This window comes from Naasia sp. SYSU D00948 (assembly GCF_017916515.1).
Classification (GTDB): domain Bacteria; phylum Actinomycetota; class Actinomycetes; order Actinomycetales; family Microbacteriaceae; genus Naasia.
On record NZ_JAFMTA010000001.1, the window covers coordinates 224838 to 280486 of the forward strand.

Annotated in this window: 54 protein-coding genes and 1 other RNA gene (2 of these 55 cut by a window edge); 23 read left to right on the forward strand and 32 right to left on the reverse strand. The window is 72.6% G+C overall.

The features are described from left to right. On the forward strand, nt 1-24 hold the 3' end of the coding sequence (locus J3P30_RS01070; RefSeq protein ID WP_210479109.1) for a Fe-S oxidoreductase. Its footprint begins 357 nt before the window's first position; only the last 24 of its 381 coding nucleotides appear in the window; its start codon lies off the left edge, out of view; the stop codon is at nt 22-24. After that, the gene (locus J3P30_RS01075) at nt 21-914 is read left to right on the forward strand and encodes an SDR family NAD(P)-dependent oxidoreductase (protein WP_210479111.1); all 894 of its coding nucleotides are present in this window, start codon (nt 21-23) and stop codon (nt 912-914) included. The genes J3P30_RS01070 and J3P30_RS01075 overlap by 4 nt, the downstream gene beginning before the upstream one ends. Here the strand turns inward: J3P30_RS01075 and J3P30_RS01080 are convergent. From J3P30_RS01080 to J3P30_RS01105, 6 genes are read right to left on the reverse strand one after another with little or no spacing between them, the layout of a single operon-like run. Beyond that, nucleotides 881-1822 carry a siderophore-interacting protein gene (locus J3P30_RS01080; protein ID WP_210479112.1) on the reverse strand — a complete coding sequence of 314 codons (942 nt, stop codon included), beginning with the start codon at nt 1820-1822 and terminating at the stop codon, nt 881-883. The genes J3P30_RS01075 and J3P30_RS01080 overlap by 34 nt on opposite strands. Before the next feature lie 59 nt (nt 1823-1881). Then, nucleotides 1882-3309, reverse strand: coding sequence for an amidase (locus J3P30_RS01085; RefSeq protein WP_210479113.1), 1428 nt, complete (start codon nt 3307-3309; stop codon nt 1882-1884). A gap of 1 nt (nt 3310) precedes the next feature. Continuing rightward, the gene (locus tag J3P30_RS01090) at nt 3311-3889 is read right to left on the reverse strand and encodes a GNAT family N-acetyltransferase (protein ID WP_210479114.1); all 579 of its coding nucleotides are present in this window, start codon (nt 3887-3889) and stop codon (nt 3311-3313) included. 24 nt (nt 3890-3913) lie between these two features. Beyond that, nucleotides 3914-4612 carry a uracil-DNA glycosylase gene (locus J3P30_RS01095; RefSeq protein WP_210479115.1) on the reverse strand — a complete coding sequence of 233 codons (699 nt, stop codon included), beginning with the start codon at nt 4610-4612 and terminating at the stop codon, nt 3914-3916. A 3-nt stretch (nt 4613-4615) separates the two neighbouring features. Next, nucleotides 4616-5341, reverse strand: coding sequence for a Type 1 glutamine amidotransferase-like domain-containing protein (locus J3P30_RS14990; RefSeq protein WP_210479116.1), 726 nt, complete (start codon nt 5339-5341; stop codon nt 4616-4618). Nucleotides 5342-5376: 35 nt separating this feature from the next. Continuing rightward, the gene (locus J3P30_RS01105) at nt 5377-5895 is read right to left on the reverse strand and encodes a phosphoribosyltransferase (protein WP_210479118.1); all 519 of its coding nucleotides are present in this window, start codon (nt 5893-5895) and stop codon (nt 5377-5379) included. Between the two features lie 116 nt (nt 5896-6011). Here J3P30_RS01105 and J3P30_RS01110 point away from each other — a divergent pair, with 116 nt between their 5' ends. Beyond that, a complete protein-coding gene (locus J3P30_RS01110; RefSeq protein WP_210479119.1) occupies nt 6012-6701 on the forward strand; it encodes a hypothetical protein in 690 nt (229 codons plus the stop codon). Between the two features lie 49 nt (nt 6702-6750). Here the strand turns inward: J3P30_RS01110 and J3P30_RS01115 are convergent, their stop codons facing one another. After that, complete coding sequence (locus J3P30_RS01115; protein ID WP_210479120.1) at nt 6751-8133, reverse strand: HNH endonuclease signature motif containing protein; 1383 nt, start codon at nt 8131-8133, stop codon at nt 6751-6753. Nucleotides 8134-8269: 136 nt separating this feature from the next. Beyond that, nucleotides 8270-9049, reverse strand: a complete 780-nt coding sequence (locus J3P30_RS01120) for an SDR family oxidoreductase (RefSeq protein WP_210479121.1) — start codon at nt 9047-9049, stop codon at nt 8270-8272. 80 nt (nt 9050-9129) lie between these two features. Here J3P30_RS01120 and J3P30_RS01125 point away from each other — a divergent pair, with 80 nt between their 5' ends. From J3P30_RS01125 to J3P30_RS01135, 3 genes are all read left to right on the forward strand, one after another. Further along, nucleotides 9130-10194, forward strand: coding sequence for an acyltransferase family protein (locus tag J3P30_RS01125; RefSeq protein WP_210479122.1), 1065 nt, complete (start codon nt 9130-9132; stop codon nt 10192-10194). 101 nt (nt 10195-10295) lie between these two features. Then, nucleotides 10296-11612: a bifunctional o-acetylhomoserine/o-acetylserine sulfhydrylase gene (locus J3P30_RS01130; RefSeq protein ID WP_210479123.1), complete on the forward strand. Its 1317-nt coding sequence runs from the start codon at nt 10296-10298 to the stop codon at nt 11610-11612. 288 nt (nt 11613-11900) lie between these two features. Further along, nucleotides 11901-13112 (forward strand): homoserine O-acetyltransferase, encoded by a 1212-nt coding sequence (locus J3P30_RS01135; RefSeq protein WP_210479126.1) that lies wholly within the window; start codon nt 11901-11903, stop codon nt 13110-13112. On the opposite strand, the gene J3P30_RS01140 is transcribed toward J3P30_RS01135, so the two are convergent. Continuing rightward, nucleotides 13102-13293: a hypothetical protein gene (locus tag J3P30_RS01140; RefSeq protein ID WP_210479129.1), complete on the reverse strand. Its 192-nt coding sequence runs from the start codon at nt 13291-13293 to the stop codon at nt 13102-13104. The genes J3P30_RS01135 and J3P30_RS01140 overlap by 11 nt on opposite strands. 160 nt (nt 13294-13453) lie before the next feature. On the opposite strand from J3P30_RS01140, the gene J3P30_RS01145 reads away from it, so the two are divergent. From J3P30_RS01145 to J3P30_RS01160, 4 genes are all read left to right on the forward strand, one after another. Next, nucleotides 13454-14122 (forward strand): response regulator transcription factor, encoded by a 669-nt coding sequence (locus tag J3P30_RS01145; protein ID WP_210479131.1) that lies wholly within the window; start codon nt 13454-13456, stop codon nt 14120-14122. A gap of 175 nt (nt 14123-14297) precedes the next feature. Further along, nucleotides 14298-15503 carry an ATP-binding protein gene (locus J3P30_RS01150; protein ID WP_210479134.1) on the forward strand — a complete coding sequence of 402 codons (1206 nt, stop codon included), beginning with the start codon at nt 14298-14300 and terminating at the stop codon, nt 15501-15503. Continuing rightward, the gene (locus J3P30_RS01155; protein ID WP_307807347.1) at nt 15500-16771 is read left to right on the forward strand and encodes a hypothetical protein; all 1272 of its coding nucleotides are present in this window, start codon (nt 15500-15502) and stop codon (nt 16769-16771) included. Before J3P30_RS01150 ends, J3P30_RS01155 begins: the two co-directional genes overlap by 4 nt. Nucleotides 16772-16824: 53 nt before the next feature. Beyond that, nucleotides 16825-17478 carry a response regulator transcription factor gene (locus J3P30_RS01160; protein WP_307807534.1) on the forward strand — a complete coding sequence of 218 codons (654 nt, stop codon included), beginning with the start codon at nt 16825-16827 and terminating at the stop codon, nt 17476-17478. A 76-nt stretch (nt 17479-17554) separates the two neighbouring features. Here the strand turns inward: J3P30_RS01160 and J3P30_RS01165 are convergent, their stop codons facing one another. From J3P30_RS01165 to J3P30_RS01195, 7 genes are all read right to left on the reverse strand, one after another. After that, nucleotides 17555-17971, reverse strand: a complete 417-nt coding sequence (locus J3P30_RS01165; RefSeq protein ID WP_210479138.1) for a VOC family protein — start codon at nt 17969-17971, stop codon at nt 17555-17557. Nucleotides 17972-17981: 10 nt separating this feature from the next. After that, nucleotides 17982-18356, reverse strand: a complete 375-nt coding sequence (locus J3P30_RS01170) for a helix-turn-helix transcriptional regulator (RefSeq protein ID WP_210481800.1) — start codon at nt 18354-18356, stop codon at nt 17982-17984. 90 nt (nt 18357-18446) lie between these two features. Further along, entirely contained in the window at nt 18447-19709 is a 1263-nt protein-coding gene (locus J3P30_RS01175) for an MFS transporter (RefSeq protein ID WP_210479141.1), read from the reverse strand. Nucleotides 19710-19800: 91 nt separating this feature from the next. Then, nucleotides 19801-20172, reverse strand: coding sequence for a DUF1801 domain-containing protein (locus J3P30_RS01180; protein WP_210479143.1), 372 nt, complete (start codon nt 20170-20172; stop codon nt 19801-19803). 52 nt (nt 20173-20224) lie between these two features. Continuing rightward, complete coding sequence (locus J3P30_RS01185; RefSeq protein ID WP_210479144.1) at nt 20225-21319, reverse strand: calcium:proton antiporter; 1095 nt, start codon at nt 21317-21319, stop codon at nt 20225-20227. 79 nt (nt 21320-21398) lie between these two features. Further along, nucleotides 21399-21719, reverse strand: a complete 321-nt coding sequence (locus J3P30_RS01190; RefSeq protein WP_210481801.1) for a thiamine-binding protein — start codon at nt 21717-21719, stop codon at nt 21399-21401. Next, nucleotides 21719-22978 (reverse strand): glycosyltransferase family 87 protein, encoded by a 1260-nt coding sequence (locus tag J3P30_RS01195; RefSeq protein ID WP_210479145.1) that lies wholly within the window; start codon nt 22976-22978, stop codon nt 21719-21721. The genes J3P30_RS01190 and J3P30_RS01195 overlap by 1 nt, the downstream gene beginning before the upstream one ends. 71 nt (nt 22979-23049) lie before the next feature. Here J3P30_RS01195 and J3P30_RS01200 point away from each other — a divergent pair, with 71 nt between their 5' ends. Genes J3P30_RS01200 through J3P30_RS01210 form a run of 3 tightly spaced genes read left to right on the forward strand, consistent with a single transcriptional unit; the run spans nt 23050 to nt 25522 of the window. Beyond that, a complete protein-coding gene (locus J3P30_RS01200) occupies nt 23050-23901 on the forward strand; it encodes an ABC transporter substrate-binding protein (protein ID WP_210479146.1) in 852 nt (283 codons plus the stop codon). Continuing rightward, on the forward strand, nt 23898-24761 hold the full coding sequence (locus J3P30_RS01205; RefSeq protein WP_307807348.1) for an amino acid ABC transporter permease: 864 nt from the start codon (nt 23898-23900) through the stop codon (nt 24759-24761). Before J3P30_RS01200 ends, J3P30_RS01205 begins: the two co-directional genes overlap by 4 nt. Then, nucleotides 24758-25522, forward strand: a complete 765-nt coding sequence (locus tag J3P30_RS01210) for an amino acid ABC transporter ATP-binding protein (protein WP_210479147.1) — start codon at nt 24758-24760, stop codon at nt 25520-25522. The genes J3P30_RS01205 and J3P30_RS01210 overlap by 4 nt, the downstream gene beginning before the upstream one ends. Nucleotides 25523-25533: 11 nt before the next feature. Here J3P30_RS01210 and J3P30_RS01215 read toward each other — a convergent pair whose 3' ends face one another. From J3P30_RS01215 to J3P30_RS01230, 4 genes are all read right to left on the reverse strand, one after another. Continuing rightward, nucleotides 25534-27033, reverse strand: a complete 1500-nt coding sequence (locus tag J3P30_RS01215) for an FAD-dependent oxidoreductase (protein ID WP_210479148.1) — start codon at nt 27031-27033, stop codon at nt 25534-25536. Continuing rightward, nucleotides 27030-27893, reverse strand: a complete 864-nt coding sequence (locus J3P30_RS01220) for an FAD:protein FMN transferase (protein WP_210479149.1) — start codon at nt 27891-27893, stop codon at nt 27030-27032. Before J3P30_RS01220 ends, J3P30_RS01215 begins: the two co-directional genes overlap by 4 nt. Further along, nucleotides 27880-28398: a hypothetical protein gene (locus tag J3P30_RS01225; RefSeq protein ID WP_210479150.1), complete on the reverse strand. Its 519-nt coding sequence runs from the start codon at nt 28396-28398 to the stop codon at nt 27880-27882. Before J3P30_RS01225 ends, J3P30_RS01220 begins: the two co-directional genes overlap by 14 nt. Nucleotides 28399-28493: 95 nt before the next feature. Further along, entirely contained in the window at nt 28494-29327 is an 834-nt protein-coding gene (locus tag J3P30_RS01230) for an ADP/ATP-dependent (S)-NAD(P)H-hydrate dehydratase (RefSeq protein WP_210479151.1), read from the reverse strand. 33 nt (nt 29328-29360) lie between these two features. On the opposite strand from J3P30_RS01230, the gene J3P30_RS01235 reads away from it, so the two are divergent. Continuing rightward, nucleotides 29361-30440 carry an NADH:flavin oxidoreductase/NADH oxidase gene (locus J3P30_RS01235; RefSeq protein ID WP_210479152.1) on the forward strand — a complete coding sequence of 360 codons (1080 nt, stop codon included), beginning with the start codon at nt 29361-29363 and terminating at the stop codon, nt 30438-30440. Between the two features lie 28 nt (nt 30441-30468). On the opposite strand, the gene J3P30_RS01240 is transcribed toward J3P30_RS01235, so the two are convergent. Both J3P30_RS01240 and J3P30_RS01245 read right to left on the reverse strand, forming a co-directional pair. Continuing rightward, nucleotides 30469-31506 carry a hemolysin family protein gene (locus J3P30_RS01240; RefSeq protein ID WP_210479153.1) on the reverse strand — a complete coding sequence of 346 codons (1038 nt, stop codon included), beginning with the start codon at nt 31504-31506 and terminating at the stop codon, nt 30469-30471. Then, nucleotides 31503-32846 (reverse strand): hemolysin family protein, encoded by a 1344-nt coding sequence (locus tag J3P30_RS01245; protein WP_374058535.1) that lies wholly within the window; start codon nt 32844-32846, stop codon nt 31503-31505. The genes J3P30_RS01240 and J3P30_RS01245 overlap by 4 nt, the downstream gene beginning before the upstream one ends. A gap of 282 nt (nt 32847-33128) precedes the next feature. Between J3P30_RS01245 and J3P30_RS01250 the strand changes: the two genes are divergently transcribed. Beyond that, nucleotides 33129-34046 carry a hypothetical protein gene (locus tag J3P30_RS01250; protein ID WP_210479155.1) on the forward strand — a complete coding sequence of 306 codons (918 nt, stop codon included), beginning with the start codon at nt 33129-33131 and terminating at the stop codon, nt 34044-34046. An 86-nt stretch (nt 34047-34132) separates the two neighbouring features. On the opposite strand, the gene J3P30_RS01255 is transcribed toward J3P30_RS01250, so the two are convergent. Next, on the reverse strand, nt 34133-35569 hold the full coding sequence (locus J3P30_RS01255) for a GuaB1 family IMP dehydrogenase-related protein (protein WP_210479156.1): 1437 nt from the start codon (nt 35567-35569) through the stop codon (nt 34133-34135). A 169-nt stretch (nt 35570-35738) separates the two neighbouring features. Here J3P30_RS01255 and J3P30_RS01260 point away from each other — a divergent pair, with 169 nt between their 5' ends. Further along, a complete protein-coding gene (locus J3P30_RS01260) occupies nt 35739-39611 on the forward strand; it encodes a multifunctional oxoglutarate decarboxylase/oxoglutarate dehydrogenase thiamine pyrophosphate-binding subunit/dihydrolipoyllysine-residue succinyltransferase subunit (protein ID WP_374058536.1) in 3873 nt (1290 codons plus the stop codon). 192 nt (nt 39612-39803) lie between these two features. On the opposite strand, the gene J3P30_RS01265 is transcribed toward J3P30_RS01260, so the two are convergent. Both J3P30_RS01265 and J3P30_RS01270 read right to left on the reverse strand, forming a co-directional pair. Continuing rightward, complete coding sequence (locus tag J3P30_RS01265; RefSeq protein WP_210479158.1) at nt 39804-40046, reverse strand: zf-HC2 domain-containing protein; 243 nt, start codon at nt 40044-40046, stop codon at nt 39804-39806. Further along, nucleotides 40043-40777, reverse strand: coding sequence for a sigma-70 family RNA polymerase sigma factor (locus J3P30_RS01270; RefSeq protein ID WP_374058562.1), 735 nt, complete (start codon nt 40775-40777; stop codon nt 40043-40045). Before J3P30_RS01270 ends, J3P30_RS01265 begins: the two co-directional genes overlap by 4 nt. Before the next feature lie 283 nt (nt 40778-41060). Between J3P30_RS01270 and aroA the strand changes: the two genes are divergently transcribed. The 3 genes from aroA to J3P30_RS01285 are packed head-to-tail and all read left to right on the forward strand — an operon-like array spanning nt 41061 to nt 44419. Further along, nucleotides 41061-42470, forward strand: coding sequence for a 3-phosphoshikimate 1-carboxyvinyltransferase (gene aroA, locus J3P30_RS01275; protein WP_210479159.1), 1410 nt, complete (start codon nt 41061-41063; stop codon nt 42468-42470). A gap of 13 nt (nt 42471-42483) precedes the next feature. Further along, nucleotides 42484-43581: a ribosome small subunit-dependent GTPase A gene (rsgA, locus tag J3P30_RS01280; protein WP_210479160.1), complete on the forward strand. Its 1098-nt coding sequence runs from the start codon at nt 42484-42486 to the stop codon at nt 43579-43581. A 34-nt stretch (nt 43582-43615) separates the two neighbouring features. Beyond that, nucleotides 43616-44419, forward strand: a complete 804-nt coding sequence (locus J3P30_RS01285; protein ID WP_374058537.1) for an inositol monophosphatase — start codon at nt 43616-43618, stop codon at nt 44417-44419. Nucleotides 44420-44449: 30 nt separating this feature from the next. Here the strand turns inward: J3P30_RS01285 and J3P30_RS01290 are convergent, their stop codons facing one another. After that, entirely contained in the window at nt 44450-45391 is a 942-nt protein-coding gene (locus J3P30_RS01290; RefSeq protein ID WP_307807349.1) for a glycosyltransferase family 9 protein, read from the reverse strand. Beyond that, nucleotides 45388-46524, reverse strand: a complete 1137-nt coding sequence (locus tag J3P30_RS01295; RefSeq protein ID WP_210479162.1) for a glycosyltransferase family 9 protein — start codon at nt 46522-46524, stop codon at nt 45388-45390. The genes J3P30_RS01290 and J3P30_RS01295 overlap by 4 nt, the downstream gene beginning before the upstream one ends. Nucleotides 46525-46666: 142 nt before the next feature. On the opposite strand from J3P30_RS01295, the gene rfaE2 reads away from it, so the two are divergent. Both rfaE2 and J3P30_RS01305 read left to right on the forward strand, forming a co-directional pair. After that, nucleotides 46667-48232 (forward strand): D-glycero-beta-D-manno-heptose 1-phosphate adenylyltransferase, encoded by a 1566-nt coding sequence (gene rfaE2, locus J3P30_RS01300; RefSeq protein WP_210479163.1) that lies wholly within the window; start codon nt 46667-46669, stop codon nt 48230-48232. Further along, a complete protein-coding gene (locus J3P30_RS01305; RefSeq protein WP_307807350.1) occupies nt 48229-49122 on the forward strand; it encodes a glycosyltransferase family 2 protein in 894 nt (297 codons plus the stop codon). The genes rfaE2 and J3P30_RS01305 overlap by 4 nt, the downstream gene beginning before the upstream one ends. Here the strand turns inward: J3P30_RS01305 and J3P30_RS01310 are convergent. Next, a complete protein-coding gene (locus J3P30_RS01310; RefSeq protein ID WP_210479164.1) occupies nt 49119-50582 on the reverse strand; it encodes an MFS transporter in 1464 nt (487 codons plus the stop codon). The genes J3P30_RS01305 and J3P30_RS01310 overlap by 4 nt on opposite strands. A gap of 225 nt (nt 50583-50807) precedes the next feature. Here J3P30_RS01310 and J3P30_RS01315 point away from each other — a divergent pair, with 225 nt between their 5' ends. Both J3P30_RS01315 and J3P30_RS01320 read left to right on the forward strand, forming a co-directional pair. Next, complete coding sequence (locus tag J3P30_RS01315; RefSeq protein WP_210479165.1) at nt 50808-52103, forward strand: O-acetylhomoserine aminocarboxypropyltransferase/cysteine synthase family protein; 1296 nt, start codon at nt 50808-50810, stop codon at nt 52101-52103. Continuing rightward, nucleotides 52100-52699: a CoA-binding protein gene (locus J3P30_RS01320; RefSeq protein WP_210479166.1), complete on the forward strand. Its 600-nt coding sequence runs from the start codon at nt 52100-52102 to the stop codon at nt 52697-52699. The genes J3P30_RS01315 and J3P30_RS01320 overlap by 4 nt, the downstream gene beginning before the upstream one ends. Nucleotides 52700-52760: 61 nt before the next feature. Here the strand turns inward: J3P30_RS01320 and ssrA are convergent. The 4 genes from ssrA to ftsE all read right to left on the reverse strand — a co-directional run. Continuing rightward, nucleotides 52761-53133, reverse strand: a transfer-messenger RNA (tmRNA) gene (gene ssrA, locus J3P30_RS01325). Between the two features lie 239 nt (nt 53134-53372). Continuing rightward, nucleotides 53373-53849, reverse strand: a complete 477-nt coding sequence (gene smpB / locus J3P30_RS01330) for an SsrA-binding protein SmpB (RefSeq protein ID WP_210479167.1) — start codon at nt 53847-53849, stop codon at nt 53373-53375. Between the two features lie 77 nt (nt 53850-53926). Continuing rightward, nucleotides 53927-54841, reverse strand: coding sequence for a permease-like cell division protein FtsX (gene ftsX, locus J3P30_RS01335; RefSeq protein WP_210479168.1), 915 nt, complete (start codon nt 54839-54841; stop codon nt 53927-53929). After that, a protein-coding gene (gene ftsE, locus J3P30_RS01340; protein ID WP_210479169.1) for a cell division ATP-binding protein FtsE crosses the window boundary here: on the reverse strand, nt 54838-55649 show its 3' portion. The gene runs 517 nt beyond the window's last position; the window shows 812 of its 1329 coding nt (coding positions 518-1329); its start codon lies beyond the right edge, outside the window; it ends in the stop codon at nt 54838-54840. The genes ftsX and ftsE overlap by 4 nt, the downstream gene beginning before the upstream one ends.

Sequence of the window (55649 nt, forward strand, 5' to 3'; positions counted from 1 at the left end):
CCGCGGCGCGGCGTCCGCCGATGAGGACCCTGCCGCCGCCCGGGGAGGCCTCCGGGCTCGTGGCGGTCGTCACCGGGGGCAGCTCGGGCATCGGCGCCGCCGCCGCCCGCGCTCTCACCACGCTCGGCGCGGAGGTCGCCCTCGTCGGGCGCAACGAGGAGCGGACGCGGAGGACGGCCGTGGCCCTCGGGGCGGAGCCCTTCGTCGCTGACTTCGGCCGCCTGTCGGACGTGCGGGCGCTCGCGGCGCGGCTGCTCGAGCGGTATCCGCGCATCCATGTCCTGGCCAACAACGCGGGCGGCATCCTTCCCCGGCGGGAGCGGACGGAGGACGGCAACGAGCGGACCCTGCAGGAGTCGGTGCTCGCCGGGTTCCTGCTCACCTCCCTGCTGCTGCCGCGGCTTCGCGAGACAGCGGCGGCGGCGCCCGAGCTGGTCCGCGTCGTCGCGACCTCGAGCCTCGGCAACGTCGCGGGCCGCATCCGGCTGGACGACCTGGACCGGTCGTCGGGTCCCTGGCTCGGCGGATGGCCCGCCTACTGCACGGCGAAGCTCGCGAACATCGTCCTCACGAGGGAGCTGGCCCGGCGACTCGACGGGTCGGGTGTCCGCGCCCACGCCTTCCATCCGGGCCTCGTCCGCACGCGCTTCGTGCGCGGGATCCCGCTTCTCGCGCGGGCCGCCGAGGTGACCGGCAGCAGCCTCGCGATCAGCCCGGAGGAGGGGGCGGATCCGCTCGTCCGCCTCGCGACCGCGCCCGAGCTCGGCGTCCCGAGCGGCACCTACTTCTCGCGGCTGCGGGCGAACGGTCTCACGTCCCCGCAGGCGGACGACCCGGACCTGGCCCGGCGCCTGTGGGAGGCGGCGGAGGAGAGGGTCGGTCAGTCGCCCTCGGCGCGGCCTTCGCGCCAGTAGCCCATGAATGCGACCTGGCGGCGGTCGAGGCCGCAGTCGCGGACGAGGAAGCGGCGCAGCGTCTTGATGACGGCGGCCTCGCCGGCGAGCCAGGCGTAGAGCGCGGCGGCGGGAGGATCGCTCGGCGTCTCCCACAGGAGGGCCGAGTCGACGTCGATCTCGGCGAGGTCCTGCTCGGCGGCGGCACTCTCGAGCGCGGCGAGGTGGTCGATGATCCACTCGCGGACCGCGGGATCCAGGGCGGTGCCGACGGCGGCGCCGTTCCGCGGCAGCCAGACGACGTCGACGTTCGGCGAGACCTCCAGCCGCAGCGCGTCGGCGGCCGTCGGGACCTCGAGGAGCGCGGTCGCGGGCGTACCGTCCGGCAGCGACTCGAGGATCGCGGAGATCGCCGGAACCGCCGTCTCGTCGCCGGCGAGGAAGAGACTCGTCGCGGCGCCGGGCGTCCACGCGATGCCCGCGCTCGGATCCTCGCCCTCGGCATCCGGGCCGACGAGGACCAGCTCGTCGCCGGCCACCGCGCGCCGCACCCACGCGGACGCGGGACCGAGGTCGCCGTGCGCGGCGAAGTCGATGTCCACCTCGGCGAGGGACGGGCGCACCGCGCGCACCGTGTAGGTGCGCAGCGGGTTCCGGAGGTCGTCCGGCAGGTCCCTCCAGCGGAGGTACCAGCCGCCGGTCTCCAGTACCTCGGGGTCGTCGACGCCGAGGTGGTCGTACCCGAGCCCCGGAAGCGGGAGCAGCAGCTTTACGCGCTGGTCGAGCCCGGCGGTGCCGAAGGTCACGAGGTCCGGCCCGGTGAAGGTCACCCGGGAGAAGGACGGCGAGAGCCGCTCGATCCTCCGCACGCTCACCCGATACGGGCGGTACGACGGGCGGGGCCGCACCGGGGCGAGCGAAGTAAGCATTGCCTAACCTTACCTCGGGCGGCGACGACGACGCCAGGCTCACCCTCGGAGCGGACGCCTCACCACTGCGGCGGGTGCCGGCGCTCCCACCGGAACCGCCGCTCGAGCTGGCGCCCGATCGAGACGAGCACCGCCTCCCCGCCGGGCCGCCCGATCAGCTGCACGCCCATCGGCAGCCCCTCCGCGCTCGCGGAGACCGGCAGCACGATCGCGGGCAGCCCGGTCGCGTTCGCGAACGACGTGTACGGGGTGTACTGCACCTGCTGCTCGAAGTTCCGCTCACCGTCGTCGGCGTCCCACCAGCCGAGCGGGCGCGGCGGGAGGGCGAGCGCCGGCGTGAGGAGGACGTCGAGGCGCGCGTCGCGGAACACCCGCCCGATCAGGGCGCGCTCGTAGCGGGAGAGGGCGGCCAGGGCGCCGACGAGATCCGCCGCGCTCAGGCGCCGTCCCGCCTCGACGAGCCAGGCGGTCAGCGGCTCGACGAGGCTCAGCGACCCCGGCGGCAGCGGGAGCGCGGCGGCCCCCGCCTGCCAGACGGCGCGGAACGCGCCCGGGTACTCCCGCGAGTCCGGCAGCGTGGCCTCCTCGATGCCGTGGCCGAGCTCGGCGAGCGCGTCGCGGGCGACGGCGAGCGCGTCGGCGGCCTCCGGCGACACGGTCACCTCGACCGCGTCGTCCCAGGGACTCCGCATCGTGACGCCCACGGTGAAGCGTCCCTCCCCGCGCACCGCCGCTCCGAGCAGACGCCCCGGGTCGGGGGCGCGGAGCGTCATCGGGTAGTCGGGGACCTCTCCCCTGCGCACGATCATCGCGTCGAGCAGCATCGCGGCGTCGGGGACCGAGCGGGCGATCGGTCCCGGCACGACGAGCCCCGCGAGGCTGTCGGCCACCGCCGCGGCGGGCACCAGCCCTCGGGAGGGCTTGATGCCGACGAGCCCCGTGGCCGCGGCCGGGATGCGGACGGACCCGCCGCCGTCGCTGCCGGGGGCGAAGGGCAGCAGGCCCGCCGCCACCGCGGCCGCGGCCCCGCCGCTGGAGCCTCCCGCGCCGCGGGTCGTGTCGTAGGGGTTCCGTGCGGGAGGCCGGCCCGACGGCTCGGTGTACGACGGGAAGCCGAACTCGGGCGCCGTCGTCGCGCCGACGCTGACCGCGCCCGCGGCGTCGAGCACCCGAACGATCTCGTCCGACTCCTCGGCGATGACCTCGGCGAACACCCGGGATCCGGAAGTCGCGGGCGCTCCCGCCCGGCGGGACAGCTCCTTCTCCGCGTAGGGCAGGCCCCAGAGCTCCACCGAGCGCGGACGGCGTTCGACCTCACGGGCACGATCGAGAGCGGCGTCCCCGTCCACCCTCGACAGCGCCCCGAGCTCGGGGTTGAGCCGCTCGATCCGGCGGAGGTAGTGCTCGGCGAGCTCGCCCGGTGTGACGTCGCCCCGCTGCAGCCAGTCCCACTGCTCCTGGGCGCTCAGGTGGTGCAGCTCGAACACGCTACTTGAGGCTCTTCTGCAGCAGGACGGTGCCGAGCCAGCGCTCGAACTTGAAGCCCACGCGGCCCATCCGCCCGATCTCGCGGAAGCCGAACGACTCGTGCAGCGCGATCGAGGACTCGGCGCCCTTGTCCGCGATCACCGCGAGGATCTCCTTCAGCCCGGCCTCCTTCGACCGGTCGATGAGCGCGGCGAGCAGCGCACGGCCGAGCCCCTTCCCGGTGGCGGCCGGCCGCAGGTAGATCGAGTTCTCGACGGTGTAGCGGTAGGCCCGCTTCTGCTTCCACGGCGTCACCAGCGCGTAGCCGAGCACCTGCTGATTCGGCGAGACGGCGACGAGGAACGGCATCTTGAGCTTCGTCAGGTACGCGTACTTCGCACGCCACTCCCGCAGCGACATCGTGTCCTCGTCGAAGGTGACGACGCTGTTGGTGACGTAGTAGTTGTAGATCTCACGGATGTCGGGCAGGTCGCGCGGCGTCGCATCGCGGATCTCGAAGGTGAAGGCCGGCTCCGGGGGCGGCTGCTTGCGCAGGTGCCGGGGCAGGACCCGCTTCACCTCGTATTCCTCTTCGAGCACGTGCGCTCCTTCCTCCGCTCCAAACTAGCGGGCGGGCTCGACCCGCCAGTCGACGGGCTCCGCTCCCTGAGCGGCCAGCGCGGCGTTGACGCGGCTGAAGGGCCGGGAGCCGAAGAAGCCGCCGGAGGCCGACAGGGGGCTCGGATGGACGGACTCGATCACCGGGACCCCGTCGAGCAGCGGCCGCAGCGTCTGCGCGTGGCGGCCCCACAGGACGGCCACGAGCGGGCCGCCGCGCTCGACGAGGCGCTGGATGGCGAGCGAGGTGACCGCCTCCCATCCGATCCCGCGGTGCGATCCCGGCGTGCCCGGCCGGACCGTGAGGACCCGGTTGAGCAGCAGAACCCCCGACCGCGTCCATGCCGAGAGGTCGCCGTGCTCGGCGACCGGGACGCCGAGGTCGTCGCGCAGCTCCCGGTAGATGTTGGCGAGGCTGCGCGGGATCGGCCGCACGTGCCGCTCGACTGCGAACGCGAGGCCGATCGGGTGTCCGGGGGTCGGATACGGGTCCTGCCCGACCAGCAGCACCCGGACGTCCGCGAGGGGCGTGCGGAAGGCCCGGAGCACGTCCTTCCCGTCGGGAAGGGACGCCCGCCCGGCCGCGTGCTCGGCCCGCAGGAAGTCGCCGAGCGCGGTCAGCGTGTCCTGTGCCGGCGCGAGCGCGTCGGCCCAGCCGGGGTCGATGTCGCCGTCCGCGGCGAGCTCCGCGAGGGTACGGCGCACGTCTCAGCCGGCGGCGAGGACGTCGACGATCACGCCGCGCTCGTCGGGGGCGACGCGCCAGACGTTGCCCGCCCCCGCGACCCGGACGCCGTTCGACCCGACGATCAGCGCGGTCGACTCGTCGATCGCGATGCCGCCGTCGGTGAGGCCCGCGGACGTGGCGGCGACGAGGCGCGACAGCGTGCCCCACTGCGCGGTGTGGACCTCGACGGTCACGTCGAGCAGGCCGATGCCGTTGACGACGGTGACCTCGTCGAGCTCCTCGCCCGCCTCCTCGGGACTCACCGGGACGCCTCCGATGCGCCAGCCGCCGATGATCGCCCGCTCGGGCGCGATCATCGCGCCGGCCGAGAAGCCCAGGTAGGGGACGCCCTCCTGCACCCGCGTGCGGATCTCCTCGAACAGCGGCGCCAGCGCGTCGAGATACGCGGGCGTGAGGCCGCCGCCGACGAGGATGCCGTCCGCGTCGGCGAGGATGCCCGGCTCGGCCCGGCCGCCCTCGGGGAGCGCGACGACGCGCTCGTCGATCAGCCCGGTGTGCGCCGCCTCGGCGACGAGGGCCGCCGCGTGCTCGAGCTCGTCGCCGTCGCGCACGACGACGACCGCGATCCGCGGGGCTCCCAGCACGCCCTGGTCCTTCGCCCGGCCGGTCGCCTCTTCGACGAAGGCACGGAAGGCCGCACCGGTGCTGTTCTCGGGCCATCCGCCCCCGACGAGGTGCACGCTCACCCGTTCAGGCTAGTGGCGCGCTCTGTAGGACTGGCTCAGCCCTCGGCCGTCACGGGCGGCAGGGCCGACCAGGGGAAGACGATCCAGCGGTCCGTGTTCCGCCAGCAGAAGTCCGGCGCGAGGATCGTGCGCGGCTTCGTGTACAGCGTGACGCTGCGGACGTCCGCCCCGAGGTTCTCGAGCAGCTCGACGGCGAGCTTGAGGGTGCGTCCCGAGTCGGACACGTCGTCGACGAGGAGGACCCGCTTGCCGGCGAGCGAGGCGCCGTCGAGCAGCGGAGGGAGGATCTCGGGCTCGGCGAGCCGCTGATCCACGCCCGTGTAGAACTCGACATTGAGGCTGCCGCAGCTCTTCACGCCGAGCGCGTACGCCACGGCTCCGGCCAGGAGCAGGCCGCCGCGGGCGATCGCGACGACGATCTCCGGCGAGAATCCGGAGTCCGCGATTGAGTGGGCGAGCTGCCGGGACGCGTCCCCGAACTCGAGCCAGCCGAGGACCTCGCGGGGAGGCTGCTCCGCCACCGTCGTGTCCGCGGACGCCTGCTCGATCGACATGCGTTTACGTTAGACCCTCGGGTCGCGGCGCCCGCGACGAGCGCAGGCCGGCAGGATCCGCGCTGACCCACCTGCCACGACCTCCCTCCTCCCACCGATTCCGCCGGAGACCCCGCATGACCGAGACGCTCGACTCCCGACTCGCCGGGCGGCTGCGCCTGAACGCCCTGTCCACGCTTCCCGCCGCGGTCGTCGCGCTGGTCGTGCTCCTGATCCTCGCCGGCGCGCCCGCCGCGCTGCCCCTGCTCGTCGGCGCGGCCGGCTGGATGGTCGCCCTCGTGCTGCGCCAGCCGGTCGCGCTGATCGCCGCCCGGCGTCTGCCCCGGGAGCAGGCGGCGACCGCCGTGGGATGGTTCTCGGGACCGGCGGAGGAGCTCGTGCGCCTGGTCGTCGTGCTGCTGCTCGTCCGCTCCCTCGGCGATGCCCTGTGGGCGGGCTTCGGCTGGGCCGCCATCGAGGTGGTCGTGCTCGCCGCGAACTCGCTCGTCATCGCCGGGATCGTGGGCAGGGACGACCCGAAGTCCCGCGAGGCGCGCGAGCTGCTCGAGGCGCAGGGCATGCTCGTGCCGTCCAACCCGTTCTGGGGCTTCGCGGAGCGGCTCAGCGCGATCGCCCTGCACCTCGGCTTCACGCTCCTGCTGTTCGCCGCGCCCTGGCTCGTCCTGCTCACGATCCCGCTGCACTCGGCCGTCAACATGCTGGCGGTCCGCGGTGCGAAGCGGAGCGTCCCGCTCACCGAGGCGGGCCTCGCGGCGGTCGGCGCCGCCGTGCTCGTCGCGGGGCTCGTGCTCGTCGCCACGCGCTGATGCGACGGTCTGCACCCACCCACGCAGCGGTACCTCGGTGACCGAGGCGCTATCCCGGCGGTTCCGCGCGGCCAGCCCGCCTCGGCCTCCGTGTCGGATCGACCCAGGGCGGCGGGATCAGATACGGAATCCCCTCTCGGAACTCGATCGTCCAGCCGTCGTTGTCGATTCTCCGATGGTGGAACGGGCAGAGGAGGACTCCGTTGCTCAGATCCGTCCGGCCGTGCGGCTGCCCGTCGCCCTGGTGCCAGCCCGCGAGGTGCGCGGCCTCGCACCTCGCCGGAGGCTGATCGCAGCCGGGCCAGACGCAGCCGCCGTCGCGCCAGGCCATGGCGTACCGCTGGGACTCGCTGAACAGGCGGCGCCCCTCGCCGAAGTCGAGGATCTGCGAGTCGCCCCCGAGCACGACCGGGAGGATGCGCGCGGCGCAGGCGATGCGGCGGGCGGTCTTCGCCGAGATCTTCTCGTCGGTGCCGTAGATGGTCGCAGCGCCGACGCCCGAGACGAGGGACTCGTAGCTGATGCCGACGAGCAGGGTCGCCGCAGTCCCGGACAGGTCGCCGGGGTCGTGCTTGAGGCTCTCGCGTGCCATCGACACCAGCGCGTCGAGCCGCTTCTGCGACGCCGTCCGGCGGTCGATCGTCGCCTCATCCATCGCCGGCTCCTCCGGGTCGGTGAACCGGACCTCCCGTCGAGGAGCGGTGCGAGCGTCCAGCGCCGCCACCAGCCAGCCGGCGCTCTCCGGATCAGCGTCGACCACGAGACGGGTGAGACCATCGCGGCGCTTGACGACCTTGAGCCCGGCGCGGGCACGCAACTCCTCCTCGCGGAGCTCGACGGCATCGTCGTCCGCCCTTGCGATCACCGCCCGGCACGCCTGGCCGAGCCGGGCGGTCCCGTTCTCGAGCGTCTCGTTCACGAGGAACGCCTCCCAGGCCTGCACCTTCTCGGGAAGCGCTCTCGGTGCGACCTGGGTGATGGTCTCCACGATCATGCGCGCCGCGTCACTGCAGATCGCGCCGGTGTCGAGCGCTGCCGCAACAGACTCGTGCAGAGAGGGGAGAGGGTCTCCCGTGAGCGACCGCCGCACCGCGAGAGCCCGGCCGACCTTGCACCACTCAGCCGCGCGACTGACCGACACGTGCGCCGCAGCGACCGCGAGCGGGGCAGAACGGGCACCCAGCCGCTTCGCGAGAGGCTCCGCGCTGTCCCGCTCCGACCGCTGTGCGAGCACGCCGGCGAGTCGGCTGCCGACGGCGTCCGCGAGATTGACCAGGGCGCCCAGCCGCTCCAGGCAGTCGATGAGCGCACGATCGGTCAGCCCGTCGGCGACCTCCGCCAGGGACGCCTCCTCACCCGCCCACGCCGCCTCCCGCACCAGCTCGGCGAGCGCTGCCGCCTGCTGCGCGAGGGTGTCGGTGGGCCTTTCCACGCGACCGATTCTTCACGCCACCACCGACAGTCCGGCACGTCCCGGCGCCGTTTTCCACAGCACCCTCAGCCATTGGTTGAAGCAAGTCGGAGCGATACGGACGCTGCGACGCCGACCTCCACCGACGCGGTGCCCGTCAGTCCGAGCCGACCGCGAGCGGCCCCCGGATCACCTTGTCGCGGGCCGCCTGCGCGACCGGACGGACCGTCACGGAGTCGAGGTTGACGTGCCCCGGCAGCCCGACCGCGAAGGCGATCACCTCCGCGACGTCCTCCGCCGTCAGGGGGTCCTCGACCCCCTGGTAGACCCTGTCGGCGCGCTCCTGGTCTCCGCCGAAGCGGCGCAGCGAGAACTCCTCGGTCTTCACCATCCCCGGCGCGATCTCGATGACGCGCAGCGGCTCCCCCGCCAGCTCGAGTCGCAGCACGCGCGAGACCGCCGCCTCCGCCGCCTTCGCGGCGTTGTAGCCGGCGCCGCCCTCGTACACCTCTGCAGCCGCGACCGACGTGATGTTGACGATGTCGGCGTTGCCGGCCTCCGCCGCGGTCGCCCGCAGGAGCGGCAGCAGAGCGGTGGTGATGCGCTGGACGGCGAGGACGTTGGCCTCGTACATCCACAGCCAGTCCTCGGGCCGGCCGTCCTCGATCCGGTCCAGGCCGCGGGCGCCGCCCGCGTTGTTGACGAGCACGTCCAGGCGGCCGAGTCGCGCGAGGTGCTCCCGCAGCGCGGCGACGTCCTCGTCCCGGGTCAGGTCGGCGGCGAACACGTCCGCCCCGGTCTCCGCCGCAAGCCGGTCTAGGCGCTCGGCGCGGCGCGCGACGCCGGTGACCTCCCAGCCCCGCTCCCGCAGCAGCGCGACGGTCGCCCATCCGATCCCCGTGCTCGCCCCCGTGACGACCGCTCGCCTGCCCGACACCTCGGCTCCCTCCGCGCGGGGCCTGCGCCCGCCCTGTCAACGCTAGCGGCGAGCGGAATCGCGGGCCGTAGGCTGACGACGTGACGACGGCGGGCGCGCGGGAGACCACGGCGCCGAAGGTGCGCGTCCCGCTCTGGGACAACGCGCGGTTCATCGCCATCTACCTCGTCGTGGCGGGGCACGCGATCCAGCGACTGACCGGGGACCTGGAGCCCGCCTTCGCGGTGTACCTCGCGATCTACTCGTTCCACATCCCGCTCTTCGTGCTGGTCAGCGGCCACTTCTCGAAGCCCCGCCTCGAAGCGCGGGATCTGCGGCGCATCCTCACCGACCTCGTCGCGCCCTACCTGGTGTTCGAGACGATCTGGACTGTCATCCAGTGGCTGGTCGAGGGCCAGACGCACTGGGACTACGCGAACGCGTCCTGGACGCTGTGGTTCCTGCTCGCCCTCATCTGGTGGAGGCTGCTCCTCCCCCTGTTCGCGATGCTGCGCGCGCCGCTGCTGTGGGCGACCGCGCTGGCCCTTGCCGCCGGGTGCACCGAGCAGATCGACAGTACCCTCGCCCTGTCCCGGACCTTTGCCCTGCTGCCCTTCTTCGTCCTCGGCTGGGAGCTGCGCCGGCACGAGGCGGGGCGGCGCTGGAGCGAGGCGCCGGCCCGCACCGTCCACGCCGTGCGCGCGGTCGCCGGGGCTCTCGTCGTCGTCGCGGCGATGGCGCTCGTCGTGGGGCTGCCGCTGTGGCGCGAGCTCCGGCTGAAGGAGTTCTTCTTCGCCAACGAGGCGTGCTCGACCTTCGGCTACGACCTCCTGGGGGGCTCGGCGATGCGCCTCGCGATGCTCGTCCTCTCCGCGGTCCTCTGCCTCGCAGTGCTCGCGCTCCTCCCGCGCCGGCAGACGTGGTTCACGGGCCTCGGCGCCGGCACCCTCTACGTGTACCTGTTCCACACCTTCGCGCTGTACCCGCTCCGCGAGACCGGGATCCTGGCCGACAATGCGACTCTTCCGGTCCTCCTCCTGATGCTCGCCCTCGCGGCGGTCATCACCGTGGTGCTCTCCTCCGCGCCTGCCCGGCGCCTCCTCCGCCCCCTCGTCGAGCCGCCGATCGGACGCCTGCTGGTGCTTGAGGACAAGCACCAGCGCTGAGGTCGAACTGCTGATCAGCGCGGGAACCGCCGAGCCGTGATAGTTACGCCGGATTGCGGACGCATTGGGGGCGCCCCCGGCCGCTCCCTAGGCTCGCTCGCATGACCGACACCCCCTGGAAGTTCGAGACCCAGCAGATCCACGCCGGCGCGGCACCCGACCCCGTGACCAAGGCCCGTGCGACCCCGATCTACAAGACGACCTCGTACGTCTTCGACAGCGCCGACCACGCGAAGAACCTGTTCGCGCTCGCCGAGTTCGGCAACATCTACAACCGCATCCAGAACCCGACCCAGGCGGTCGTCGAGGAGCGGATCGCGACGCTGGAGGGCGGGTCCGCAGCGCTGCTGCTCGCCTCCGGCCAGGCGGCCGAGTCCTACGCGGTGCTCAACATCGCCCAGGCGGGCGACCACATCGTGTCCTCGAGCTCGATCTACGGCGGCACGTACAACCTCTTCAAGTACACGCTCGGCAAGCTCGGCATCGAGGTCACCTTCGTCGAGGACCAGGACGACCCCGAGGAGTGGCGCCGCGCGGTCCGCCCGAACACGAAGCTGTTCTTCGGCGAGACCATCGGCAACCCGAAGATCAACATCCTCGACATCCGCCTCGTCGCCGACGTCGCGCACGAGGCCGGCGTCCCGCTGATCGTGGACAACACGATCGCGACGCCGTATCTCATCCGCCCGCTCGAGCACGGCGCCGACATCGTCGTGCACTCGGCGACGAAGTTCCTCGGCGGCCACGGCGTCGTCATCGGCGGCGTGATTGTCGACGGCGGCAAGTTCGAGTGGTCGAAGCACGCGGAGCGGTTCCCGGGGCTGTCGACGCCGGACCCGTCGTACCACGGCGCGGTCTACACCCAGGCCGTCGGCGACGCGATCGCGTACATCATCAAGGCGCGCGTGCAGCTGCTCCGCGACCTCGGCGCCGCGATCTCGCCCGACTCGGCCTTCCACCTCATCCAGGGCATCGAGACCCTCTCGCTGCGGATCGAGCGCCACAACCAGAACGCGCAGGAGATCGCGGAGTGGCTCGAGAACCACCCCGACGTCGCGAGCGTGAACTACGCCGGCCTGCCGTCGAGCCCCTGGTACGCGGCGGCGAACAAGTACGCCCCGAAGGGCGTCGGAGCCGTGGTCTCGTTCGAGCTCAAGGGCGGAGTCGACGCCGGGCGCCGGTTCGTGGAGAGCCTCACCCTCTTCAGCCACCTCGCCAACATCGGCGACGTGCGCTCGCTCGTCATCCACCCGGCCTCCACCACGCACTCCCAGCTCACGCCCGAGCAGCAACTCACGAGCGGCGTGACCCCGGGCCTCGTGCGCCTCTCCGTGGGCCTCGAGCACATCGACGACCTGAAGGCGGACCTCGAGGCGGGCCTGGCTGCCGCTCGCGCCCTCTCGTCCGTCGAGGCGTAACACGGATCGGGACCGCCCGGTCCCGCTGCCGCTCCCCGAGGGGGGTCGGTGGCGGGGCCGGGCGGTTCCGCCGTTCTCCGGCGGTCGCCACAGTCGCGCCGTTCAACCGCCCGCGCCGGCTCTGCGCCGATCAGGACTTCGCCGCCCGGCCCCGGCGTGTCGTCCTGAACCGCGCCGGAAACGCGCCGTCCATCCTGAACAGCGTGGAATTTCCTGATTCGCGCAGGAGGCACGGAGGGCGTAACAGAAGGCGGGACGGCCCCGCCGCTCGGTCATACTGATCGCGGCATGGACTGGCAGACCCCCGAGGACGCGGTTCCCTCCTCCTTCGTGACGGAGGCGGACCAGCGCGCCGTGCTCGGCAAGCCGCCCTCCACCGGGGCGTGGCGGGAGGGCGACCCCCCAGCCTGGCGGCGGTTCCAGCCGATCGGCACCGTTCCGCTCGAGAGCGGTGCGTCGATCCCCGGCGTCCGAATCGCCTACGAGACCTTCGGCGAGCTCTCCCCCGCCCGCGACAACGCCGTGCTCGTCCTGCACGCCCTCACCGGGGACGCGCACGTCACCGGCCCTCCGGGACCGGGCCAGCCCACCGGAGGCTGGTGGTCGGGGATCGTCGGGCCCGGACTCGCGATCGACACCGACCGCTGGTTCGTGGTCGCCCCCAACATGCTGGGCGGCTGCCAGGGCTCCACCGGGCCGGCGTCCCTCGCCCCGGATCTCCGCGAGTGGGGTCCCCGATTCCCGCACCTGACCATCCGGGACCAGGTCGAGGCGCAGCGCCTCTTCACGGACGCGCTCGGCATCGAGCGGTGGGCGGCCATCCTGGGCGGCTCCATGGCGGGCATGCAGGCGCTCGAGTGGGGCCTGCTTTACCCGGAGCGTGTCGAGCGCCTCGCGGTGCTCGCGGCGCCCGCGGCGTGCAGCGCCGACCAGATCGCCCTCAATTCCGTCCAGCTCGAGGCGATCCGGATGGATCCCCGCTTCCGCGGCGGCTGGTACTACTCGGCGGCGGACGGGAACGGGCCGCACCAGGGACTCGCCCTCGCCCGCCGGATGGCGCTGCTCAACTACCGCAGCCCCGGCGAGCTCAACGCCCGGTTCTCACGCTCGTGGCAGAGCACGCTCGATCCACTCGGGTCGGGGGGACGCTTCGCCGTCGAGTCCTACCTCGACTTCCACGGCAACAAGTTCACGCGCCGGTTCGACGCGAACAGCTACATCCGCCTCGTCCAGGCCATGAGCTCCCACGACCTCGGGCGCGGCCGCGGGGGTGTCACAGCGGCGCTGTCCCGGCTGGAGACGCCGATGCTCGTGCTCGGCATCGACACCGACCGCCTGTTCCCCGTGCAGGACCAGGAGCTGATCGCCCGCCATGCGCCCGGAGCGGTCGACGGCGAGCCCGTCGTCATCTCCTCCGAGTACGGCCACGACGGGTTCCTGATCGAGAACGAGCTCGTCGGACGGGAGCTCGAGCGACTCCTGGTGCGCGTCAGAAGTTGATGTAGTGGCGCTCGTTGAGAGGGTCCGCGCGCTCCGCCTTGATCTCCTTGGCCGTGCCGAGCAGCGCGGCTGCCCCGAGCAGACCGACGAGTGAGACGCCGATGAGCACCACATTGCCCACGACGCTCTCCGAAAGCGGCGCAGCCCCGGCGTGGACACCGAGCGCGGCGAGAGCAGCCATGCGATCTTCCCCCTGATGCGCCCTTCCCTGGGCGCTCCTCACACGATAGGTCCGGGGCCTGCCGGCGACCCTGCCGCTCCGACTCCCCAATCCGGGGGAGAGGCAAGACGGGGGTGCCGGGCGGGGGCGCCGCCCCTAGACTTCGAGTCGAGGTAAAACCATGCCTGTATCCACTCCGCCGCGACGCCCTCCGCGTCTGCGAGTAGCCATCGTCGACGACCACCGGCTGGTCCTCGACGGGCTGGAGGCGCGGCTCGGGGCGCCTCGGACGGGGCTCCAGGTGGTCGCCGCGGTCCCCTCGTGGGGCGCGCTGGTCTCGCATCCGGAGTTCCCGGTGGACGTCGTGATCCTCGACCTCAACCTCGAGGACAACATCCCGGTCTCCACCAAACTCCGCGTGCTGAACGCCGCAGGCAGCAAGACGGTCGTCATCTCCCGGCACGCCGACTCGGGTTCCATCTACGGCGCCATCCAAGCCGGAGCCGCGGCCTTCGTCGGCAAGACCGAGTCGGCCGACGCCCTCATCGCGACCGTGCACGCCGCCGCGGACGGGCGCGCGGAGCCGAGCGACGCCGTGCGCAAGGCCCTCGACGACTTCGAGAGCACCGTGGAGCCGAACCTCGGCCGGCAGGAGCAGCGGGCCCTCGTGCTCTACGCGTCCGGGCGCTCGATCAAGGAGGTCGCCTCCGACATGAGCACCACCGAGGAGACGATCAAGTCCTACATCAAGCGCGGACGCCGCAAGTACCGCGCCATCGGCGTCGACCTGGGCACGAAGGTGCTCCTGCGCCGCCACGCGATCCGCGAGGGCTGGATCACTCCGGAGTAGGTCCTCCGGTATCCCCCGGCGTACCACGGGGGACACGCTCGGGCGTGGCGACCCGGCATCCGGGCCGCGTCCTGCCACCATTGCCGCACGGGCCGCCCGAGGCCCGTCATCGGAGTCCCGCACCCGAGCGGGCCCGGATCCGTATGGACCCCCGCCCTCTCGTCTGCAGGAACCCATGGAACGAATCGTCCGCGAGCGCGACCGCCTCGTGCAGAGCAGCGCCCGCATGGTCGGCATGGCCGGCGCCGTCGTCGCGCTCCTGTGCCTCGCGGTCCCGGGCGCCGTCGCGCCGGGAACACTCGTGCTGCTCGTCCCGCTGTTCGCCGTCCTGGGCGTCGCGCTCGACCGGCTCGGCCGCTCGCGCTCTCTGCTCTGGCCCCCGCTCGCCGTCGCCGCCGGAACGCTGATCCTGCTCGTCCTCCACCTCGCCGACATCGGCGCGCTGGAGCCGCTGACCGGCGTCCCCGCGTCGCCGACGGGCCTCAGCACCGCCGCGGACACCGCGATCCGGATCCTCGTCGGCTGGGCGGTCGCCAGCGTCGCGGTCGTGCTGACCACGTCGCTCGGCCGGATGATCGTGATGGGCGTGAGCTTCACCGTCCTGCTCGTCGCCACGGTGATCACGGTCGGGGCGCTGCCGACGCTGATCTTCGACGTCGCCGTGCTCGTCGCCGGCTGGGCGATCGCGGTCGTGATCGGCTCGCTGCTCAACGCCGGCGTGGTGCGTGCCGCCCGCCGGATCTCGAACATCGGCCGCGCCCACCGTGCCGAGCGGCAGGCGAGCGAGCGCGAGGCGCAGCGCCGGCAGAGCGCGCGCCTCCTCCACGACACCGTGCTCGCGACGCTGACCCTGCTCGCCCACTCGGGCGTCGGCGTGTCCGCGAACGCGCTCATCCACCAGGCCGGCGACGACGCGCGCCTGCTGCGCCAGCTGCGTCTCGGATCCACGCCGACGCCGTCCTCGAGCGGCGGCTACGCCCTCCAGCCGACGTCGGAGTCGGCGCTCGGCAACACGCTCGAGAACGTCAAGCAGCGCTTCGGCCGGATGGGGCTCACCGTCAGCTGGCACGGCACGGGACAGGTGCTGCTGCCGAGCGACGTGCTCGACGCGTTCCTCGGCTCGCTCGCCGAGTGCCTGGAGAACGTGCGCCGGCACGCCGGGGTCACCGAGGCGCACGTCACGATCACCGACGACGACACGACGATCCGGGCGCTCGTCACCGACAGCGGCGTCGGCTTCGACGTCTCGGCGATCGGTGCGGGGCGCCTCGGCTTCAAGGAATCCGTGCTGGCCCGCCTGCGCGAGGTCGGCGGCAATGCCCGAGTGTTCTCGGCGCCCGGCTCGGGCACCACCGTCGTCCTGGAGGTTCCGCGACCGTGACGATCAGCGACCTCGTCCCCTCCGGCATCGAGGAGAACACCCTCGGCGCTCCCCCTCAGCAGCAGCGCAAGCGGCCCGCCCTGCGCCTGCCGAGCTTCGCCAGCTCGCGGATCATCGACGAGAACGCGGGCAGCCTGGGCACCGGCTTCCTCGGCGTCGGCGCCACGGCGGTGTGCGTCATCATCTCGCTCTACGACCTCGCGCGGTTCACCTACCACTGGGGCAACTACCCGCTGCCCGGCTTCGCGGCGATGGCCTGGCTGCTCTATGCATCGCTGCTGGTCGCGGTCGGCATCGTGATCCGCCGCAACGACGACCGCCTGCCGGACCGCGAGTTCTACGCGTTCCTCGGCGGGCTCGGAGTCGTCGTGGTGCTCGACCTCATCGCGGGCTGGGACCGCGGGGACGTGCCCGACAACACCACGGCCGGGATCGCCGCCGGCGTCGGCCTGCTCGCGGTCGCCGGCGTGCGGCCGACGCGGCAGATCCTCGCCGCCACGCTCGCGATCGGCGTCGTCCTGCTCGCGGCGGACCTCCTCGACGGCGCCACGGCGCCCGAGCACCTCGCGGGATCCATCGCCATGCTCGCCCGCGCGGTGCTCCCGGCGGTGCTCGGCGCCCTCATCCTGCGCTCCTTCCGGCGGATGGTGACGCTGGAGCTCGACCGGGTGCTCGTGCAGAGCACGGTGTCGGCTCCGCGCTACGCCGTCGGGATGCTCGCGTCCGAGGAGCTCGCGCGCCTGGATCTCGCGGCCGAGCAGCTCCTCGAGGGCGTGGCGAGCGGGCGGACCCCGCTGCCCCTGCCGCCGAAGCTCGCCCAGACCGCGGCATCCCTCGCGACCGAGCTCCGGCTCCACCTCATCGAGGGCCGCCGCGAGACGTGGCTGTACCACGCGATCAGCGAGTCAGAGCTCCTCGGCCCGGCCGTGACCCTCAGCGACCCGTCCAGCCTCGCGGGCCTCCTCGATCCCCGGCAGCGCGACGGGCTGCTCTCGACCCTCTGGCTGCTGGTCGCCGATCGCACGCCGCGCGAGGCCGGCGCTCGGACCGCGCGCGTCACGCTGGGTCCCGTGCAGGCCGTCGACGGCGGCGCCCTGCGGCGCGTCCTGGTCCCGATCGTGATCGAGACGAGCGGCGTGGCGCGCAACAGGGTCGACCCGGCCGCATGGGACGCTATGCGCAAGGTCGGCCGGCACACCGACTCCGTTCGCGACGGCTCTCTCTGCCTCGAAATCGAGTGCATCGTCGACAGCCCGAGCGACTCATGACCCGCGTTCTGCCGAGGACGGAATCCACCGAGGAAAGCACAGGAGACCAAGTGATCGAACCCCGCCCCCCGATCCGACTCGCACTCGTCGACGACCACAAGATGCTGCTCGGCGCGCTGACGGAGTGGATCCGCAACGCCGCCAGCGACATCGAGATGGTCGCCGCTGTCGCGAGCTGGCCGGAGCTCCTCACGCACAGGGAGTTCCCGGTGGACGTGGTCCTGCTCGACCTCGACCTGAAGGACAACATCCCGGTCTCGCTCAAGCTCTCGACGCTCAAGACGACCGGCGTCAAGACGGTGATCATGAGCACCTACGCGGAGCCGAACGTGGTCCGCGAGGCGCTGGCCGCCGGCGCCCTCGGCTACCTGGTCAAGAGCGAGGACGCGTCGATGATCGTCGATGCCCTCCGTGCCGCCTACCGCGGCGAGTCCTACATCTCGGCCGAGCTCGACCTCGCCCTCAACGCGGGCGACGTGGGCGGGGCTCCGAAGCTCAGCGCTCAGGAGCGCCGCGTGATGGCGCTCTACGGCGGCGGGGAGCCGGTGAAGACCGTCGCCTACGAGCTCGGCATCTCCGAGGAGACCGCGAAGAGCTACCTCAAGCGCATCCGCGAGAAGTACCGCGTGGCGGGCTTCGACGTCGGCACCAAGGTCGCGCTGCGGCGTCGCGCCATCCAGGACGGCATCCTGCTGCAGACGGACTGACCTCCGGGCTTTCGCGGACGGGCCCCGCGCGCATCCGCGCGCGGGGCCCTTGCGCGCGCCGCCCCGGCACGGCGGGTCAGCGGGTCAGCGGCTGGCTGAACCGCAGCATGTTGCCCGCCGGATCGCGGAACGCACAGTCGCGGACGCCGTAGAACTGGTCCATCGGCTCCTGCAGAACCTCGCCCCCCGCCGCGCGGATGCGCTCGAACGTGGCGTCGCAGTCCTCGGTGGAGAAGTTGACGCCGCGGAGCAGCCCCTTCGCGAGCAGCTCGGCCGCCGCCTGGCGGTCGGCGGGCGAGGCGCTCGGGTCCGCCACGGGAGGCTCGAGGACGATCTCCACGTCGGGCTGGGACGGCGACCCGACGGTCACCCAGCGCATCCCCTCGTACCGGACGTCGTTGCGCACCTCGAGGCCGACGGCGTCCCGGTAGAAGGCGAGCGCGCGATCGTGGTCGTCGACCGCGAGGAAGCACTGTGCGAGTTTGAGGCCCATACGCCTCACGCTACGTGCGGCGTGCTCGCTCCGCTTCTCCGTTCCTGACCGGTCGCGTCCGCACCCGGGCGACGCAGGCGGGGATGGCCGCGGCCTCCTCGTGGCTGCGGGCGCGGTAGGAGCTGGGGCTCTCGCCTACCAGCTCCGTGAACCGCGAGCTGAAGGAGCCGAGGGACGTGCAGCCGACCGCGAAGCAGACCTCGGTCACGCTCAGGTCCCCCCGCCGCAGCAGCGCCTTGGCCCGCTCGATCCGCCGGGTCATGAGGTAGCCGTACGGCGTCTCGCCGAAGGCCGCCCGGAAGCTGCGGGAGAAGTGGCCGGACGACATGAGCGCGACCCGCGCGAGCGCCGGCACGTCGAGCGGCGTCGCATAGTCGCGATCCATCAGGTCGCGCGCCCGCCGCAGCCGGACGAGGTCCTCCAGCTTCACGCCACCACACTCCCACGCCGGCCCTGCCGGCGCGAGGGGGACGGGTCAGGCGAGGTCCGCGACGAGCTCCCGGTCGACACGCTGCTGGGCGAGCTCGGCGTCCAGCCGGCGGTCGGCACGCCGCTCGAGCGCGAAGCTCGCGAGGGCGAGGACGAGGCCGATCGACGCCATGACCACGCCGACCGCGATGGGCGCCCGGTAGCCGAGGCCCGCCGCGACGGTCGCGCCGCCGATCGCGGCGCCGAGGGCGTTCGCCACGTTGAGCGCCGAGTGGTTGAGGGCGGCCGCGATCGTCTGGCTCTCGCCCGCGACGTCGAGCAGGCGGACCTGGAGCGCCATCGCGCCGAGCCCGGTGGCGGCGCCGAGCCCCCACGACAGGACGAACAGCCCGACGGTCGTGCCGGCGAGGAGGTACAGCCCGAATGTCGACACGATGATGGCGACGAAGCCGATGATCAGGGCACGACGGGCTCCGCGGTCGGCCAGCCAGCCACCCGTGAAGTTGCCGATCGTCATCCCGATGCCGTAGACGACGAGGAGGAGGGGGACCGTGCTGAGCTCCAGGCCCGCCACCTCGGTCGCGATGGGCGAGACGTAGGAGTAGACGGCGAACAGGGCGCCGAAGCCGATCGCGCCGACCCCGATCGTGAGCCACACCTGAGGCTGACGGAACGCCCTGAGCTCGCCCCGGACGCTGGCGCCCTCCGGCTTCTCCTGCTTCGGCAGGAAGAAGAGGATCGCGGCGAAGGTCGCGAGGAAGACCGCCGTGACGGCGACGTAGGCGACGCGCCAGCCGGCCTCCTGGCCGAGCCAGGTGATCGCGGGGACCCCCACGACGTTCGCGATCGTGAGGCCGCCGAGGACGAAGGCCGCACCGAGGCCGCGCCTCCCCGGGCCGAGGAGCGACGCCGCGACGAGGGATGCGACACCGAAGTACGCCCCGTGCGGAAGGGCCGCGACGAAGCGCGCGACGAGCACGAGTCCGAACGAGGGCAGGACGGCGGACGCGAGGGTCGCGATCGCGAACACGGCCGCGAGGATGAGCAGCAGGCCCTTGCGGGGAACCCGCGCCGACAGGGCGGCGATGGTGGGAGCGCCGACCACGACACCGGCGGCGTAGGCCGCGATGAGGGCACCGGCCTGGCCGTTCGCCTCCTCCTGCGACTGCGCCCAGACGCCGGGGAGGAGGTCGCGGGCGAGGTCCGGCAGCAGGCCCATGGCCACGAACTCGGTGCAGCCGATGCCGAAGCCGCCGAGCGCGAGGGCCAGGAGGGCGAGGCGGACTCGCGCAGGGGTGAGGTTGGGCACGGACGCTCCTTGTCGGACGAGAAAGGTGGCGCCGTCGCCGAATTCCCAGGGTACGTGGTTCGGCAACCCCGGCTCCGGACCGGGTATTCCCTCACCGGCGGGAGAGGATCGCGATCGACTCCTGCACCAGCGTGTCGAGGACAGCCGGGTCCACCCGGTCCCCGGGCCGGAAGCGCAGATACCGCACGCGCTTCGAGCCGGTCGCTCCGGGCTCCAGCCGTCCCTCCGGGTCGCTGAGGAGCACGCCGGCCTCCAGAGCGACGTCGACGCGGTCGTTCCCGGGGAACACCCCGCAGAGGTAGCCCGCGACCGGATGCCGGAAGTTCACGGAGTGCCATCCCGGGGCCACCTTCACGATGGCCTCCGGCACCGACTCCCGGAGCGCGGCGATGACGGCCGCGGCCAGCCGCCGGACCTCCTCGGGATGCCCGGACAGAAGCTCCTCGATGTCGTCCTCGACCATGCGGGGACGCTACCGCCAGGCACCGACAGCGCGAGAGCCTCTCGCGGAAGGCTCAGGGGTTGATCGCGAGGAAGATGAAGGCCGCGAGGATGGCGAGGTGCACGACGCCCTGGAGGCGGGTCGCGCGCCCGGGCGCCACCGTCAGCACGCCCACGATGAACGTGAGCACGAGCAGCACGATCTGGGTGGAGCCGAGCCCGAGGACGAGCGGACCGGGCAACCAGATGGATGCGACCGCGATGACGGGGATGGTGAGACCGATGCTCGCGAGCGCGGACCCGTAGGCGAGGTTGAGGCTCGTCTGCATCCGCTCCCGCAGAGCGGCGCGAGCGGCGGCGAGGCCCTCGGGCAGCAGCACCAGCAGCGCGATCACGACGCCGACGAACGAGTTCGGGATGCCGGCCGCCGCGACACCGGCCTCGATGGCCGGTGACACGGTCTTCGCAAGGCCCACGACCGCGACGAGCGAGATCGCGAGGAGCACGAAGCTGATCGCGGTGTCCCGGTTCGAGGGCAGCTCCGCGTGCTCGTCGTCGTCGATGGTCGCACCGGACGCCGTGACCGGGAGGAAGAAGTCGCGGTGACGCCGCGTCTGGGTGCTGACGAAGGCGCCGTAGAGCACCAGCGAGCACACCGCGGCGAACGCGAGCTGCGGCGCCGAGAACTGGGGGCCGGAGGCGCTCGTCGTGAAGGTGGGGAGGACGAGGGTCAGGGTCGAGAGCGCCGCGACCACCCCGAGGGCGGCGCCGGAGCCCTCGCTGTTGAACCGCGGCAGGCCGTGCTTCACGGCGCCGAGCAGGATCGCCAGTCCCGCGATGCCGTTGCAGGTGATCATGACCGCCGCGAACACCGTGTCGCGCGCCAGCGCCTCGGTGCCCGGTCCCCCGGTCAGCATGAGGGTCAGGATGAGTCCGACCTCGATGACGGTGACCGCCACCGCCAGCACGAGCGACCCGAAGGGCTCGCCCACCCGGTGGGCGACGACCTCGGCGTGGTGCACCGCGGCGAGCACCGACGCGACCAGCACCAGGGCGACCACGGCGACGAGGAGGGCGCCGAGCTCCTTCACGTTCCAGATGAGCGCCAGGATGATCGCCGCGACCACGGGCGAGGCGAGCGGGAACCAGCGGAGGGCGCCCGCTCTCATCCGCGTCCTTCCGAGCCGCCGCGGCCGTTCCGAGCTCGGTCCCGCCCGCACCGCCGGGCGGGAGGATGCGGGTGAGCGCTCAGGAGGACCCGTCCTGCTGCCGCTGGAGCGCCGCCTCGAGCCGCTCCACCTTCCCGGTCAGCTCTCCGGTCCGGCCGGGGCGGATGTCCGCCTTGAGCACCAGGGAGATCCGGCTCCCGTACTGGCCGACGGCCTCGGTGGCGCGCTTGATCACGTCGAACACCTCGTCCCAGTCGCCCTCGATGGTGGTGAACATGGCGTCCGTCCGGTTGGGCAGGCCGGAGTCGCGGACGACCTTCACGGCCGCCGCCACGGCGTCGTGGAGCGAGCCGTCGGGCCCCTCTCCTCCGCTCGGAGCCAGCGAGAATGCGACGAGCATCATGCCTCCTCGATCAGGGACGGGACCCGGTCTACCGCGTCCCGCCGCGAGTTCGCGGGGAGTCGCCAGAGCCGCGCGACGGCGATGCCGAGGAGCACGGCGGATCCGGCGTTCCGCAGGGTCAGCAGAGTGGCCGCCACGGCGTCCGCCGCGACCAGCTCCGTGTAGGTCCAGGGGTAGACGACCTGGGTGAGCGCCGCGATGCCGAGCGCGAGCACCGCGGGCAGCCGGGCGTCGCGTCGACCCGCGCACAGGGCGAGCAGCACCGGGGCCGCAAGCCACGCGACGAACTGCGGGGACCCGACCTTGTTGAAGACGATGAGCGCGAGGACGAGGGCGAGGGCGAGCGGCGGCAGGAGGTCCTCGGCCGGGATCCGGTGGGACAGGGCCCGGAGGGCGAGCAGCAGCAGCGCGGTGACCGCGAGGATCAGCAGGGGGGTCATGACGGCCGACGCCGTCGCCGTCCCGGTGCCGAACACCTGGTACGTGAGGATCTCGCGGTCGTAGTAGATGCGCGAGCTGCCGAGCCCGAGGACCGCCTGCCACAGCCAGTACGCGCTCACGGGAGCCTCGACCTGCAGCCCGCGCGTGCCCTGGGTCGCGACGAAGCCGAGGACGTTGGCCCCGCCGCCGAGCAGGAGGGCTCCGCCGAGGATCCCGATGCTGATCAGGGCGGTGCCGAGGACGAGCTCGGCGCGGCGCCGCACGGCGAGGACACCGGCGGCGAACAGCGCGGCCGGCCACACCTTGATCCAGGCGCCGAGCCCGAGCAGCACCCCGGCGAGCACGGGACGCGAGGAGAGCCAGAGCAGGCCGAGGATCGCGAGCGGCGCGGTGACGGAGTCGAGCCGGGCGAGCGCGACGGGCCCGAGCGCGGCGAGGAACGCGACCCACCACCAGGCGGCTGAGAGCCGCCGCCGGAGCAGCACGGCGAACGCCGCGGCGTCGAGAGCGGTGACGAGGAGCAGCCAGACCACGCCGTAGGCCTCGGAGCCCAGGAGGTAGGCGAGGCCCATCGGCAGCAGCGCGCCCACCGGGTACACCCAGCCGGTGTCGATGCCGACGAGCACGTCGTTCTCGGCCGCGTAGTCCATCCAGAACCGGTACACCTGGACGACGTCGCCGAACGGCAGATGGACCTGGTCGAGCAGGTTGATGAGCGCGAGGACCGCGTGGACGAGAGCGAAGGCCGCCCAGGCGCCTACCGGCCCTGTAACAATTCGACGTGCCGCTCTCCCGCGGACCGGGGCTTCGGTCATGCTGGGTCCCGGCGCGGCGGCATCACAGCAAAGCTACCGCAGCGCCTCGCTTGCGCACCGAGGAGGACCCCATGCACCTGACCCTGCGCCGCACCGGCGTCGCCGCCGCGCTTCTCGCCGCCTCCGCCCTGCTCGCCGGATGCTCGGGCGGCTCTGCGCCCACCGGGGGCGATGCCGCCGAGGACGAGGGCTGGGTGACCTCCGGCAAGTTCACCGTGGGCACCGGTGAGCCCGCCTACTACCCGTGGGTCCTCGACGACGACCCGGAGTCCGGCGAGGGCTTCGAGGCCGCCGTCGCCTACGCCGTCGCGGAGGAGCTCGGCTTCGACCGGGACGACGTGGTCTGGGTCCGGACGAGCTTCGAGGAGGCGATCGCTCCGGGGCCGAAGGACTTCGACGTCAACCTGCAGCAGTTCTCGATCACCGAGGAGCGCGCCCAGAACGTCGACTTCTCGAGCCCGTACTACACGACGACCCAGGTCGTCGTCACCACGGAGGCCTCGAAGGGCGCCGACGCCGCCTCGATCGCGGACCTGAAGGACCTGCTGATCGGCGCGCAGACCGGGACCACGAGCTTCACGGCCATCGAGCAGGTCATCGCGCCGGCCGCCGGGGCGCAGGCCTTCAACACGAATGAGGACGCGGTGCTCGCGCTGCAGAGCGGCACGGTCGACGCGATCGTGGTCGACCTCCCGACCGCGTTCTACATCGCGGGCGTCGAGCTCGACGGCGGCAAGCTGGTCGGCCAGCTGCCCGAGGTCGAGGGCTCGGAGGGCGACCAGTTCGGGTTCGTGCTGGAGAAGGACAGCCCGCTCACCGAGCAGGTCAGCGCGGCCGTCGACGCCCTCCGCGAGGACGGCACGCTCGCCGAGCTCGAGGAGGAGTGGCTGGCCGACGCCGGCGAAGCGCCCGTGCTCGAGTGAGCGGCGCGCTTCCGACGCCGGAGCCCAGCGGGCTGGAGCTGGAGCGACGGCGCTTCCGGCGCCGCCAGACGGGACGCTCGGTGCTGGTCGCCGCGGCGTCCACGCTGGTCTTCGCGGTCGTGGTGTGGATCACGCTCGTCAACACGCCCGGGTGGGCCCGCGTCCAGTCGACCTTCTTCGACCCGGCGGTCGCGGTCGAGGCGTGGCCGCGGGTGTTCGAGGGGCTGCTCCTCAACCTCGCGGTGCTCGTGTTCGCCGCGGCGGGGGTCCTCGTCGTCAGCATCGTGCTCGCGATCCTCCGGACCCTTCGCGGACCGGTGTTCTTCCCTCTTCGCGCGCTGGCCGCGGCATACACCGACCTCTTCCGCGGGCTGCCGCTCATCATCGTCCTCTACGTCGTCGGGTTCGGCATCCCCGGGCTCGGCTTCACCGACACGCGCCCGCCGGCGGCGGTGCTCGGCACGGTCGCGCTGATCCTCACCTACTCCGCCTACGTGTCGGAGGTCTTCCGGGCTGGCATCGAGGCAGTCCACCCCTCCCAGCGGCTCGCGGCGCGCTCGCTCGGGCTGAGCCACGGGCAGACGATGCGGCTCGTCGTGCTCCCCCAGGCCGTGCGCAAGGTGACGCCCGCGCTCATGAACGACCTGGTCGCCATGCAGAAGGACGTCGGCCTGATCTCGGTGCTCGGCGCGGTGGACGCGGTCCGGGCCGCGCAGATCGAGACGGCCGCCGCGTTCAACTTCACGCCCTACGTGCTCGCCGGGCTCCTGTTCGTGCTCATCGCCCTGCCGCTCATCCGCCTCACCGACTGGTACACCGCGCGCGTGCGCCGCCGCGAGCAGATGGGGGCCCTCGTATGAGCGAGGTGCTGCGGCTCGCCGCCGTACGCAAGTCGTTCGGGAGCCGGGACGTGCTCCGGGGCATCGATCTCCGGGTCGACGAGGGCGAGGTGGTCGCGCTCATCGGCGCGAGCGGCTCGGGCAAGTCCACGCTGCTCCGCGTCGTCAACCTGCTCGAGCGCGTCGACGACGGGCAGGTGTTCCTGCGCGGGCAGGACATCAGCGATCCGCGGGTGGATGCCGACGCGGTCCGCGCGCGGATCGGCGTGGTCTTCCAGCACTTCAACCTGTTCCCGCACCTCTCGGTGCTCGACAACGTCACGCTCGCCGCGCGGCACGTGCACCGGAGGCGGCGCGAGACGGCGGAGGCCTCCGCGCTCGAGCTGCTCGCGCGCATCGGGCTGTCCGACCACGCGCGCTCCTATCCCGACCGGCTGTCGGGCGGGCAGCAGCAGCGGGTCGCGATCGTCCGCGCGATCGCCACGGACCCCGACCTCCTCCTGCTCGACGAGGTCACGAGCGCGCTGGATCCGGAGCTCGTCGGCGAGGTGCTCGACCTCGTGCGGGAGCTCGCGGCGGCCGGCACGACGATCGTGATGGCGACGCATGAGATGGCCTTCGCGCGCGACGTCGCCGACCGCGTCGTGTTCCTCGACCGCGGGGTCGTCGCCGAGGAGGGGACGCCCGCCGAGGTGTTCGGGACGCCCCGCGAGCAGCGGACGCGCGAGTTCCTGGCGCGGGTCGGCGGCCTCGGTCCTCCCCCGTCCGCGGAGCGTGCCTAGCGCAGCGCCGGTCAGTAGCCCGAGAACAGGTCCGTGTGGACACGTCGGGCGCCGGCCGCCCGCAGGGCCCTCCGTGCCTGCTCCAGGAACGACGGCGACCCCGACGCGTACACCCGGCGCTCGGGCAGGCGGTCGACGCGCCCGAACGCCTCGTCGAGCGACGGAGCCCAGGCCACGTTCGCCGGCGGATCGGCCGGCGGATCGGGCGTGACGAGGATCACGTGGCGCGCCAGCCGGGCGACGGTGCGCAGGTACGGAGCCTCCTCCGCCGAGGGCGCCCGGAGCACGAGAGTCACGTCCCGGTCGACCCCGCTCTCGGCATCCGCCTCCAGGTGCCGCACGAACGGCGTGACGCCGATCCCGCCCGCGGCGAGGAGCACGGGGATGCGCGAGTCGGCCGGGAGGAGGAAGTCGCCGCCGACGGTGGTCAGCCGCACCTCGTCGCCGGGGGCGAGGGCCGTGAGCGCCCGCTTGAACGTGCTTCCCGGCTCCGAGGTCTTGACCGCGACGCGGAGCTCGTTCGACCGTGCGCCGACCACCGTGAGGTGGCGGCGCCGCCCGCGCTTGTCCGGCTTCGCGTGCGGCAGGTCCAGCTCCACGTACTGTCCGGGCAGCACCCGCACGGGACGGTCCGGCGCGAACACGAACTCGTAGACGCCGGGCGCGACCTGGTGGCGCGCGGTGTAGCGCAGCCGCGCCCCGGACGGCAGGGCGAGCAGCGCGGCGACCGCGTTCCCGACCACGAGGGCGAACTCCTGGCTGAGGTAGAAGGTGCCGGCGCTGAAGCCGAAGCTGATCGGGATCGCGAAGAGGACCGCGACGACGACGGCGACGGCGAAGCGCTGCCAGCGGCGGGGCGGCAGGGTCTGGGGCTCGGTGAGCAGGAAGCCCGCGAGGAAGAGGATCGGGTACGACCCGAGCGCGAGGCCCGCGGCCTCGCCGAGGCCGGCGCTGAACGGCACCAGCTGCACGACGACCAGCACGAACGCGAGCCCGGCGAACAGGGCGACCATCCCGAGCGTGCGCGTGCGGACGGCGATGAGCAGCCCCAGCACGGCCACGAGCGGCGCGAGGACGGGAGTGGCGACCCACCATCCCGCCGCGCCCAGCCCGGTGAGCCCGACGAGGAACGCGGAGATCGCCGCCGGGTTGAACAGGTGCCGCCGATGGCGCACGAGCAGGAACTTGCTGGCGGCCGCGATCGCGCCGGCGAGGGCGAGGACGCTGAGGCCGACGGGCTCGAGCGTGGGCAGGAAGAGGAAGAAGAGGATCAGGCCGGTGATGACGGACGACTCGTCGTGCGGGCGCGCGTCGAACGCGATGCCGAGCAGGCGCGTCGCGCCCCACGTCGCGCCGACGGTGACCGCGGCCGAGACGAGGAGGGCGAGCGGCGAGTAGAAGATGAGCCCGGCCGCCGACAGGGCGACGGACGCGGCGAGGAGGACGAGGAGGCTGAGTGTCACCAGCCGGTACATGGGGAGCCGCCCGGTGAGCCGGTCGATGAGTCTCACGCCGCGAACACCTCGCCGGGGAGGTCCGCCGAGAACTCGGCGGAGCCGTCGGTGAACATGCGCACGTACCGGAAGTCGAACTCGTCCGCGAGCCGGTCGGCGCCCGTGAGGAAGAGCGCGGTGGCGAGCCCGTCCGCCTCCAGAGCGGAGGCGGCGAGGACCCAGGTCGCCGCGACCGAGCGCACGGGCAGCCCGGTGCGGCCGTCGAGCACGTGGTGCAGCCCGTCGCCCCAGGTCCGGCGGTTCGCCGCGGACGCGCAGAGGGCGCCCGTCACCTCGACCACGCCGATGGCCTGGTCGGCCCGATAGGGATGCTCGAGCGCGACGCGGAGGGGCTCCCGCCCGGTGTGCAGGAGGTCGCCGCTCGCGTCCACCGTCACCTCGGCGAACCCGAGAAGCGCCAGCGCCTCCGCCACGAGGTCCACCAGGTACCCCTTGCCCGCGGCTCCGACGTCGAGCAGGACGGGCCGGGCAGCGGTGACCCGCGTGCCGGCGACGGTGAGCACGCCCTCCCACGGCGGGCTTGCGACGGCCGGCCCCTGGGGGGCGAGCCGATAGTCGGCGCCGTAGCCGAGCCTCTCGAGGGAGGCGCCGACGAGCGGCGTGAGCGCGCCGTCGGTCAGGCGGTACAGGCGCTCGTAGAGCTCGAGCAGAGGACGGGCGTCCTCGGGCAGGACGACCTCGCCGCCGTGCGCGGCCAGCCGGGCCACGAGGGAGTCGGCGCGGAACCTCGAGTAGGCGCGGTCGAAATCCTCGATGCGGGAGAGGATCCGGCCGAACTCGCCGTCGTCCAGCGCCTCCGTGGTGTCGATGCGCCAGGTCGTGCCGATCGCCTCGAAGCGCCGCTCACTCGGCGGCATCGGCCTTGATCTTCTCGAGGGCGTCGTTGAAGCCGCCGCTCGTAAGCGACGATCCGGCGACCCTGGAGACGTTCAGGGAGTCGATGTCCTTGCCGACGACCTGATCGGCGATGCCGGACGCGAACTGCGTCTGGTACTGCTTCGCATTGCCGGAGGTCGCGTGCGGCGTGACGGTCACGTCGGTGACCACGTCGTCCTGCAGCGTGATGCTCACCGTGATCGACTCCTCGCCGCCCGGCGACTGGTAGGACCCGTCCTCCGTGTAGGAGCCGTCCGCGTACCCGCCGTCCGAAGAACCGGAGTCCGAGGAGCCTCCGTCCGAGGAGCCCGCGTCAGGACCGGTGGTGGCGGAGTCGGAGGTGCCGGCGTCGCCGGAGGGGTCCGAGTTCATGGCGCCCGCGTTGCCGGAGCAGCCGGCGAGCGCTCCGACGAGGCCGAGTCCGGCGAGCGAGACGGTGGCGGCGCGGGTCGCGCGGCTCGTGCGCACGGCGAGGTCGTCGGTCATGGGGTCCCCTGTTCGGTCGTTTCTCCATTCAAGAACATGCATTCGGAGCAGACACGGTGCCGGGCTGGGAATCGTTCAAGAATCGCCGACACGCCTCACCGGAGCAGGGCCGCGATGGTGGCGGGCACGGCGGCGGCGATGTCGAGGGCCACGAGCGGCCCGCCCGCGGACGCCCGCTCCCCCGCTCTTCCGTGCAGCCAGACGGCGGCCGCCGCCACGCGGGCGATCCGGGCGGGGTCGGCGCGGAGCTCGTCGGAGCGGGAGGCGGCGAGCGCACCGAGGATGCCGGCGAGGACGTCGCCCGAGCCCGCGGTCGCGAGCCACGCCGGACCGGCCTGCAGTCGGAATCCGGTGCCGTCGGGCCGGGCGATGTGCGTCCGGTGCCCCTTGAGCAGCACGACCACACCCAGCTCGGCCGCGGCGCGGGCGGCCCATCCCCCGGGGTCGGCGGCGATGCCGGCCCGGTCCACGGCCGTACCGCGAGCGGTCAGCAGCGTGGCCAGCTCGCCGTGGTGCGGCGTGACGACGGTCGGGCCCGACGGCGCCCCGGCGAGGTCGAGGGCGCCCGCATCGAGGACGACGGGAAGGCCCTGAGCGAGCGCCGCGTCGATCTGCTCGCGCAGCTCTTCGCTGCGGCGCGCGGCATCCATGCCGGATCCGATGACCCACGCCTGGACCCGCCCGGGCGCCGTGACGGCCTCCGGCCGTCGCTGGAGCACGTACCGGGCGGCCCCCTCGTCGCCGAGGTAGCGGATCATCCCCGCGCCCGTCCGGGCCGCGCCCTCCACCCCGAGGACCGCGGCGCCCGGGTACTCGGCGGAGCCGGTCAGGATACCCACGACGCCGCGGGAGTACTTGTCGTCCGCCTCCTCGGGAACCCGGTACTCCGCGGCCGTGTCGGCCTCCGTCCAGTCCGACCAACCCGCCATGAGGCCATATTCCCAGCAGGTAGCGTGAAGCGGGTGTCCTCCGCTCTGTTCACGCCCCTGTCCCTGCGCGGGCTCACCGCCCGCAACCGCCTCTGGGTCGCGCCGATGTGCCAGTACTCCGTGGAGGCGCAGGACGGCGTCCCGGTCGAGTGGCACCTCGTGCACCTCGGCTCGCTCGCACGCGGCGGCGCCGGCGTCGTGATCACGGAGGCCACGGCCGTCGTGCCCGAGGGCCGCATCTCCCCGCAGGACACCGGCATCTGGAACGACGAGCAGGCGCGGGCCTGGCGCCGGATCGTCGACTTCCAGCACGCGCAGGGCGCGCTCGCGGGGATGCAGCTCGCGCACGCGGGCCGCAAGGCGTCGACGCGGCGCCCCTTCGAGGAGCCGCACGGCTCGGTGCCGCCGGAGGAGGGCGGGTGGCGCACGGTCGCCCCCTCGGCCGTCGCATTCCCCGGGTACGACGAGCCGGTCGCGCTCGACGAGGCGGGCATCGACGCGGTCGTCGAGGCGTTCGCGGCCGGCACCCGGCGAGCCCGGGGCGCGGGCTTCGACCTCGTCGAGGTCCACGCCGCGCACGGGTACCTGCTGCACCAATTCCTCTCGCCGCTTAGCAACTTCCGGGGGGACGAGTACGGGGGAAGCCTCGAGAACCGGGCGCGCCTCCTCCTCCGGGTGGTCCAGGCGGTGCGCGCCGAGGCGGGCGACGGCATGCCGGTGCTCGTGCGGTTCAGCGGCACCGACTGGGCCCACGGGGGCTGGACCGTCGAGGACACGGCCACCGTGGCCGGCTGGTGCCGCGACGAGGGGGCGGACCTGTTCGACATCTCGAGCGCCGGCCTCGTCCCGGGCGTCGACATCCCGGTCGGCCCCGGCTACCAGGTCCACCTCGCCGAGCACGTCCGGGAGGCGATCGAGTCCCCGGTCGGCGCGGTGGGGCTCATCACGGATCCGCACCAGGCGGAGGAGATCATCGCGTCGGGCCGCGCGGACGTCGTGCTGCTCGCCCGCGAGCTGCTGCGCGATCCGCACTTCCCGCTCCGCGCCGCGCACGAGCTCGGGGTCCGGCTCGACTACTGGCCGCCCCAGTACCTCCGCGCCCGCTGGCGCTGAGACGGCCGTTCCGGCGGATCAGCCGGACTCAGCGGCGACGGGTCGCGTCCTGCACCTCTCCGACGAGCTCCTCGATGATGTCCTCGAGGAACAGGACCCCCGCGGTCCGCCCGTTCTCGTCGAACGCGCGGCCGAGGTGCGCGCCGGCGCGGCGCATCGTGGCGAGCGCGTCCTCCAGCTCCGTGTTCTCGAACACGGAGACCAGCTGGCGCACGAACTTCGGCGGCACCGGCCGGTCCGCCTCGTCGTCGTCGAGCTCGAGCACGTCCTTGAGGTGCAGGTACCCGGTCGGCTCGCCCGTCTCGTCCACGAGCACGTAGCGCGAGAAGCCGTGCTGGCTCACGGCCCGCTCGAGGTCGGCGGGCGAGGCGTCCTCGGGCAGGCTCACGAGGTTCTGCACCGGGATGGCGACGTCCGACACCCGCTTCTCCGTGAACTCGAAGGCGGCGGTGAGGGCACCCGTCCGGTCCGTGAGGACGCCCTCGCGGGTCGACTGGTCGACGATCGTCTGCACCTCCTCGAGCGTGAAGGTGCTGGTCGCCTCCTCCTTCGGCTCGATCCGGAAGAGGCGGAGGACGCCGTTCGCGCTCGCGTTGAGCGCGTAGATGACGGGACGGAACACGGTCGCGACGAACACGAGGGCAGGCGCGAGGAGCAGGACGGACCGGTCCGGCACCGAGAAGGAGATGTTCTTCGGAACCATCTCGCCGAGCACGACGTGGAGGAAGGACACGAGCAGCAGCGCGACCACGAACGAGATCACCGAGATGGCCGCCTCGGGCAGCCCGGTGAGGTGCAGCGGGATCTCCAGGAGATGGTGGATCGCCGGCTCGGACACGTTGAGGATCAGCAGCGAGCACACCGTGATCCCGAGCTGACTCGTCGCGAGCATCAGCGTCGCGTGCTCCATCGCGAACAGCGCGGTCTTCGCGGTCCGCTTGCCCCGCTCCGCGAGCGGCTCGATCTGCGAGCGGCGCGCCGAGATGACGGCGAACTCGGACGCCACGAAGAACGCGTTGACCGCCAGCAGCACGACGAGCGCCGCGATCCCGCCCCAGTCGCTCACGCGGCACCTCCCTCGACGGCCGGCTCTTCTGGCCGGGGCGTGAACCGGATGCGGTCGATGCGACGGCCGTCCATCCGCACGACGCGCAGGGTCCCGGCCGGGATCAGGACCTCGTCCCCGACGTCGGCGAGGCGCCCGAGCTCGCTGAGGACGTACCCGGCCACCGTCTCGTAGGGCCCCTCCTCGGGGACCTCCACGCCGGCCTGGTCGAGCAGCTCGTCGGGCCGGAGGCTCCCGGGGAACGACATCGACGTCTTCGAGCGGACGACGCCCGCGCGGGTCCGGTCGTGCTCGTCGACGAGGTCGCCGACGAGCTCCTCCACGAGGTCCTCGAGGGTGGCGACGCCCGCCGTCCCGCCGTACTCGTCGACGACGACGGCCATCTGGTAGCCACGCCCGCGCAGCTCCTCGAGGAGGGCGTCGAGCCGCATCGTCTCCGGCACGCGGAGGGCCTCCGTCTCGAGGGCGCCGACCGGCACGGTGGCGCGCTTCTCCCGCGGCACAGCGACGGCCTGCTTCACGTGGACGAGGCCGACGATCTCGTCGAGTCCGCCGTCCGTCACGGGGAAGCGGGAGTATCCGGTCCGGCGCGTGAGCTCGATGACGTCGGCGGCGGTGTCCGACCGCTCGAGGCTCGCGATGCGCGGCCGGGGCGTCATGACATCCGATGCGGTGTGCTCGGAGAACCCGAGCGTGCGCGTGAGCAGCGTGGCGGTGTCCTGATCGAGCACGCCGGCGGTCGCGGAGCGGCGCACCAGCGAGCTGAGCTCGTCGGCGCTGCGGGCACCGGACAGCTCCTCCTTCGGCTCGACGCCGAGCGCACGGAGGATCGCGTTCGCCGTGTTGTTGAGCAGCGAGACCGCGGGGCGGAAGACCGCGGTGAACGCGACCTGGAACGGCACGACGATCTTGGCCGTGGCGCGGGGCACTGAGAGCGCGAGGTTCTTGGGCACGAGCTCGCCGAAGATCATCGACAGCAGCGTGGCGAGGAGCACTCCGGCGACGGTGCCGATCGGCTCCACGGCGCCCTCCGGAAGCCCGGTGCCGAGGAGCGGCTCCCGGAGCAGCGCGCTCATGGCGGGCTCCATCGTGTAGCCGGTGAGGAGCGTCGTGATCGTGATGCCGAGCTGCGCGCTGGAGAGGTGGGTGGAGGTCACCTTCAGGGCGCCGATGATCGGGCCGAGGTGCCGCTCCCCCTTCGCCTCGCGGGCCTCGAGGTCGCCGCGGTCGAGGTTCACGAGCGCGAACTCGGAGGCGACGAAGAAGCCGGTGCCGATGGTCAGCAGGACCCCGACACCGAGCAGCAGCCACTCGGTCAGCACGGATTCGGCCCCAACCACCGCTCGATGGCGGGGCACCTGGTATGGGAGTGGGCGTTCGGGGGGTCGTCCATCGGTCGGACCAGTATACGGAGCGCGGCGGCGCCCCTCGCCGCGCTCGCCCCCGCCGACGGGCCCGCGCCGCGAACGGCAACCGCAACGACAAACGGCAACCGTGCCCCGTTGCCGTTCGTCGCCCGGGTTGCCGATTCCGCGCCCTCCCCAAGGGCTCGGCGACGCGGCTTGCTCGACAGACGCGTGTCTCCGGGGTCCGTCGCCGCCCTGCGCGGGCACCGTGAACACGTGCTCGTCTACGACCGCCTCGAGACCCCCGCCGGACTCGTCGTCACCCATCGCTCGCCGCTCAGCATCGACGAGCTCCGTTCCGTTCAGCGCGACGCCGAGCGCGGGCGACTCGTGAGGCTGCGCCGGGGCGTGTACGTCGACGCCGATCGCTGGCGGGCAGCGGACCCGGCGTCACGGGCGGTGATGCAGCTTCACGCGTACGCCGCCTCGGCTCCTCGGCCGCCCACCTTCTGTCATGAGTCGGCCGCCCTCCTGCTCGGGCTCCCGCTCCTGACGCACGACCCGGCCGTGATCCATGTGATGGCCGCCTCGGACTCCGGTGGCCGTCCTTCCGACGGCGTCCGCCGGCATCGCCCCAAGCTCGCGTTCTGGCCCACCGTCGTCCAGGGTCTCCGGGTCACGCCGCCGGCCGTCACCGTGGTCGATCTCTGCAGCGCACTGCCGCTGCGGGACGCGGTGGTGGTCGCGGACGCAGCACTGCGATCGGGTGTGCCCCGGGAGGCGCTCGAGATCACGGCGCAGTCGGCGGCGCGCCGGGGCTCCCGCAAGATCGCGCTCGCCATGGCTCTGGCGTCGCCTCTCTCGGAGTCCGTCGGCGAGTCGCTGAGCCGAGTGACGATCCATGAACTGGGCCTTCCGGCACCCGTCCTGCAGCACGAGTTCCGGGATCGCCTCGGGTTCATCGGCCGCGTCGACTTCTGGTGGCCGCGCGACCAGGTGATCGGTGAGTTCGACGGGCAGGTGAAGTACCTGGGACGTCACGAGGAGCGGCCGGAGGTGACCGTGTGGAGGGAGAAGCTCCGCGAGGACCGTCTCGGAGCACTGGGACCTCGGGTCGTGCGCTGGATATGGCGGGACCTGCAGGAGCCCCGCCGGCTGTTCGCGGCCCTCACCGCCGCCGGCCTCGGCAGGTGACCGGCAACGCCGGCGACAAAGGGCAACGGTGTGCGGTTGCCCTTTGTCGCTGGCGTTGCCATTTCCGCAGCAGGAACACGGCGCCGCTACCAGGAGACGGGGAGCGCCTTGCCCTCCTCGTAGCCCGCCGCGGACTGGATGCCGACGCGGGCCCGCTGCTGGAACTCCTCGACCGTGCGGGCGCCCGCGTACGTGAAGGACGAGCGGACGCCGGACGTGATCATGTCGAGGAGGTCCTCCACCGAGGGGCGGAGGGGGTCCAGGTAGATGCTCGACGCCGAGATCCCCTCCGCGAAGAGCTCGCGGCGCGCCAGCTCGTACGGGTCGAGGCGGCCGAAGCGCTCGCGCACCGCCCGGGTGGACGCCATGCCCCAGCTGAGCTTGTAGACGCGGCCGTCGGCATCCGTCTCGAGCTTGCCCGGCGCCTCGATCGTGCCCGCGAACCAGGAGCCGATCATCACCGACGCGGCTCCCGCGGCGAGCGCGAGGGCGACGTCGCGCGGGTACCGGACGCCACCGTCCGCCCACACGGTGACGCCGAGCTCCCGGGCGGCCTCGGCGGTCTCCAGCACGGCGGAGAACTGGGGGCGGCCGACCGCGGTCATCATCCGCGTCGTGCACATGGCGCCGGGGCCGACGCCGACCTTGACGATGTGCGCGCCGGCCTCCGCGAGGTCCCGGACGCCGTCGGCGGTCACGACGTTCCCCGCCACGAGCGGGATGTCGAGCTCCAGGGCGCGGATCGCCGCGAGCGCGCGCAGCATCCCCTCCTGGTGTCCGTGCGCGGTGTCGATGACGAGGACGTCGACCCCGGCGGCGGCGAGTGCCTGCGCCTTCGCCGCGGGATCGCCGTTGATGCCGACGGCCGCGGCGACCTTGAGGCGGCCGGACGCGTCGACCGCCGGTGCGTAGATGGCGCCGCGGACCGCGCCGAGCCGGCTCATGGCGCCGACCACGCGGCCGCGGCTGAGCACGGGCGCGAAGGTGAGGCCGGCCGTCGCCATCGCCTCGAACGTGGCTCGCGGCGAGTCGAGGTCCTCGGCCTCGAGGGATGCGCTGCGCCCGTGCACGAGATCCCCGAGCCGCGCGTCCTCGAGGGCGGTGCCGAGCCGCGTCGCCGGCACCACGCCGACGAGCTCCTCACCGTCGACCACGACGATCCCATGCCCCTCGAGGGGCGGGAGGAGCTCTCGTGCCGCGGCGACGGTGGCGCCCGGCGGAAGCACATGCGCGCTGTCGTACGCGATCGGCTGCTCCTTCACCCAGCGGATCGCGGCGTCCAGCTCCTGAAGGGGCATGTCCTGCGGCAGGACGCCGAGGCCGCCGCGCCGGGCGAGGGTCGCCGCGAGCCGGGGGCCGGTCACGGAGTTCATGTTCGCCGACACGATGGGCAGTGTCGCGCCGGTGCCATCGGGCGGCGCGAGGGAGACGTCGAGCCGGCTCGGCACGTCCGACCGGCTGGGCACGAGGAACACGTCGGAGTAGGTCAGCTCATGGCTCGGGGCGGCTCCGAGGAACTGCATACCGCCCACGCTATCTCCCGGCGAGGGGACAGCCGACTCAGGGCCTGAGGGTTAGGCTGGAGCACCGGACGAGGACCCGATCGACGAGAGTGGGCGAGGCACCGTGTCAAGTCAATTGACCGGAACGGATGAGGGTGCCGCCGCGGAGTTCGGCGCAAACGAATGGCTCGTGGACGAGCTGTACGAGCGCTACCAGGCGGACAAGAACAGCGTGGACCGGTCGTGGTGGCCGATCCTCGAGAGCTACCACCCGGTGGAGACGCATACCGCTGAGGGAATCCTCCCCGGCGGGTCCATCAGCCCCCCGGAGGTGCCCGAGGCGCCCGGCACCGAGCCGGGCGGTCCCGCGGAGCCGCCGGCGCCCTATCCCAGCGAGCCGCTCGCCCCGAACCCGAGCGAGCCCACCGTGCCGCTGCCGCCGGACCCCGAGCCGCAGCCCGACCGCGGTCAATCCGGAGGCAGCGCAGCCCCCGCCGCCGAGGCTCCGAGCGCGTCCCCGAACGGGCAGGCCCCTGCTGCGCAGCCGGCGCCCGCTTCCCAGCAGACCCCCGCCCCGAAGCCGCCGAGCGGCGAGCCCGCGTCGGCACAGCAGGCCGCCCCGGCGGTCGAGGCGCGCACCACGTCGATGGCCCCGCGCGCTCAGCCGATCCCGGCGGACGCTCCTGCCGTGAAGGTGCAGTCGCAGGAGGCCGCCGAGGACGTCACCACGCCCCTGCGCGGCATGGCGAAGACGCTCTCGGTCAACATGGACCAGAGCCTCACCATCCCGACCGCGACGAGCGTCCGCACGATCCCGGCGAAGCTGATGATCGACAACCGGATCGTCATCAACAACCACCTCGGTCGCACCCGCGGCGGCAAGATCTCGTTCACGCATCTCATCGGCTGGGCGATCGTGCAGGTGCTCAAGGACTTCCCGAGCCAGAACGTGCACTACGCCGAGGTCGACGGCAAGCCGAGCGTCGTCCAGCCCGCCCATGTCGGGCTCGGCATCGCGATCGACATCCCGAAGCCCGACGGGACCCGCGCTCTGCTCGTGCCGAGCATCAAGCGCGCGGACACCATGAACTTCGGCGAGTTCATCGCCGCCTACGAGGACCTCGTCCGCAAGGCGCGCGCGAACAAGCTGGAGGCGGCCGACTTCCAAGGCACGACGATCTCGCTCACGAACCCGGGCGGCATCGGCACGGTCCACTCCGTGCCGCGCCTCATGAAGGGGCAGGGCGCCATCATCGGCGCCGGCGCGCTCGAGTACCCGGCCGAGTTCCAGGGCTCGAGCGAGACGACGCTCGTCGACCTTGGCATCGGCAAGACGATCACGCTGACCTCGACCTACGACCACCGGGTCATCCAGGGTGCCGGCTCCGGCGAGTTCCTCAAGCTGGTGCACGAGCTGCTGATCGGCAAGAGGGGCTTCTACGACGAGATCTTCGCGGCGCTGCGCATCCCGTACGCCCCGATCCGCTGGAACCCGGACATCCACGTCGACCTCTCGGGCATGGTGTCGAAGACGGCGCGCGTGCAGGAGCTCATCAACTCCTACCGGGTGCGCGGCCACCTCATGGCCGACACCGACCCGCTGGAGTACCGCCAGCGCTCGCACCCCGACCTGGAGATCGAGCAGCACGGCCTGACGTTCTGGGATCTCGACCGCGAGTTCGTCGTGGGCGGGTTCGGCGGGCGCCGGTCGGCGAAGCTGCGCGACGTCCTCGGCATCCTGCGCGACTCCTACTGCCGCACGGTCGGCCTCGAGTACATGCACATCCAGGTGCCCGCGCAGCGCAAGTGGATCCAGGACAAGGTCGAGCGCCCGTACGTCAAGCCGACGCACGACGAGCAGATGCGGATCCTCAGCAAGCTCAACGAGGCCGAGGCGTTCGAGACGTTCCTGCAGACGAAGTACGTCGGCCAGAAGCGGTTCAGCCTCGAGGGCTCGGAGTCGCTGATCTCCCTGCTCGACACGATGATCCAGGGCGCCGCCGAGGAGGGCCTGTCCGAGGTCGGCATCGGCATGGCGCACCGCGGCCGGCTGAACGTGCTGACCAACATCGCGGGCAAGACCTACGGACAGATCTTCCGCGAGTTCGAGGGCACCCAGGACCCGAAGACGGTCCAGGGCTCCGGCGACGTGAAGTACCACCTCGGGACCGAGGGCTCCTACCAGGGCGTCGACGGGACCACCATCCCCGTCTACCTGGCGGCGAACCCCTCCCACCTGGAGGCGGTCGACCCAGTGCTCGAGGGCATCGTCCGCGCCAAGCAGGACCGGGACGCTCCGGGCACCTTCGCGGTGCTCCCGATCCTGATCCACGGCGACGCGGCGATGGCCGGGCAGGGCGTGGTCCTGGAGACGCTCCAGATGTCCCAGCTCCGCGCGTACCGCACCGGCGGCACGATCCACATCGTGGTCAACAACCAGGTGGGCTTCACGACCGCGCCGAAGGAGTCCCGCTCCTCGATCTACGCGACGGATGTCGCCAAGACGATCCAGTCGCCGATCTTCCACGTGAACGGCGACGACCCCGAGGCCGTCTCGCGGGTCGCGGAGCTCGCGTTCCAGTTCCGCCAGGCGTTCCACAAGGACGTCGTCATCGACCTCGTCTGCTACCGGCGGCGCGGGCACAACGAGGGCGACGACCCGTCGATGACTCAGCCGCTGATGTACAACCTCATCGAGGCCAAGCGCAGCGTCCGGAAGCTCTACACCGAGGCGCTCGTCGGCCGCGGCGACATCACCCAGGAGGAGTACGACCGGGCGCACCGCGACTTCCAGGGCCGGCTCGAGCGCGCCTTCGCCGAGACGCACGAGGCGCAGACCGCTCCGGAGGCCAAGCAGATCAGCGAGGCCTTCGAGGGCAACGCCGAGGAGACCGGCGGGCAGCCGGAGTCCACGGCCGTGGCGGAGTCCGTCATCCAGCTCATCGGCGACGCGCACGAGAACCGGCCGGCCGGCTTCACGGTGCACCCGAAGCTCGAGGCGCTCCTCAAGAAGCGGTACGAGATGAGCCGCGCCGGCGGCATCGACTGGGCGTTCGGCGAGCTGCTGGGCATCGGATCCCTGCTCATCGAGGGCAGGCCGGTCCGGATGGTCGGGCAGGACACGCGGCGCGGCACCTTCACCCAGCGGCACGCGGTGTTCCACGACCGGGTGAACGGCCAGGAGTGGCTGCCCCTGTCGAACCTCGCGGAGAACCAGGCGAAGTTCTGGATCTACGACTCCCTGCTCAGCGAGTATGCGGCGATGGGCTTCGAGTACGGCTACTCGGTGGAGCGGGAGGACGCGCTCGTGCTCTGGGAGGCGCAGTTCGGCGACTTCGTCAACGGCGCCCAGATCATCGTGGACGAGTTCGTGACGTCCGCCGAGCAGAAGTGGGGCCAGCACTCCTCGGTCGTGCTGCTGCTGCCGCACGGCTACGAGGGCCAGGGCCCCGACCACAGCTCCGCCCGCATCGAGCGGTTCCTGCAGCTGTGCGCCGAGGACAACATGACCGTCGCGCAGCCGTCCACGCCGGCGTCGTACTTCCACCTGCTGCGCCGCCAGGCCTACGCGCAGCCGAGGCGTCCGCTCGTGGTCTTCACGCCGAAGTCGATGCTGCGGCTCCGCGGGGCGACCAGCGACGTGAGCGACTTCACGAACGGCCGCTTCGAGCCGGTCATCGACGACGCCCGCATCACCGACCGGTCGGGCGTGCGGAAGGTCGTCCTGCACTCGGGCAAGTTGCACTACGACCTCAAGGCGGAGCTCGCCAAGCGCGAGGACGCCCTGTCGGTCGCACTGGTCCGGGTCGAGCAGTACTACCCGGTGCCCGAGGACGAGCTGAACGAGATCCTCGGCTCCTACCCCGACGCGGAGCTCGTGTGGGCCCAGGAGGAGCCGGAGAACCAGGGCGCCTGGCCGCTCGTCTGCGTGACGGCGGCGAGCCGGCTGAAGGACCGGACGATCTCGGTCGTCGCGCGGCCCGCCGCAGCCTCCCCGGCCGCGGGCTCCGCCAAGCGCCACGCGATCGAGCAGGCGGACCTCATCCGCAGGGCGCTCGCCTGATCGACGAGCAAGCCCGAGACGCAGAAAGCCCCGCCGGAAGGCGGGGCTTTCTGCATGAGCGGCGGCGTGCAGCCGGGCATCGGCCGTTCACGGCGCCGCGCCGCAGCGGCGGGCTTCGCGGTCGCTCGCTGGGAGACTCGACGAGGGATGCGGCACTGCACCCTCAGCGGTCGCCCTGCGGCGCCGCCGGTGTCAGTGGGTGGCGGTCAGGGCCCGGAGCCGGCCGAGCACCTGGACGCGCAGCTCCTCCGGAGCCGTGTCCTTGCACGCCCGCTTGACGGCCTCGGTGAGGACCACGCCCACCCGGTGCTCGCCCGCGCAGTCGACGCAGTTCTCCATATGCTCGCGGATGTCCGCGGCGTCCTCGCCGCGGAGCTCGTTGTGCAGGTACTCCTCGAGTTCGGCCTTGGCCTTCTCGCAGCCGCAGTCGGTCATTCCTCCGCTCCGTCCTTCTTCGGGGAGCGCCGTCTCGACGGCGCCCCGACCTGGATGCCGCGCTCGCGCGCGTAGTCTCCCAGCAGCTCCCGCAGCAGCCGCCTGCCGCGATGCAGCCGGCTCATCACCGTGCCGACCGGGGTCTTCATGATGTCGGCGATCTCCTGGTAGGAAAAGCCCTCCACGTCCGCGAGGTAGACCGCGAGACGGAAGTCCTCGGGCACCGCCTGCAGGGCGTCCTTGACCGCGGAGTCCGGGAGATGGTCGATCGCCTCCGCCTCGGCGGACCGGCTCACAGGCGCGGTCGCCGACTCCGCCGTGCCCAGCTGCCAGTCCTCGAGGTCGTCGATCGTCCCCTGATACGGGTCGCGCTGCTTCTTGCGGTAGCTGTTGATGAACGTGTTGGTGAGGATCCGGTACAGCCAGGCCTTGAGGTTCGTGCCCTGCTGGAACTGCCGGAACGCGGAGAACGCCTTGACGAACGTCTCCTGCACGAGGTCCTGCGCGTCGGCCGGGTTGCGGGTCATCCTCATCCCCGCCGCGTAGAGCTGGTCGAGGTACGGCAGCGCCTGCGCCTCGAAGAGGGCCCGCAGGTCGGCGGGGGCCTCCGCCTCCTCGATCGCCTCGACGATCGTCTCCTCGGCCTCCGCCTCGACGGCCGCGGTCTCGTCGCCCGCGGCATCCTCGTCCGCGAGCACCTCGCCCTCCGCGAGCTCCTCGTCGGCGGCCAGGTCGTCGCCCAGCTCCTCCTCGACAGGGGCGTCCTCGGCGAGCTCCTCGTCGGCGGCGAGCTCCTCGTCAGCGGCGACGTCCGTCACCAGCGACTCGAGCACGTCCCTCTCGTCATCCTCCGGGTCGGCGAGACCCTGGTCGGACGGTCCGGCAGAACCCGGCTCGGACGGGTCGGTCGCGCTGCTCATCGAGGGCCAGCTTAGTTCGGGCGCGAGTGTGGGCATGGTGAGTGTCACGCACCCCTCCCTTCGCTGTCCGATACCGCCGTTATCCTGGGAACCGATGGGGATCCTCGGATATTCCTCGCCCCGCTTCCGGCTGCCGGGCGACGACCACGAGACGCGGGATGGCGCCGCGACCGGCCCGCCGGTCTGGCCCGCTCCCGTGGCGACGCGTCCCCTCTCCGCGCGGGTCTCCCTGCCCGGCTCGAAGAGCCTCACCAACCGCGAGCTGGTCCTCTCGGCGCTCGCCGCGGAGCCCACCGTGCTGCGCGCTCCCCTGCACTCCCGGGACTCGCGGCTCATGATCGAGGCGCTCCGATCCCTCGGCGTCTCGATCGAGCCTGTGGGAGCCGGGGAGTACGGACCGGACCTGCTCGTGACGCCCGGGGAGCTCGCGGGAGGCGTGGCGGTCGACTGCGGCCTCGCCGGCACCCTGATGCGATTCGGGCCGCCCGTCGCCGCGCTCGCGCTCGGTCCTGTGACCTTCGACGGTGACGCGGCGGCCCGCCGACGGCCGATGCGGACCACGATCGAGTCCCTCCGGGGTCTCGGCGTCGACGTCAACGACGACGGTCGCTACGCCCTCCCCTTCACGGTCCACGGGAGCGGACGCGTCCCCGGCGGCGAGCTCGAGATCGACGCGTCCGCCTCGAGCCAGTTCGTGTCCGGCCTGCTGCTCGCGGCCGCTCGCTTCGAGCAGGGGCTGACGCTGCGGCACACCGGCGAGCGGCTGCCGAGCCTTCCCCACATCGAGATGACGCTCGCCGCACTGCGCTCCCGCGGCGTCGACGCACGCACGTCCGGAGAGGCGGAGTGGACGGTGTCCCCGGGTCCGATCTCGGGCGGCGAGGTGACCATCGAGCCGGACCTCTCCAACGCGGCCCCCTTCCTCGCCGCGGCCCTGATCGCCGGCGGCAGCGTCCGGATCGCCGACTGGCCCGAGAGCACGACCCAGGTGGGCGACGATCTGCGGACGCTGCTCGCCGGGTTCGGCGCGACCGTCGAGCGCGACGGACGCGACCTCGTCGTCGACGGCGGGCCCGGGCTCCTCGGCGGCCGGGAGCTGCCGGGCGTCGACCTCGACCTCTCCACCGGCGGCGAGCTCGCACCGGCGATCGTCGCGCTGGCCGCTCTGGCGTCCGGACCGAGCCGGATCACCGGGATCGGGCACCTGCGCGGGCACGAGACGGACCGCCTGGCGGCGCTGGCGGCCGAGCTCAACGCGCTCGGCGGCCGGGTCACCGAGGAGGAGGACGGCCTCTCGATCGAGCCCGCTCCGCTGACCGCGCGGCCGGACCGGCCCTGGCAGAGCTACGAGGACCACCGGATGGCCACCGCGGGCGCCGTCATCGGACTCGCCGTCCCGGGACTCGAGATCGACGACATCGGCACGACCGCCAAGACGCTCCCCCAGTTCCCGGAGCTGTGGGCGTCGATGCTCTCCGCCGCACCGGAGGCCCTTCCCGCATGACGGTCCGCCCCCGGTGAGCTGGCTCGACGACGGCGACGACTCGCCGTACGAGGGCTACGACGAGTCCGACGCCCGCATCCGGCCCAACCGGAGGGGCAGCAGACCGCGCAGCAAGCAGCGGCCCGGCCACACCGACGCCGAGCGCGGCCGAGTCCTGACCGTCGACCGCGGCCGCGTCGTCGTCCTCCTCGGCGAGGACACCGAGGACGAGCGGGAGGTGTTCGCGAAGCGCGCGCGCGAGCTCGGGCGGAACTCCATCGTCACGGGCGATTTCGTCGACGTGGTCGGGGACGTCTCCGGCACTGAGGGCACCCTCGCCCGCGTGGTCCGGATCGCCGAGCGCACGACCCTGCTGCGCCGCAGCGCCGACGACACGGACGACGTCGAGCGGATCATCGTCGCCAATGCCGACCAGATGATGATCGTCGTCGCCGCGGCGAACCCGGAGCCCCGGGCGCGCCTCGTGGACCGCTACCTCGTCGCGGCCTTCGACGCGGGGCTCGATCCCCTGCTCGTCGTGACCAAGACGGACCTCGCGGACCCGGCGCCCTTCCTGGACGAGTTCTCGGTGCTCAACCTCGACGTGGTGACGAGCGGCGAGGGGGACGTCCCCCTCGCCGAGCTCCAGGAGCGCCTGGTGGGCCGCACCACGGTGGCCGTGGGCCACTCCGGGGTCGGCAAGTCGACCCTCGTCAACGCGCTCGTGCCCGAGGCGCATCGCGCGACCGGATCCGTCAACGAGGTGACGGGCCGGGGCCGGCACACGTCGTCCTCCACCGTCTCGCTGCGGATGCGGGACGGCCAGGGCCGGTCCGGCTGGATCATCGACACCCCGGGGGTGCGCTCCTTCGGGCTCGGCCACGTCGATCCCCCGAGCGTGCTCCGCTCCTTCGTGGCCCGCGCCGTCGCCCCGGAGCCGCCGGAGGGCGAGGTGCCGCTCGTCGAGGCGCACGACTGGGAGATCGTCGACCGGGTCCGCGCCGGGGAGCTCGGCGAGTCCGGGCGTCGGCGCCTCGAGTCGCTGCAGCGGCTCCTCACGGTCCTCGATCCGCGGTCCGAGCAGGACTGGGACACCGAGCCCGAGCAGGACCCGGCGGTCGACCCAGCCTGACGGCCCGCCCGGCCGCGGCGCTCAGGTCTAGGCTGTGGCCGTGAGCGGATCGGGGTACGCGGAGGACCTGCGGCTCGCGCGGGATCTCGTCGACATGGCGCACGTGCTGTCGATGGAGCGCTACCGGGCCCTCGACCTGCGCGTGGAGACGAAGCCGGACCGGACGCCGGTGACCGACGCCGACCAGGCGGTCGAGCAGGCCCTGCGCGCCGCGCTGCGGGAGTCCCGGCCGGACGATGCGATCCTCGGCGAGGAGTACGGCGGCGACCGCGCACCCGGACGGCAGTGGATCCTCGACCCCATCGACGGCACGGCGAACTTCCTTCGCGGCGTCCCGGTCTGGGGCACCCTCGTCGCCCTCGCGGTCGACGGACGGCCCGTGGTGGGCGCCGTGGGAGCGCCGGCGCTCGGCCGGCAGTGGTGGGGAGCGCTGGGCGAGGGCGCCTGGACGACCGACGCCCGCGGCGCGGAGCCGCGCCGCCTCGAGGTGTCCGGCATCCGCGAGCTCTCGGATGCCTCGCTCAGCTACAACAGCCTCAAGGGCTGGCAGGAGGAGGGCCGCGCCGACGACCTGCTCCGCCTCTCCGACTGCGTCTGGCGCACGCGCGCCTACGGCGACTTCTGGTCCTACCTCCTGGTGGCCGAGGGCGCGCTCGACGTCGCGGCCGAGTTCGACCTCCGCCCCTACGACATCGCGGCGCTGATCCCGATCGTCGAGGAGGCCGGCGGCAGGATGACCTCGGTGGCGGGAGACGCGGGTCCCTGGGGCGGCAGCGCGCTCGCGACGAACAGCCACCTGCACGGGCAGGTGCTCACGATGCTGCGCTCCGAGGACTGACGCTCGGCCGGATCGTGACGGGGTTCGCGCTCAGCGGATCAGGCCGGCGGCCGCTCCCAGCACGTCCCCGACGGTGACCGCGAGCAGCGCCGGATCCGGCTCGCTGCCGAACGTGTCGCCCACGCGGAGGCGCGCGTCGGTGAGGACGACGTGCGGGCCGGGCGGCGGCCCCCACTCCTCGGGCGGCGCGGGCCCGAACAGGACGACGGAGGGCGTCCGGTACGCCGACGCGAGGTGCGCCGCCCCCGTGTCCACGGATACGAGGATCGCCGCCGACGCCACGGTGGCCGCCATCTCGCGCAGCTCGATCCGGCCGGCGAGCACCTGGTCGTCGGGCAGCCCGGCCAGCTCGGCGACCTGCAGCGCGCGATCCCGCTCGCGCCCGCTGCCGGTGAGGACGACCCGCAGCCCGTCCCGCTCGAACGCGCGCGCGACGGCGGCGAAGCGCTCGGCGGGCCAGAAGCGCGACCCGTAGAACGCACCGACGTGCACGACCGCGGCGTCCGGGTTCCGCGCGGGACCGGGGTCGCTGATCCAGACCTCGTTCTCGTCGGCCGGCATGCCGTGCTCGGTGACGAGGCGGGCCCACCGGTGGCGCTCGTGAATGCCGTCGAGCCACTCCGGGCCGTCCCAGCCCTCCGACCGGTGCCCCACGCGGCGGCGCGGTCGGATGGCCTCGAGCAGGCCCCGGCTCTCGCCTCCGCCGCCGTGCAGGTTCACCGCGATGTCGATGCGTCCCGGCTCGATCTCGAGCGGCCGGTCGAGCCCGGGCGCCGGGAGCAGCGCGTCCACCCCGGGCACGAGGTCGATGATCTGGTCGAGCCAGGCCGGCATCGCGAGGATCAGCCGGTGCTCCGGGTTCGACCGGCGCAGCGCGTGGATGGCGGGGACGGCGACGAGGAGGTCGCCCAGCTTGAGCGTGCGCAGGGCGAGGAGCTCCGGGCGGCCGTCCGGCTCGTCGAGGATCCTCACAGCAGGTCCTCGACGTCCGTCCACACGGCATCGACCGAGATGGCGGTGAGGAACGACGGATCGTGCTCGCAGCGCACCGCGGTCCAGCCGACCTGGGTGACGTCGATGCCGCACACGGGGCACTCGATCCGCCAGTCGAGCTGGATGCGGTGTCGCGACCGACCGAGCGGACCGGCGTTGATGAGATTCCCGGCCCAGTAGAGCCCGACCGTGGGACACCCGACGGCCTGCGCGAGGTGCCGGGGTCCGCTGTCGTTGCCGACCAGGACGGCCGCGGTCGCGAGGATCCCGACGAGCTGTCCGAGGTCGGCGAGCCCCGCCACGCTCCGAACGGACCCGCCCGGTGCGCCTGCGCCGAGCGCCGCGTCCACGACCTCGACGGCCAGGTGCGCGTCGTCGCCGCCGCCGAGGACCACGGCGCGCAGCCCGCGGGCGGCGGCGCGTGCCGCGATCTCGCCGAAGCGCTCGGCCGGCCAGCGCCGACGCGGGTCCGTGGCACCGGGATGGATGGCGAGCACCGGTCCGCCGGGTCCGAGGAGCTCCTCGGCGCGGGCCACGTCGTCCTCGGTCACCGCGAGGACCGGCTCGAGGGTGACCGGCGGCGCTCCGACCAGGCCGACGACCTCGAGGGCCCGCAGCACCTCGTGCTGGTAGTACCGGTACGGGACGACCCGGTCGAGTCCGTCCGCGTCCTCCGCCTGAAGGCCGGCCGTCACGCGGGCGCCGAGGCGGGTGAGGAACGGATTGGAGTAGCGCCCGCCGCCGTGGACCTGGACCGCGAGGTCGAACCGGCGCTCGCGCAGGCCCGCGACGAAGGCCTCGATCTCCTCGGGGTCCGTCGGCGTGCCGGGCGCGGCCCCCACGCCCTCGATCACGGGAAGCACCGCGACGTCCGCCACCGGGCCCGGGCGCCCCGCCAGGAGAGCGGCGTGGGCCGGCATGGCGACCAGGGTGATCTCGGCGTCGGGATAGCAGGCGGCGAGCGCGTCGACCGCGGGAAGCGCGAAGAGCAGGTCGCCGAGGTTCCCGGCGCGCAGCACCGCGATCCGCTCGACGCCCTCGATCCGCTCGCCGAGCGGTCCTATGGACGTGCCGGAGCGGCCGTCGCGGCGGGCGAGCGGGAGCTGGGTCATCGGGCCTCCTCCCCTCCTTTCTCTCACGGCGCCCGCCTCACCGGCCAATCGAGCCCCCGTCAACCTCTGAGAGTTCCTCAATCCCCCCGCGTGACTTCTTCTCCTTCTTCGGCGAGAGTGTCAGAGGCCGAAAGGAGATGGGATGGAGAACGCGCTGTCCGCCGAGCCTGCCCTGACGCTCGACGTGGCTCGCCGCGTGCTGGACTCCGGTCCGGTGGTCACCGTCTTCGGCGAGCCGATGCTCGACGGCTGGTGGCACGGATCGAGCACCAGGATGGCGCGTGAGGCGCCCGCCCCGATCGTTCGGCTCGGCCGCAAGGACAGCGTGCCGGGCGGCGCGGCGAACACGGCCGTGAACCTCGCGGCGCTCGGCGCCCGGGTGCGCTTCGTCGGGCTCGTCGGCGACGACGAGCCGGGGGCCGCTGTCCGCGACCTGCTCGCGGAGGCCGGGGTCGACGTGACCCACCTCCTCGCGGTGCCGGGGATCCGCACCATCACCAAGACCCGCATCGTCGTCGCCGACCAGGTCATGGTGCGGCTCGACGAGGGGAACGACGTCCACCCGTCCGAGGCCCTCGACCGGCTCGCGGAGGCCGCGGTGGCCGCATCCGAGGGCGTCGACGCCGCGATCGTGTGCGACTACGGGACCGGGATGCTCGGGGAGCCCGTCCGGGAGGCCCTGCGCACACGTGCGGCGCGTCCGCCCCTGCTCGTCGTGGACGCGCGGAACGGCATCCCCTGGGCGCCGCTGCGTCCCGACCTCGTCACGCCGAACGCCGAGGAGGCCGGCACGCTGCTGGGCGCGCCCCTGCGCAGCGGAACGGACCGCGCGGGAACGGTCGCGGCGGAGGCGTCGCGCATTCTCGCGGCGAGCGGCGCCGCGGCCGCCGTCGTCACGCTCGATCGCGACGGGACCGTCCTCCTCGAGCAGGACGGCGGCATCCATCGCACGTGGGCCCGGCCCGCCAGCGACAAGCAGGCGTCGGGCGCGGGCGACACCTTCGCATCCGCTCTCACGCTCGCGCGCGCCGCCGGCCTGCCGCTCCCGGTGTCCGCCGACTTCGCCCAAGCCGCCGCGGACGTGGTGGTGAGCCGCTCCGGGACCTCCGTCTGCTCGCGGGACGACCTCCTGCGGCACCTCGCCCAGTTCGCGGACAGCGCCCTCGCGGCCGACGACCTCGTGCGCCGGCTCGCCGGCGAGCGCGCCCAGGGTCGTCGGATCGTCTTCACGAACGGCTGCTTCGACGTGCTGCACCGTGGGCACACCGCCTACCTGAACCAGGCGAAGCGCCTCGGCGACGTCCTCGTCGTGGCGATCAACAGCGACGACTCGGTGCGCCGGCTCAAGGGCGAGAGCAGACCGATCAACCCGGCCCCGGACCGGGCCGAGGTCCTCGCCTCGCTCAGCTGTGTCGACTACGTCACCGTCTTCGCCACGGACACCCCCATCCCGCTGCTCGAGCGCATCCGCCCCGACGTCTACGCGAAGGGCGGCGACTACACGATCGAGACCCTGCCCGAGAGCGAGGTCGTGCTCGGGTACGGGGGCGAGGTCCGCATCCTCGACTACCTCGCCGACTACTCGACCACCGCCGTCGTCGACCGCATCCGGACGCCCGCGCCCGTCACGGAGGACGTCGCGCGGCTCGAGGCCCGCGCCAAGCGGGGCCGCCGCTCCCCCATCGTGGAGCGGAGGGCGGGACTGTGACGGGATCCCGCCGCTGGTCCGGCGAGTGGGGGCTGCCGGTGGAGCGGGTGGAGCCCGTCGTCCAGGTCCTGATCCCGACGTTCGGCCGTCCCGCCGAGCTCGCGGTGACGCTCGCGGGCCTCGCCGCACAGGACGACCCGCCCTTCGACGTGCTCGTCAGCGACCAGTCCGAGGGCGAGGGGTCCATCGGGGCGCCGGCGGTCCGCGGCATCGTCCGCGTGCTCGAGGCCCAGGGCCGGCGGGTCGAGCTCGTCCGGCATCTGCCGCGCCGGGGCCTGGCGGAGCACCGCCAGTTCCTGCTCGACCAGGCCACCGCCGACCACGTCCTGTTCCTCGACGACGACATCTGGATCGAGCCGGGCACGATCAGCCGGATGCTCGACGCCCTGCGCACCCTCGACTGCGGCTTCGTCGGCTGCGCTCCGCAGGGGCTGTCGGCGATCCCAGAGCTCCGTCCGCAGGACCGCACCAGCTTCGAGCCGTGGGATGGCCCGGTGCGCCCGGAGCGGATCCGGATGGGCGAGCCCGGCATCGAGCGCGCGTCGCTGCACTTCGCGGCGAACCTCCTCCACATCGCGGCCGAGGTCCCCGTCCCCGAGGGCGAGTGGGTCCCCTACAAGATCGCGTGGCTGGGTGCGTGCGCGCTCTACCGGCGGGACCGGCTCGTCGAGTGCGGCGGGTTCGACTTCTGGTCGCTGCTGCCGCCCGAGCACGCCGGCGAGGACGTCGCCGCACAGTGGCGCGTCATGGAGCGCTACGGCGCCGCGGGGCTCCTGCCGAGCGGGGCCGTGCACCTCGAGTCGCCGACCACCGTGCGGGACCGCCGCGTGGAGGCGCGGGACGTGCTGTTCGGCACGCCGGCCGCCTCGGCGGGCGCCTGGTCGTCCTAGGCCTCCTGCTCGCTGCGCCGGCGCTGGGCGATGTCGACGAGGCCGACGACGAGCGCGATCGTGATGAGGCCGACCACGACGAGAATCCCGTTCCGGAAGCTGTCGTGGTACACGGCGAGCGCGTCCGGCGCGTCGCTCCGCGCATAGAGGGTGGCGAAGAAGGTCGAGGTGGCGGCGGCGACTCCGACCGCGGTGCCGACACGCTGCCCGACCTGGGCCATGGAGCCCGCGACCCCGCCCTCGGTCACGGGCACCTCCTCGAGCGTCAGCGTCTGGTTGGGGGTGACGACGAGCCCGCCGCCCGCTCCCGCGACCGCGAGCGCGGCCGACATGAGCCAGGGCGCGAGGTCGGCGGGCGCGGCGACGGCGGCGAGGACCACGAGGGTGAAGCCCGCGATCACCACCGCGATCCCGGCCACGACGAGGGTCCGTCCCCACCGCTCGACGAGCCGTCCGCCGATGAGGGAGGTGTACGCCGACACGAGCGCGAACGGGATCGTCACCATGCCTGCGAACACCGGCGCCAGCCCGAGGCCCTCCTGCAGGTACAGGGTGGTCAGCAGGAACGTGGCGGGAAGGGCGGCGAAGTAGACCGCGGCGATGAGCAGCCCGTTGCGGTACGAGGCCGTGCGGAAGAGCGAGAACCGCACCGCCGGCGATCGGCCCTGGGCGGCGTAGCGGCGCTCCCACGCCGCGAACGCGGCCGCGAGCGCGACGGCCGCGGCGAGCCACCACCAGCGGCGCGGGTCGTCGCGGGGCCCGCCTGTGGTGAGCACGAACGGGAGCATGAAGGACAGCACCGCTCCCCCGAGCAGGGTCACGCCGATCAGGTCGAGGTCTCGCGGACCGTCGGAGCGCAGCTGATGCCGCGGCAGCAGGCGCGCGGCCAGCACGAGCAGGATCAGCCCGAGCGGGAGGTTGATCCAGAACAGCAGCCGCCAGCCGTCCTCCTCGCCGCCGATCGCGATGAGGACCCCGCCGAGGGTCGGGCCGAAGGCCGTCGACAGCCCGATCATCGATCCGAAGAGCCCGAACGCGCGGCCGCGCTCAGGGCCCTGGAAGAGCTGCTGGATGAGCCCGACGACCTGCGGCATCTGTATGCCCGCGGCCATCCCCTGGAGGAACCGTCCGATCATCAGCGCGCCGATGTCCGGGGCGAGGGCGCACACGAGGCTCGTCAGGGTGAAGGCCGAAAGCCCGACGAGGAACATGATGCGGCGTGAGCGGACGTCGCCGAGGCGCCCGGCGGGCACGAGCACGAGCCCGAACGCGAGCGCGTACCCCGCGACGATCGCCTGCAGCTCGCTGGGACCCGCGGACAGCGAGTCCTCGATCGAGGGCAGGCCGACGTTGACCTTGGACAGATCGAGGATGGTCAGCGCCGCGACGGCGACGCACACGGCGAAGCCCCGCCACCTGGTCCGATCGTCGAACGGCGTCTCTGGATCGGCGTGCGGCATGGCTTGATCGACGCTATACGCCCGAGCGGCGAGCGCCGGGGGCTTGCGCGCGGGGCCCGAGCCGTGCTGCCGCCCCGGGATCGCGGGGCGGCTGGAAAGGGCAACCGGGGCGACAAGGGGCAGCGGGGCACGGTTGCCGGTTGTCGCTCCCGTTGCCGATTCCCGCGTTACCTCCCGTGGCGGCGGGCGCCGGGCCGCCTTGTCGAGGTCGGCTAGCGTGCCCGTATGTCCGACCGCGAATACGGCTTCCGCACGCGCGCCATCCATGCCGGCAACATCCCGGACCCCGTGACCGGCGCCCGCGCGGTCCCGATCTACCAGTCGACCGCCTTCGTCTTCGACGACACGACCGACGCGGCCGCGCGGTTCGCGCTGCAGAAGTACGGGAACATCTACAGCCGGCTCGCCAACCCCACGGTGGCGAGCTTCGAGGAGCGCATCGCCTCGCTCGAGGGGGGACTCGGGGCGGTCGCGACCGCCAGCGGCCTCTCCGCGCAGTACATCACCTTCGCCTCGCTGGCGGGCGCCGGCGACCACATCGTGGCGAGCGCGTCGCTCTACGGCGGCTCCATCACCCAGCTCGACGTCACGCTGCGGCGCTTCGGGATCGACACGACCTTCGTCCACGGCGGCTCGCCCGAGGACTACGCGGCGGCGATCCGCCCGGAGACGAAGCTGCTCTTCGTCGAGACGATCTCGAACCCCTCGGGCGACATCGCCGACCTCGAGGCCCTCGCCGACGTCGCGCATGCGCACGGCGTCCCCCTCATCGTCGACTCCACCGTGGCGACCCCGTACCTGAACCGGCCGATCGAGTGGGGCGCGGACGTCGTCATCCACTCCGCCACGAAGTTCCTCGGCGGCCACGGGACGACGCTCGGCGGCGTGGTGGTGGAGAGCGGGCGCTTCCCCTGGGACGGCGACCGGTTCCCCCTGTTCGAGCAGCCGGTCCCGCACTACGGCGGCCTGAACTGGCACGGCAACTTCGGCGAGTACGCGTTCCTCACCCGGCTGCGGGCCGAGCAGCTCCGCGACATCGGCCCCGTGCTCGCGCCGCACTCCGCGTTCCTCCTCGCGCAGGGCGTCGAGACCCTGCCGTTCCGGCTGCAGGCGCATGTCGACAACGCGCGCGTCGTCGCCGAGGCCCTCGCGGGGGACCCGCGCATCGAATACGTCAACTGGGCCGGCCTGCCGGCGCATCCCCACCACGAGCGCGCACGGAAGTACCTGCCGAAGGGCCCCGGCTCCGTGTTCAGCTTCGGCGTGCGCGGCGGCCGCGAAGCCGGCCGGCGCTTCATCGAGTCCCTCGACCTCGCCAGCCACGTCGCGAACATCGGCGACGCCAAGACGCTCGTGATCCATCCCGCCTCGACCACCCACGCCCAGCTCAGCGAGAAGCAGCTCGAGGACGCCGGCGTCGGTCCCGGCCTGGTGCGCATCAGCGTGGGACTCGAGGATGTGGATGACATCCTGTACGACATCGACCAGGCGCTCGAGCAGGCGGGGAAGGCGGACCGATGACCAGCACAGGACTGCAGGAGCAGGCCACGAGCGAGGAGCTCGTCGACGTCCAGCTCGTCAACGGGCTGACCTGCGGGTTGCCCGCGAACTCGCCGCTCGCGAAGCTCCTCAAATCCCAGCGCACCTGGATCGGCCCGTCCGCCAAGGACCGCCTCCGGATCCTGCGCACGGCGAAGTCGGTGGCGATCGTCGGCGCCTCCCCGAACCCGGCGCGGTCGAGCTACTTCGTGGCGACCTACCTGCAGTCCTCGAGCGACTACCGCCTGTACTTCGTGAACCCCAACGCGACGGAGATCCTCGGCCAGAAGGTCTACCCCGACCTGAAGTCGCTGCCCGAGGTCCCGGACATCGTCGACGTGTTCCGCAAGGCCGACGACATCCCCTCCGTCATCGACGATGCACTCGAGATCGGCGCGAAGACGGTCTGGGTGCAGCTCGGCATCTGGAACCAGGAGGCCGCCGTCTACGGCGAGAGCAAGGGCCTCACGGTCGTGATGGACCGCTGCATCAAGGTCGAGCACGCGCGCTTCCACGGGGGGCTGCACCTCATGGGCTTCGACACCGGGCAGATCACCTCGCACAAGACGATCCGCTGAACGGCAGAAGGGCCGCCCTCTCGGGCGGCCCTTCCGCTTGTCCTTGCGCGATGGTGACCGTTCGTGGAGATGGGGGGAATTGAACCCCCGTCCATTGCTGTAATCCCATGCCTTCTACGGGCATAGCCTGTGCAGGCGTTCTGCTCGGCCCCGATCCTTGTCACAGGCACCTGGATCGACGGGCCCAGTCTCAGTTCGAGTCCCGCGGCGCCCTGAGGCGCAACACCGCAGCGAGCTCCCTCGATGACGCCAGGACCCGGGGCGGGAGCGAACCCGGGCTGACGGACGTCAGACTCTGGCCTTAGGCGGCGAGAGCAACGTCGGTGCGCGAAGTATTGGCACCTATTGTTTTGCGGAGGGCGTTAACGAGATAACCCCGCATCCTCGACCCGCTTCTCACGGTCATTCAGGCAATGTCGAAACCGATCATCCCCGAGCTGGCCTCCCGCTCCGCCTGAAGGCGTCGCATCGGAAGGGGTCACCATCGCACTGTGGAGTTGTGGGTCCCGCCCCGAGGGGCGGCATCACAGGTTACAGCACGAGGGGCGGTCGCAGTATTCCCTGCACGCATTCCCCCGGATGCTCGGCGGGCATCCCGGGCCGTTTCGGCGCATCCGGGCCGGAAGAACGACCCGGATCGACCGATATGGCCCGGGTTGAGTGAGGGCGGGGCCTACTCGCCCAGGTGGCGGCGGGTGGCCATCGCGCGCTCGGCCTCGCGGCGGTCCTGCCGCTCGCGGAGGGTCTGACGCTTGTCGTACTCGCGCTTGCCCTTGGCGACCGCGATCTCGACCTTCGCCCTGCCGTCGCTGAAGTAGATCTGCAGGGGGACGAGCGTGTACCCGCCCTCCTTGACCTTGTGACTCAGCTTGACGATCTCCTGCTTGTGCAGGAGGAGCTTCCGCTTCCGCCGGGGCGCGTGATTCGTCCAGGTGCCCTCGGTGTACTCCGGGATGAAGACGGCGTCGAGCCAGGCCTCGCCGCCGTCGATGTAGGCATAGCCGTCGACGAGCGAGGCGCGGCCCATCCGCAGCGACTTCACCTCGGTGCCCATGAGCACGAGGCCCGCCTCGTAGGTGTCCTCGATCGAGTAGTCGTGGCGCGCCTTGCGGTTGGTCGCCACGACCTTCTGTCCGCGTTCCTTGGGCACGTTCACCTCCTCGACGTCGACCGGATAGGGCGGTCCAGTCTACCGGTCAGGACGTGTGCGGATCAGACTTGTGCGGATCAGACGCGCAGGTGACGGCGGATGGAGAGCTGCGCGGACAGGCCTGCGAGCAGGACGCCGACCCCGACGAGGAGCGGCACCACGAGCAGCGCGTCCGAGAGCGACACGTACGAGAAGCCGAGCTGCGACTCCGCGAGGTAGCCCTGCACGAAGAACTGCACGATCGCGACCACGACCCCGCCGGCCAGGAGCGACCCGACGAGCGAGGCGAGCATCCCCTCGAGCACGAACGGGGTCTGGATGAAGCGGTTCGAGGCGCCGACCAGTCGCATGATGCCGAGCTCCCGGCGCCGGGAGTAGGCGGAGAGCCGGATCGTCGTGGAGATGAGCAGGCAGGCGGCGACGAGCATGATCGCCGCGATGCCGATCGCCGTGATGCTCGCGGTGTTCAGGACCGCGAAGATCTGGTCGAGGAAGCGGCGCTGGTCCACGACGCTGTCGACTCCCGCCATTCCGGCGAAGCTCTCCTGCAGGACGTCCGACTGCGACGGGTCCTTGAGGTTGATCCAGAACGCCTGGTTCAGCAGGTCGGGCGTGACGTAGTCGACGAGCGAGTTGCCCTTGAACTGCTCCTGGAACTTGGCGTACGCGTCCTCCTGTGACTCGTAGTAGTACTGCTCGATCAGCGGCGCGAGCGTGCTCGAGCTCAGCTGGGCCTCGACCGCGGCGCGCTGCTCCTCGGTGGCGGCACCCGTCACGCACGACTCGCTGCCGACGGTGCCGTTGCAGAGGTAGATCGCGACCTGGGCGCGGTCGTACCAGTAGTTCTTCATCTGCCCGATCTGCAGCTGCAGCAGCGCGGCGGCGCCCACGAACGTGAGCGAGATGAAGGTCACGAGGATGACCGAGACGACCATCGAGACGTTGCGGCGGAGGCCTTGGGCGACCTCGGACCAGATCAGGGCGAACCTCATGAGGTCGGTCCCACCTCCTGAGAGGACGTGCGCTGGGGCTCCTCGTCGTCGTCCCGCAGCCCGAGTCGCGCGGCGAGGGAGAGCGTGTCGCTCGGCAGCGCGGCGGCGGCGTCGCTCTCGCCGCCGCGGAGCAGGAGCCGGAGGGAGTCCGTCTCCGGGGAGCCGGCCGCCTCCCGGAGGCGCGCCGCCAGCGGGAGCTCGGCTCGCGGGGAGGTCGTCTCATCGACCGTCGACACCGGACGCGCCGGCACCTCGGCAGGGGCCGGGTTTTCCGGTGCCGTCCGCTCGTCACCGGCCGCCTGCGCGGCGCGTTCCGCCTCGGGCGACGACGCCGCCGACGACGCCGCCGACGCGGCTGTCGGTGCAGGGGCGGGCTCCGGAACCTCCGCACGCTCCGCGCTCGTCGCGGGCTGGACGACCTCCGCGGGACGCAGCTCCGGCGGAGCGAACGCCGCCGCGGTCTGCGCGGGAGGCGCGAGCGGGACCTGCACGGGCGTCGTCGCGATCGCGGGCTCGAGGAGCAGCACCGGGACGGGGGACGTCGACGACCGCTGTCCGAGGCACCAGGACGGGGAGGGCTGCCCGGCGGTCACAGGCACCGCTCCCGCCCGAGCCGCCTCGTCCGGGGTCACGATCGGGATCGAGGTCGTGTAGCCGCCCTCGGTCTCGTCGCGGACGACCTCGCCACCGACGAGCTCGATGACGCGGCGCTTCATCGCATCCACGATGCCGACGTCGTGCGTCGCCATGACGACCGTGGTGCCGCTCACGTTGATGGTCTCGAGGACCTGCATGATCCCCTGGCTCG

What these genes read in the sequence shown, in the direction of transcription:
- J3P30_RS01075 (WP_210479111.1), top strand. Translation starts at nt 21, where the DNA reads ATGAGGACCCTGCCGCCGCCCGGGGAGGCCTCCGGGCTCGTGGCGGTC.
- J3P30_RS01080 (WP_210479112.1), bottom strand. Translation starts at nt 1,822, where the DNA reads ATGCTTACTTCGCTCGCCCCGGTGCGGCCCCGCCCGTCGTACCGCCCG.
- J3P30_RS01105 (WP_210479118.1), bottom strand. Translation starts at nt 5,895, where the DNA reads ATGTCGATCGAGCAGGCGTCCGCGGACACGACGGTGGCGGAGCAGCCT.
- J3P30_RS01110 (WP_210479119.1), top strand. Translation starts at nt 6,012, where the DNA reads ATGACCGAGACGCTCGACTCCCGACTCGCCGGGCGGCTGCGCCTGAAC.
- J3P30_RS01130 (WP_210479123.1), top strand. Translation starts at nt 10,296, where the DNA reads ATGACCGACACCCCCTGGAAGTTCGAGACCCAGCAGATCCACGCCGGC.
- J3P30_RS01135 (WP_210479126.1), top strand. Translation starts at nt 11,901, where the DNA reads ATGGACTGGCAGACCCCCGAGGACGCGGTTCCCTCCTCCTTCGTGACG.
- J3P30_RS01140 (WP_210479129.1), bottom strand. Translation starts at nt 13,293, where the DNA reads ATGGCTGCTCTCGCCGCGCTCGGTGTCCACGCCGGGGCTGCGCCGCTT.
- J3P30_RS01145 (WP_210479131.1), top strand. Translation starts at nt 13,454, where the DNA reads ATGCCTGTATCCACTCCGCCGCGACGCCCTCCGCGTCTGCGAGTAGCC.
- J3P30_RS01150 (WP_210479134.1), top strand. Translation starts at nt 14,298, where the DNA reads ATGGAACGAATCGTCCGCGAGCGCGACCGCCTCGTGCAGAGCAGCGCC.
- J3P30_RS01165 (WP_210479138.1), bottom strand. Translation starts at nt 17,971, where the DNA reads ATGGGCCTCAAACTCGCACAGTGCTTCCTCGCGGTCGACGACCACGAT.
- J3P30_RS01170 (WP_210481800.1), bottom strand. Translation starts at nt 18,356, where the DNA reads ATGGATCGCGACTATGCGACGCCGCTCGACGTGCCGGCGCTCGCGCGG.
- J3P30_RS01180 (WP_210479143.1), bottom strand. Translation starts at nt 20,172, where the DNA reads ATGGTCGAGGACGACATCGAGGAGCTTCTGTCCGGGCATCCCGAGGAG.
- J3P30_RS01185 (WP_210479144.1), bottom strand. Translation starts at nt 21,319, where the DNA reads ATGAGAGCGGGCGCCCTCCGCTGGTTCCCGCTCGCCTCGCCCGTGGTC.
- J3P30_RS01190 (WP_210481801.1), bottom strand. Translation starts at nt 21,719, where the DNA reads ATGCTCGTCGCATTCTCGCTGGCTCCGAGCGGAGGAGAGGGGCCCGAC.
- J3P30_RS01195 (WP_210479145.1), bottom strand. Translation starts at nt 22,978, where the DNA reads ATGACCGAAGCCCCGGTCCGCGGGAGAGCGGCACGTCGAATTGTTACA.
- J3P30_RS01200 (WP_210479146.1), top strand. Translation starts at nt 23,050, where the DNA reads ATGCACCTGACCCTGCGCCGCACCGGCGTCGCCGCCGCGCTTCTCGCC.
- J3P30_RS01210 (WP_210479147.1), top strand. Translation starts at nt 24,758, where the DNA reads ATGAGCGAGGTGCTGCGGCTCGCCGCCGTACGCAAGTCGTTCGGGAGC.
- J3P30_RS01220 (WP_210479149.1), bottom strand. Translation starts at nt 27,893, where the DNA reads ATGCCGCCGAGTGAGCGGCGCTTCGAGGCGATCGGCACGACCTGGCGC.
- J3P30_RS01225 (WP_210479150.1), bottom strand. Translation starts at nt 28,398, where the DNA reads ATGACCGACGACCTCGCCGTGCGCACGAGCCGCGCGACCCGCGCCGCC.
- J3P30_RS01230 (WP_210479151.1), bottom strand. Translation starts at nt 29,327, where the DNA reads ATGGCGGGTTGGTCGGACTGGACGGAGGCCGACACGGCCGCGGAGTAC.
- J3P30_RS01255 (WP_210479156.1), bottom strand. Translation starts at nt 35,569, where the DNA reads ATGCAGTTCCTCGGAGCCGCCCCGAGCCATGAGCTGACCTACTCCGAC.
- J3P30_RS01265 (WP_210479158.1), bottom strand. Translation starts at nt 40,046, where the DNA reads ATGACCGACTGCGGCTGCGAGAAGGCCAAGGCCGAACTCGAGGAGTAC.
- aroA (WP_210479159.1), top strand. Translation starts at nt 41,061, where the DNA reads ATGGGGATCCTCGGATATTCCTCGCCCCGCTTCCGGCTGCCGGGCGAC.
- J3P30_RS01295 (WP_210479162.1), bottom strand. Translation starts at nt 46,524, where the DNA reads ATGACCCAGCTCCCGCTCGCCCGCCGCGACGGCCGCTCCGGCACGTCC.
- rfaE2 (WP_210479163.1), top strand. Translation starts at nt 46,667, where the DNA reads ATGGAGAACGCGCTGTCCGCCGAGCCTGCCCTGACGCTCGACGTGGCT.
- J3P30_RS01310 (WP_210479164.1), bottom strand. Translation starts at nt 50,582, where the DNA reads ATGCCGCACGCCGATCCAGAGACGCCGTTCGACGATCGGACCAGGTGG.
- J3P30_RS01315 (WP_210479165.1), top strand. Translation starts at nt 50,808, where the DNA reads ATGTCCGACCGCGAATACGGCTTCCGCACGCGCGCCATCCATGCCGGC.
- J3P30_RS01320 (WP_210479166.1), top strand. Translation starts at nt 52,100, where the DNA reads ATGACCAGCACAGGACTGCAGGAGCAGGCCACGAGCGAGGAGCTCGTC.
- ftsX (WP_210479168.1), bottom strand. Translation starts at nt 54,841, where the DNA reads ATGAGGTTCGCCCTGATCTGGTCCGAGGTCGCCCAAGGCCTCCGCCGC.